General features: G+C 35.2%; 40 protein-coding genes and 2 tRNA genes. 28 read left to right on the top strand and 14 right to left on the bottom strand.

What is annotated here, in order from left to right; all coding sequences use genetic code 11:
- Positions 1 to 114: 114 nt before the first annotated feature.
- Positions 115 to 1,179: an endonuclease gene (locus RT228_RS07220; RefSeq protein ID WP_006257831.1), complete on the bottom strand. Its 1,065-nt coding sequence runs from the start codon at positions 1,177 to 1,179 to the stop codon at positions 115 to 117.
- 134 nt (positions 1,180 to 1,313) lie between these two features.
- Here RT228_RS07220 and RT228_RS07215 point away from each other — a divergent pair, with 134 nt between their 5' ends.
- Together RT228_RS07215 and RT228_RS07210 are read left to right on the top strand one after the other, a co-directional pair.
- Complete coding sequence (locus RT228_RS07215) at positions 1,314 to 4,124, top strand: TonB-dependent receptor (RefSeq protein WP_006262512.1); 2,811 nt, start codon at positions 1,314 to 1,316, stop codon at positions 4,122 to 4,124.
- 11 nt (positions 4,125 to 4,135) lie between these two features.
- On the top strand, positions 4,136 to 6,157 hold the full coding sequence (locus tag RT228_RS07210) for a DUF5689 domain-containing protein (RefSeq protein WP_006262513.1): 2,022 nt from the start codon (positions 4,136 to 4,138) through the stop codon (positions 6,155 to 6,157).
- 98 nt (positions 6,158 to 6,255) lie between these two features.
- Here RT228_RS07210 and RT228_RS07205 read toward each other — a convergent pair whose 3' ends face one another.
- Positions 6,256 to 7,014, bottom strand: a complete 759-nt coding sequence (locus RT228_RS07205; protein WP_313138563.1) for a 5'-methylthioadenosine/adenosylhomocysteine nucleosidase — start codon at positions 7,012 to 7,014, stop codon at positions 6,256 to 6,258.
- 468 nt (positions 7,015 to 7,482) lie between these two features.
- Here RT228_RS07205 and ricT point away from each other — a divergent pair, with 468 nt between their 5' ends.
- The 6 genes from ricT to RT228_RS07175 all read left to right on the top strand — a co-directional run bounded on the left by ricT (position 7,483) and on the right by RT228_RS07175 (position 14,562).
- Positions 7,483 to 9,084, top strand: coding sequence for a stage 0 sporulation family protein (ricT, locus tag RT228_RS07200; RefSeq protein WP_006257827.1), 1,602 nt, complete (start codon positions 7,483 to 7,485; stop codon positions 9,082 to 9,084).
- Positions 9,071 to 9,565 (top strand): gliding motility lipoprotein GldH, encoded by a 495-nt coding sequence (locus RT228_RS07195; protein WP_006257826.1) that lies wholly within the window; start codon positions 9,071 to 9,073, stop codon positions 9,563 to 9,565. The genes ricT and RT228_RS07195 overlap by 14 nt, the downstream gene beginning before the upstream one ends.
- Before the next feature lie 33 nt (positions 9,566 to 9,598).
- Complete coding sequence (locus RT228_RS07190; RefSeq protein ID WP_006257825.1) at positions 9,599 to 11,914, top strand: transglycosylase domain-containing protein; 2,316 nt, start codon at positions 9,599 to 9,601, stop codon at positions 11,912 to 11,914.
- Between the two features lie 69 nt (positions 11,915 to 11,983).
- Entirely contained in the window at positions 11,984 to 12,685 is a 702-nt protein-coding gene (locus RT228_RS07185; protein ID WP_313138562.1) for a CoA transferase subunit A, read from the top strand.
- Between the two features lie 20 nt (positions 12,686 to 12,705).
- Complete coding sequence (locus RT228_RS07180) at positions 12,706 to 13,359, top strand: CoA transferase subunit B (RefSeq protein WP_006257823.1); 654 nt, start codon at positions 12,706 to 12,708, stop codon at positions 13,357 to 13,359.
- 111 nt (positions 13,360 to 13,470) lie between these two features.
- The gene (locus RT228_RS07175; RefSeq protein ID WP_313138561.1) at positions 13,471 to 14,562 is read left to right on the top strand and encodes an AI-2E family transporter; all 1,092 of its coding nucleotides are present in this window, start codon (positions 13,471 to 13,473) and stop codon (positions 14,560 to 14,562) included.
- A gap of 53 nt (positions 14,563 to 14,615) precedes the next feature.
- Here the strand turns inward: RT228_RS07175 and RT228_RS07170 are convergent, their stop codons facing one another.
- Both RT228_RS07170 and RT228_RS07165 read right to left on the bottom strand, forming a co-directional pair.
- A complete protein-coding gene (locus RT228_RS07170; RefSeq protein ID WP_006257821.1) occupies positions 14,616 to 15,455 on the bottom strand; it encodes a universal stress protein in 840 nt (279 codons plus the stop codon).
- 142 nt (positions 15,456 to 15,597) lie between these two features.
- Positions 15,598 to 16,389 carry an NAD-dependent epimerase/dehydratase family protein gene (locus tag RT228_RS07165; RefSeq protein WP_006257820.1) on the bottom strand — a complete coding sequence of 264 codons (792 nt, stop codon included), beginning with the start codon at positions 16,387 to 16,389 and terminating at the stop codon, positions 15,598 to 15,600.
- 98 nt (positions 16,390 to 16,487) lie between these two features.
- On the opposite strand from RT228_RS07165, the gene RT228_RS07160 reads away from it, so the two are divergent.
- Positions 16,488 to 17,759: an ectonucleotide pyrophosphatase/phosphodiesterase gene (locus RT228_RS07160; RefSeq protein WP_313138560.1), complete on the top strand. Its 1,272-nt coding sequence runs from the start codon at positions 16,488 to 16,490 to the stop codon at positions 17,757 to 17,759.
- A gap of 83 nt (positions 17,760 to 17,842) precedes the next feature.
- On the opposite strand, the gene RT228_RS07155 is transcribed toward RT228_RS07160, so the two are convergent.
- The 5 genes from RT228_RS07155 to RT228_RS07135 all read right to left on the bottom strand — a co-directional run bounded on the left by RT228_RS07155 (position 17,843) and on the right by RT228_RS07135 (position 23,825).
- Positions 17,843 to 18,634 carry a porin family protein gene (locus RT228_RS07155; RefSeq protein ID WP_313138559.1) on the bottom strand — a complete coding sequence of 264 codons (792 nt, stop codon included), beginning with the start codon at positions 18,632 to 18,634 and terminating at the stop codon, positions 17,843 to 17,845.
- Positions 18,635 to 18,644: 10 nt separating this feature from the next.
- A complete protein-coding gene (locus tag RT228_RS07150) occupies positions 18,645 to 19,841 on the bottom strand; it encodes a PCMD domain-containing protein (protein WP_313138558.1) in 1,197 nt (398 codons plus the stop codon).
- Positions 19,842 to 20,159: 318 nt separating this feature from the next.
- Complete coding sequence (locus tag RT228_RS07145; RefSeq protein WP_313138584.1) at positions 20,160 to 20,948, bottom strand: porin family protein; 789 nt, start codon at positions 20,946 to 20,948, stop codon at positions 20,160 to 20,162.
- Position 20,949: 1 nt separating this feature from the next.
- The gene (locus RT228_RS07140) at positions 20,950 to 22,044 is read right to left on the bottom strand and encodes a PCMD domain-containing protein (RefSeq protein WP_313138557.1); all 1,095 of its coding nucleotides are present in this window, start codon (positions 22,042 to 22,044) and stop codon (positions 20,950 to 20,952) included.
- Positions 22,045 to 22,298: 254 nt separating this feature from the next.
- On the bottom strand, positions 22,299 to 23,825 hold the full coding sequence (locus tag RT228_RS07135) for a bifunctional GNAT family N-acetyltransferase/carbon-nitrogen hydrolase family protein (RefSeq protein ID WP_313138556.1): 1,527 nt from the start codon (positions 23,823 to 23,825) through the stop codon (positions 22,299 to 22,301).
- A 162-nt stretch (positions 23,826 to 23,987) separates the two neighbouring features.
- Between RT228_RS07135 and RT228_RS07130 the strand changes: the two genes are divergently transcribed.
- The 9 genes from RT228_RS07130 (at position 23,988) to RT228_RS07090 (ending at position 35,657) form a co-directional block, all read left to right on the top strand.
- Complete coding sequence (locus tag RT228_RS07130) at positions 23,988 to 24,323, top strand: single-stranded DNA-binding protein (RefSeq protein ID WP_006262518.1); 336 nt, start codon at positions 23,988 to 23,990, stop codon at positions 24,321 to 24,323.
- 170 nt (positions 24,324 to 24,493) lie between these two features.
- On the top strand, positions 24,494 to 25,213 hold the full coding sequence (locus RT228_RS07125) for a response regulator transcription factor (protein WP_006266077.1): 720 nt from the start codon (positions 24,494 to 24,496) through the stop codon (positions 25,211 to 25,213).
- A complete protein-coding gene (locus RT228_RS07120; RefSeq protein WP_253112479.1) occupies positions 25,203 to 26,561 on the top strand; it encodes a sensor histidine kinase in 1,359 nt (452 codons plus the stop codon). Before RT228_RS07125 ends, RT228_RS07120 begins: the two co-directional genes overlap by 11 nt.
- A 494-nt stretch (positions 26,562 to 27,055) precedes the next feature.
- Positions 27,056 to 27,751 (top strand): MgtC/SapB family protein, encoded by a 696-nt coding sequence (locus RT228_RS07115; RefSeq protein WP_006262521.1) that lies wholly within the window; start codon positions 27,056 to 27,058, stop codon positions 27,749 to 27,751.
- A gap of 21 nt (positions 27,752 to 27,772) precedes the next feature.
- Positions 27,773 to 29,170, top strand: a complete 1,398-nt coding sequence (gene mgtE, locus RT228_RS07110) for a magnesium transporter (protein WP_313138555.1) — start codon at positions 27,773 to 27,775, stop codon at positions 29,168 to 29,170.
- Between the two features lie 214 nt (positions 29,171 to 29,384).
- A complete protein-coding gene (locus RT228_RS07105; RefSeq protein WP_006257808.1) occupies positions 29,385 to 30,503 on the top strand; it encodes an efflux RND transporter periplasmic adaptor subunit in 1,119 nt (372 codons plus the stop codon).
- Positions 30,504 to 30,520: 17 nt separating this feature from the next.
- Entirely contained in the window at positions 30,521 to 33,631 is a 3,111-nt protein-coding gene (locus RT228_RS07100) for a CusA/CzcA family heavy metal efflux RND transporter (RefSeq protein ID WP_313138554.1), read from the top strand.
- Between the two features lie 8 nt (positions 33,632 to 33,639).
- The gene (locus RT228_RS07095; protein ID WP_313138553.1) at positions 33,640 to 34,935 is read left to right on the top strand and encodes a TolC family protein; all 1,296 of its coding nucleotides are present in this window, start codon (positions 33,640 to 33,642) and stop codon (positions 34,933 to 34,935) included.
- 11 nt (positions 34,936 to 34,946) lie between these two features.
- A complete protein-coding gene (locus RT228_RS07090; RefSeq protein WP_313138552.1) occupies positions 34,947 to 35,657 on the top strand; it encodes a porin family protein in 711 nt (236 codons plus the stop codon).
- 67 nt (positions 35,658 to 35,724) lie between these two features.
- Here RT228_RS07090 and RT228_RS07085 read toward each other — a convergent pair whose 3' ends face one another.
- Positions 35,725 to 36,417, bottom strand: coding sequence for an HAD family hydrolase (locus RT228_RS07085; RefSeq protein ID WP_313138551.1), 693 nt, complete (start codon positions 36,415 to 36,417; stop codon positions 35,725 to 35,727).
- Positions 36,418 to 36,759: 342 nt separating this feature from the next.
- Here RT228_RS07085 and RT228_RS07080 point away from each other — a divergent pair, with 342 nt between their 5' ends.
- The 4 genes from RT228_RS07080 (at position 36,760) to RT228_RS07065 (ending at position 46,520) form a co-directional block, all read left to right on the top strand.
- Positions 36,760 to 39,984, top strand: a complete 3,225-nt coding sequence (locus tag RT228_RS07080) for a SusC/RagA family TonB-linked outer membrane protein (protein ID WP_006257803.1) — start codon at positions 36,760 to 36,762, stop codon at positions 39,982 to 39,984.
- Between the two features lie 33 nt (positions 39,985 to 40,017).
- Positions 40,018 to 41,562 carry a RagB/SusD family nutrient uptake outer membrane protein gene (locus RT228_RS07075; protein WP_006257802.1) on the top strand — a complete coding sequence of 515 codons (1,545 nt, stop codon included), beginning with the start codon at positions 40,018 to 40,020 and terminating at the stop codon, positions 41,560 to 41,562.
- Between the two features lie 241 nt (positions 41,563 to 41,803).
- Positions 41,804 to 43,453 carry an alkaline phosphatase PafA gene (gene pafA, locus RT228_RS07070; protein WP_071307066.1) on the top strand — a complete coding sequence of 550 codons (1,650 nt, stop codon included), beginning with the start codon at positions 41,804 to 41,806 and terminating at the stop codon, positions 43,451 to 43,453.
- Positions 43,454 to 43,595: 142 nt separating this feature from the next.
- Positions 43,596 to 46,520, top strand: a complete 2,925-nt coding sequence (locus tag RT228_RS07065; protein WP_313138550.1) for a M16 family metallopeptidase — start codon at positions 43,596 to 43,598, stop codon at positions 46,518 to 46,520.
- 205 nt (positions 46,521 to 46,725) lie between these two features.
- Here RT228_RS07065 and mfd read toward each other — a convergent pair whose 3' ends face one another.
- Both mfd and RT228_RS07055 read right to left on the bottom strand, forming a co-directional pair.
- Entirely contained in the window at positions 46,726 to 50,088 is a 3,363-nt protein-coding gene (mfd, locus tag RT228_RS07060) for a transcription-repair coupling factor (RefSeq protein ID WP_253112473.1), read from the bottom strand.
- 3 nt (positions 50,089 to 50,091) lie between these two features.
- Positions 50,092 to 50,691 (bottom strand): hypothetical protein, encoded by a 600-nt coding sequence (locus tag RT228_RS07055; RefSeq protein ID WP_025124379.1) that lies wholly within the window; start codon positions 50,689 to 50,691, stop codon positions 50,092 to 50,094.
- 165 nt (positions 50,692 to 50,856) lie between these two features.
- On the opposite strand from RT228_RS07055, the gene RT228_RS07050 reads away from it, so the two are divergent.
- Together RT228_RS07050 and RT228_RS07045 are read left to right on the top strand one after the other, a co-directional pair.
- Positions 50,857 to 51,810, top strand: a complete 954-nt coding sequence (locus RT228_RS07050) for an NAD-dependent epimerase/dehydratase family protein (protein ID WP_253112470.1) — start codon at positions 50,857 to 50,859, stop codon at positions 51,808 to 51,810.
- 111 nt (positions 51,811 to 51,921) lie between these two features.
- Positions 51,922 to 52,119, top strand: a complete 198-nt coding sequence (locus RT228_RS07045; protein ID WP_006257796.1) for a PLDc N-terminal domain-containing protein — start codon at positions 51,922 to 51,924, stop codon at positions 52,117 to 52,119.
- A gap of 10 nt (positions 52,120 to 52,129) precedes the next feature.
- Here RT228_RS07045 and RT228_RS07040 read toward each other — a convergent pair whose 3' ends face one another.
- A complete protein-coding gene (locus tag RT228_RS07040; RefSeq protein ID WP_006257795.1) occupies positions 52,130 to 52,303 on the bottom strand; it encodes a hypothetical protein in 174 nt (57 codons plus the stop codon).
- Between the two features lie 323 nt (positions 52,304 to 52,626).
- On the opposite strand from RT228_RS07040, the gene RT228_RS07035 reads away from it, so the two are divergent.
- The 3 genes from RT228_RS07035 to RT228_RS07025 all read left to right on the top strand — a co-directional run bounded on the left by RT228_RS07035 (position 52,627) and on the right by RT228_RS07025 (position 54,749).
- Entirely contained in the window at positions 52,627 to 53,919 is a 1,293-nt protein-coding gene (locus RT228_RS07035) for an aldehyde dehydrogenase family protein (protein WP_253112465.1), read from the top strand.
- A gap of 29 nt (positions 53,920 to 53,948) precedes the next feature.
- Positions 53,949 to 54,590, top strand: coding sequence for a trimeric intracellular cation channel family protein (locus tag RT228_RS07030; RefSeq protein WP_006257792.1), 642 nt, complete (start codon positions 53,949 to 53,951; stop codon positions 54,588 to 54,590).
- Between the two features lie 85 nt (positions 54,591 to 54,675).
- Positions 54,676 to 54,749, top strand: a tRNA-Asn gene (locus RT228_RS07025).
- A gap of 450 nt (positions 54,750 to 55,199) precedes the next feature.
- On the opposite strand, the gene RT228_RS07020 is transcribed toward RT228_RS07025, so the two are convergent.
- Complete coding sequence (locus RT228_RS07020) at positions 55,200 to 55,415, bottom strand: hypothetical protein (RefSeq protein ID WP_253112462.1); 216 nt, start codon at positions 55,413 to 55,415, stop codon at positions 55,200 to 55,202.
- 510 nt (positions 55,416 to 55,925) lie between these two features.
- Here RT228_RS07020 and RT228_RS07015 point away from each other — a divergent pair.
- A tRNA-Asn gene (locus RT228_RS07015) sits at positions 55,926 to 55,999 on the top strand.
- The last annotated feature ends 152 nt before the right edge of the window (positions 56,000 to 56,151 follow it).

Raw genomic sequence — 56,151 nt, 5'->3', positions numbered from 1 at the left:
TAGTTAGTTAGTTAGTTAGTTAGTTAGTTAGTTAGTTAGTTAGTTAGTTAGTTAGAGTCAATAAAAAAGCCGTTTAAGATGTCTTAAACGGCTTTATACTTATATTAAGTAATGTTATTTTAATTCTCTAATTAGATAGATATAAACAGGGAAGTGGTCACTGTAACCTGGTTCTCCATTAGTATTTCTAAGAGGATAACCTTTATATTGTCCTGTTGGTTGAACCATAAATGGTTTTTTATAGATTTTCGCTTTCCAGTATGCCCATGATGAGTAATCATCTCTAACATAAGGCTCGCTAATTACCATTTGGTCAAAAACATCCCATGCATCACGGTAAGCTAATGTCCCTAATCCATCTTTTGACATTTTTTCCATTGGATTAAAAAGACCTTGTGGAGTAAGTTCAGATTTTTTACCAGCTGTTTTCAGTACTTTTTTCATACTGTTATTGTATGGACCGTCATTCATATCTCCCATAGTGATTACTTTCGCATTTGGGTTGATAGTGTATAATGAATCGATGATTTTTTTGTTTAATGCAGCAGCAGCTTCACGTAATGGGCTACTTCTTTTCTCTCCACCCACTCTAGAAGGCCAGTGATTTACGATGAAGTGTACTTCCTCTCCATCTAAAAGACCTGTTACTAACAGCTGATCACGTGTGTAGATACGAGTACCTTTTTCTCCTGTATGTTTGTCTACTTTATTCATATCGTAGATATAAAGAGGATGCGGAGTCGCATTAGTTACAGAGAAGTGTTTTTTCTGATATAACAATCCTACATCAATACCACGCTTGTCAGGAGAGTCAAAGTGCGCTATACCATAATCTCCAGGTGCAAGTTGTGGGTCGCGTACTAAGTCTTCTAGAACTGCTCTATTTTCAACTTCAGCAACGCCTATTACTGCAGGCATTTTAGTGTTTTCGTCCGTACCAATCTGAGACATAACTTTCGCAAGATTGTGGATTTTCTTTTGGTACTTTTTAGATGTCCAAGCTTGTGCTCCTGTAGGAGTCCACTCTTCATCATAAATTTTAGGGTCTCTAATTGTATCAAACAAGTTCTCGCAGTTGTAGAACGCAATTGTTTGAATCTCATACTTTTTCTCTTGTGCTTGTGCTCCCATTGTGATAAGAGCAAACAACAAAATGATTCTTTGAAGTTTGATGTGCATGACTAGGTTAATTTAAGTAAAGAATTGTCTTATTTCTTTGACAAAAATAGCTAATATTATTATAATAACATACCTTTGTATTAGAAATAACCTTACGGTGTTTCTTAACATAGCACTTTAATCATTTTTAATTTATGAAGAAACTTTTATTTAGTTTGTTCTTTGTGTTGCAGGTAGTTATATCTTATGCACAAGGAGTTCAGGAAATTAAAGGGAAAGTTGTGGATGGTACCACTCAGATGCCGATGAATGCGGTATCTGTAAGAGTACAGGCTACTACCACTTCCTCTTTAACAGACAATGAAGGAAGATTCACTTTAGAAAATGTTAAAACGGGTAACCATGATGTTGTAATCTCTTATGTGGGATATGTAACAAAGCGTTTACCTGTAGAGGTAGGTGATGGCATCATCGACCTTGGTACAATTTCTTTAGACGAGGATTTCGCTTCTATTGCAAATTTAGGGCTTATTACACTTACGGAGAATGACCTAAGTGATGATGACTCTAGTAACGACACTTCATCAGGTTTGTTACAAGCTACAAAAGACCCTTTCCAACAAGCAGCAGCTTATAACTGGGGGTCTGCATTCTACAGATTGCGTGGACTTGATAACGAATATGGTAAGACAATGATCAATGGGGTGGTGATGAACAAAGTTCATGATGGTCGCCCACAATGGGGGAACTGGGGAGGTCTAAATGACGCTACTCGTAACCAAGTTTTCTCTTCAGGATCTACTCCTTCAGATTTCTCTTTTGGTGGAATCTTAGGAACACAAAACATCACTACAAGAGCATCTCAAATCAGAAAAGGTGCTAAAGCTGGTTTCTCTGGTTCTAATACGAACTATACTTGGAGACCTTACGCTATTTACTCTTCTGGTTTAGATAAGAATGGATGGGCATTTGCTTTATCTGCATCTTATAGAGGAGCTAAAGAAGGTTATTTTGACGGAACGAATTATGATGCACTATCTTTATTTGCTGCTGTTGAAAAGAAATTTAATGATAATCACAGTTTAAACTTTACAGCTATTTATGCTCAAAATAAAAGAGGGAAAAACTCTCCTATTACAGATGAGCAGGCTGATTTAAAAGATTTTAAATACAATTCATACTGGGGATATCAAAATGGGGATAAAAGAAACTCTCGTTACAAAGATGTTTCTGAACCAATCTTCCAATTGACGCACTACTGGAAAATAAATGAGTTAAATAACTTAACTACTACCGCTTCTTATCAATTTGGACATATTGCTAACAGTCGTTTAGGATACCAAGATAATTTAAATCCAGACCCTACATATTATCAAAGAATGCCAAGTTTCGCTTTAAACAAGACGGATCGAGATGATATTAGAAAATGGACTCCAGATGTAGAGGGGGCAGCAGCAGCTAGAGATTATTTTGTTGGTAATGGCCAATTAGATTGGGAATGGATTTATGGTGTAAACCAAAATTATGCTGATAGTCGAAGTAGAATTATATTATATGAAGATCGTCAAGATGATAAAACGTTCTCGTTTAACACTAACTTAAAATCTGTATTATCAGATCATGTTACTTTAGATGCAGGGTTTAATTATAGAAGAGTACATTCATCTTACTATAAAAAACTAGTTGATTTATTAGGTGGTGATTATTATTTAGATATTGATACTTATCAAAATGAAGCTAAAAGTCATAGTGATTTAAATAATCCTAATCGCAAAGTAGGAGAAGGAGATAAGTTCGGATATAATTATACTGTAGATTCAAATATTATTGATGTATTTACACAGTTTAATTTTGATTATGATAAATTCGATTTCTATTTAGCACAGAAGATAGGATACACTTCTTATGAAAGAGATGGTAAGTATAAAAATGGTGTTTATGCTAACAATTCTTATGGTAAAGGTGGTTTAGTAGATTTTAATAACTTCGGATTTAAAGGAGGTGCTACTTACCATATTACTGGGCGTCATGCTCTTAATATGAATATAGCTTATTATAATCAAGCACCATCTATTAGAAATACTTTTGCTAATGGACGTGTAAATAATTTAGTTACTAAAGATTTAACTAATGAAGATATATTTAGTGTCGATGGTAGCTATATAGTTAGAACACCTAAGTTAAAAGCTCGTGTTTCTGGATATTTATCTGAGATTAAAAATAGTACTCAAGTTAATTTCTATTATGCTGATGGAGCTGGGATTATGGGAGAAGATGGAGAATTATATAATGGTTCTGGATCAACATTCGTGTCTGAAATATTAACAGGTGTGAATAAGCGTAATATAGGATTAGAGCTTGGAGCTGAGTACCAGTTAACTCAAACTTTAAAAGCAACTGCAGCAGCAGCAATAGGACAATCTTTCTATACAAATGATCCTACTCTACGTTTAAATTCAGATAATGTGGCTAAGACTTTTGATTATGGAAAATCATATTTGAAGAATTATAAAGTAGCGAATGGACCTCAAACAGCATTGTCTTTAGGACTTGAGTATAGAGATCCAGCTTATTGGTGGGTAGGAGCGAACGTTAACTATATGGATAATGCATATACTAATGTTTCTGCTCTAAGAAGAACAGATAACTTTGTTACTGAACCATTGTATCCTGGACAATCTTTTGCAGATATTAATCAAGCAGATGTGGATAGAATGCTTAAACAAGAGAAATTAGCTGACTTTACTGTATTTAATATTACAGGAGGAAAATCTTGGAGATTACCTAATAGAAACCTAATTGGCTTCTTTGCTAGTATTAATAATGTATTCAATAGACATTATAAAACTGGTGGGTTTGAGCAAGCAAGAAATGCTAATTATAAGCAAGAAATTATTAATAATGGACAACTAGTTAACGAAGGTCATGGTTATAATACTTTCGGTAATAAGTACTGGTATGCTTATGGACGTAATTTCTTTGTAAACGTTTATTACAACTTCTAATTCTTAGAACAATGAAAACAATTTTTAAATCAATTTTATATATATCATTTGCCAGCCTTCTTGCTGTAGGTTGTGCTAAAAATGATGACTTTACTACACCTGATGTTACAAATTGTAACGAGCCTCAGATAAAAGCAAATAGAACAATTGAAGAAATTTTTAAACTTTCTTCTACAACTAAAAAGAAATATGAATCTACTAGTGAAGATTTTATTTCTGGTGTAGTTGTTTCTAGTGATGAAGGAGGTAACTTCTATAGAGATTTGTATATTGAGACAATCGATGGTGGTGTTGCTGCTCGTATTAAGATTAATAAGGGTGGAACATATGGAATTTATCCAGCAGGAAGAATAATCCATATTAAATTAAATGATTTATATACTCAGATAGATAATGGAGTATTAACAATTGGGCAAGATGATCCAGCAAAAGATTATACTGCTGCAATTACTAATATTTCGAGACATATCTATAGATCTTGTGCAACTATTACAGGTGATGATTTTAATAAAATATATAACCACGTAGTTAGTTTAAAAGAAGCGATTACTGATAATTACTTAGGTAAATTAGTTACTATTCAAGATGTTCAGTTTAAAGAGAAGTTCTGGAATAAAACTTTTTATGATCCAGAAAATATTGTTTCACCAACAAATAAAGCTACTAATGTTGAAATAGAAGCGAAAGAACCAGTTTCTGCAGCTGTGATTTTTAGAGTAGCTGAACAGTCGGGAGGGTTTAAAAACCAGAAGGTTCCTGCTAAGAGCGGTACTATGACTGGGGTAATGACTAAATTCTCTAAAGATTATCAATTTGTGCCTCGTACTATGTTTGACTTAGTAGGATTGGATAAAGACCCTTTCAAAGGGAATACTGGAGGTAGTGAAGAAGGAAGTTATGATGATCCTAATATGAAATTAGAGTTAGGAAAATATCTTGCTTTCCCTGGTGCTAACTTTGATAAATGGGAGGACTTTACATCTGTAGTGAATAGTTATGGATTGAAGCATGTTGCTTTAGCTGAAAAACAGGGATGGAATAATACTAATGGAATGAGCATTAAAGCTACTCCTAGTGGTAATGATTTCTTATTTACTTTAGAAAAAGTTAAGAATGTACCTACGGGAGCAACTAAATTATCTTTCTTAGTAAAAGGAACTGCTGGAGCTTCTTTAGTACCACTTATGTATAAAGCTGATGGAAAATCTTATGTAGCTTATAATGTAGGAAATCTATCTGTGCATAGAGTTGTTAAAGCAAATACTACACCTTTAGGGAATAATACTACTCCAGAATATAAAGGTAATATCGACACTAAAGGACAATGGGTAAAAGTTGTTCTTGACTTGACTTCTGCTCCAGAAGGTTCAGGATATAATACTTCAGGAGTTGGTAATTTCTTTGCTATTAAGGTTGGAAAAGAACAAGCATATGATTTAATCATTGATGAAATTCGTTTTGAGGATGGTACACCTGGAGATGGAGGTACAACTGAGCCAGAAGTTCCTGCTGGTGACTTACCAGAAGCAAAAGCACTTGTAGAAAATTTTGAAAAGAAATTTACTAAGGAAGATAGAGCTAGTAGTTATGATGCTAAGGAATTAGATTTTGAAATCGGAAAATGGTCTTTCTCTGATAGTGGTGTTTATTCGGACGCTAATGATTTAAAATCTTCAGGAGAACAATCAATAAGATTTCGTGGAAACGATAAAGCAGAAGCTTTTTTAGAATCAAAGTTTGTTGTTACAGGTTTGAAAAAAGTAGAGTTCCAATTTGGTGGGGCTACTTTTAAAGAAGATCCTGACGCAGACAAAGAGATTGCAGTAGAGTTCTTTTATTCAATAGATTCTGGTAAAACATGGAAGTTAGCTGGGAAAAAAGTTGGAAAAAGAGGTGAGTTAACTACTGCTTCTTTTGATATTGCAGCAAAAGCAACTGATAAAGTATCTATCAAAATACAAAATGCTTCTTTTGTAAGAAGTACAAAAAATAGACTTAGAGTTAATATTGATGATATTAAATTCATTAAGTAGTTAAATTCTGATTTATAAATAAAAAAAGCTCGGCTATGCCGAGCTTTTTTTTGTTCTTTACTTAGAGTGTATTCTAGAATTATTGTTTTAGAATAGGACTAAAACATCTTATTGATGATCTCTTGGCCATAGACAAGAGACACTTCTTCAACGAATGATTGAAAACTAAAGCTTGCCTCTTCATTTGCATTATCTGAGATTGTACGTATCACAATAAACGGTACTCCAAACTCAAAACAAACCTGAGCTACTGCAGCTCCTTCCATTTCTACACATAATACTTCTGGTAATTGTGACTGAAGATTGTTTTTTTGTTCAGATGTAGAGAAGAATTGATCCCCACTAGCTATTGTGCCATAATGAACAGTAGGTTTAGTAATATTAAATTTAGCTAACTCTGATGGTGTAATTAGTTGGTGTAGATTCTCTAGCCCAAACATATTCTCTATATGCTTACAAGTCTCTTTTGACCAATCAGTATCAGTTTCAAAATACGTTTTACCTAGTAGAGGTATTTCAAATTTTGGTCTTAGAGGAGAAGCATCCATATCATATTGTACCAAATCCTTTGCTACGACTACATCACCTACTTTTACATTAGGGTGAATACCGCCAGCTACACCAATAAAAGCAATACGATCTACTTTAAACTCTAATAAAAGTGTTGCCACAGTTGCAGCAGCTGCTACCTTACCAATGCGAGAGTAGACTACAACTACTTTTTGGTTATGTATATAACCTTCATAGTAAGTTCGATTACCTATTTTTCTTTCAGTTTTATCTTTTAGTTGAGTGATAATTCCATTTACTTCTTGTGGAATTGCCCCTAATATACCTATTGTATTTGTTGAGTGCATAAGTTTCGTGCTATTTTGAGTAATCAAAATTACAAAAATTATATCCAACCTATTCTGAAAGTTATTGAACTAGTGTACTTCCTTGCTAATAGAAAATTTTTAGTAAGAAAACAAATATACTTGTTCTCAAATTATGCTTTGATATAAGTATGTTAACTTTTATAAAGAGTTATTAAAAGAATGTTTTAATGATAAGATAACCATGTTAAGTTGTATTTCTTTTTATATCTTGTCATTTCTGATGTTTAAAAAGATATTTTTTTAGGACAAATCAAGGCCAAAATACAATGTAAAGTAAGGTGTAGATGTGCGCTGTAGTCTATTTTAAATAAGATAATTAAGCGAAATAGGATGTGAAATAGTTGTATAATAAAAAATTATTTAAGAGAGATGTAAAAATAGTATCTTTACAGCGAGTAAATAAATGCAATAATTCCCGAAAGGGATTCAATATATAAAAATTATTAGATGGCTTGTACAAATTGTTCAACAGAAAAAGATAGTAGTGGGCTCCCGAAGGGATGCCAGAATAAGGGGACGTGCGGAACAGACGGCTGTAATAAATTAGCAGTTTTTGATTGGTTGTCAAATATGGTTTATCCTAATGGCACCGAAATATATGATATAGTAGAGGTTCGTTTTAAGAATGGTAGAAAAGATTTTTATCGATACCCAAAAGAGATTGCAATCTCTATGGGAGATATCGTAGCTACAGAATCTTCTCCTGGACATGATATTGGTATTGTTTCATTAGTAGGGGAGTTAGTGAAAGTGCAGATGAAAAAGAAAAAAGCTGATCCTAATGGAGAGGTTTTAAAAATCTACCGAAAAGCAACTCAAAAAGATATTGATATTTGGCAAGAGGCACGTAATAGAGAAGAGACCGTTAAAGTTAGAGCTCGTGAGATTGCTATAGCTTTAAAATTAGAGATGAAAATCTCTGATGTAGAGTTTCAAGGTGATGCTTCTAAGGCTACTTTTTATTATACAGCGAGTGAACGTGTAGATTTCCGACAGTTAATTAAAGACTTTGCCAGAGAGTTTAGCATTCGTATAGAGATGAAGCAGGTTGGGTTTAGACAAGAAGCTGCTCGACTAGGTGGAGTGGGGTCTTGTGGACGTGAATTATGTTGTTCTACTTGGTTAACTGACTTTAGAAGTGTAAATACCTCTGCAGCACGTTATCAACAGTTATCACTTAATCCGCAAAAGTTAGCAGGACAGTGTGGTAAATTGAAATGTTGTTTAAACTTTGAGCTAGATACGTATCTAGAAGCCTTAAAAGATATGCCTGATTCTGATACAAAACTAATGACTGTAAAAGGATTAGCAATATGTCAGAAGATAGATATATTCAAAGGACAAATGTGGTTTGCTTATATTAATAATTCTGCAAATTGGTATGTACTGTCTACTGAGATGGTGAAAGAGATTCTTGCTTTGAATAGAAAAGATCAGAAAGGACAAGAGCTAGAGAGTTATATGCTGGAAGTAGAGTGCGAGGAGATAGACTTTAACAATGCATCTGAACAAGATAGCGTTACTCGTTTTGATCAGCCTAAACGTAAGAAAAAGCCATCTAGAAATAATAAGAAGAAGGATGGGCAGGCTAGAGAGGGACAAGAAACTCAGGCTCCTAATACATCTCGCGAGAAAACATCTAATGGGGAGGCACGTAATAATAAGCAACCTAAACAAGGTGAAAGAGAGCCTAGAGATAAGCAACAATCTCGTAATAGAAACAAGAATAGAGCAGAGGGAAATAAAGAGAGAGAAGGTGTAAATCTTGAGAAACAGAATACGGGAGAACAAAAAAATACTCGTAAAGAGGTAAAAGGAGGGCCTAGAGAACAGAAAGGTCCTAGAGAACCTAGAAATGAAAATAAGGGGCCGCGAGAAGGCAAACCTCATTTTAAGGAAAAGAAGAAACCTGTAGAGGGATCTAATGAAGGAGGTACTGATGGTGAAGGGACTGCTAAGGCAAAACAACATCATAAAGGCAACCGCCCAAATAGAAATAAACGATTTAAAAAAGATAATAATAGTGACAATTCTAATGCAGAGAATTAGTAGTTATTTATTGGTGTTAAGTGCTGTGATGCTCTTTGTTGTATCTTGTCAGAGAGATACGAATATGGTCTTTGACCAATATCAGAAGACTTCAGGTGCTTGGGATAGAACAGATGTAAAAACATTTGTGTATGACGTGCATGATACAGTACAGCGTCATAATCTTTATTTGAATATAAGAGTGAATAAGAACTATCCTTATAGTAATTTATTTGTTATTTTTAAAATGCATCAACCTAATTTAGATGTCGTGATAGACACCCTACAGTTCCAAATGGCTAATCCAGATGGGACGTTATTAGGAAATGGTTTTTCTGATGTAAAGGAGAGCAAACTAGAATTGAAAGAAGACCTTGCTTTTCCTGTTAAGGGAAGCTATAAGTTTACTATAGAACAAGTTGTTCGTGAATTAGGAGAAGTAGAAGGAGTTAATTCTTTAGAAGGGGTTTCAGAAGTAGGCTTTCGTATAGAAAAACAATAATAGAATAATAGATTTATAAGTATTATAGACTTTATGAGTTCAAGTAAAAACAAAAGAGGGGATAAGAAGCAACCAAAGAGTTTGCGAGGTTATTTAAAAGCGTTTTGGATTCTATTCTTAGGAATGGTTGCCGCAGTTATTTTCTTTTTCTTATGCGCATCATGGGGAGTTTTTGGGCCGATGCCAACCTTCGATGAGTTAGAGAACCCTGCTAGCAATGTAGCGACTGAGATTATCTCTTCAGACGGTAAAACGATAGGTAAATTTTATTTAGAAAATCGTGTACCTGTTAAGTATGAAGATTTACCAGAGTATTTAGTTAATGCATTAATAGCTACAGAAGATGAGCGCTTTAAAGAGCATTCAGGTATAGATGCTCGTGGTACACTTAGAGCAATTACTTCTGTGGGAAGTAGTGGTGGAGCTAGTACCATCACACAGCAGTTAGCTAAATTATTGTTTCACGGAGAAGGGTCAAGAAGTTTGCCTAAGCGTATTACTCAAAAGGCAAAAGAATGGGTTATCGCTGTGAAACTAGAAAGACAGTATACAAAAGAAGAGATTCTTACGATGTATTTAAATAAAGCTGATTTTGTTAATAATGCAGTAGGTATTCGCTCTGCTACTCGTATCTATATGGGTAAAGAGCCTAAAGATCTTACTATAGATGAGGCTGCTATGTTCGTAGGAATGTTACAAAATCCTGCTTATTTTAATCCTGTTCGTAGACCTGAGTTAGTACATAAAAGACGTAATGTAGTGTTGCACCAGATGGCTCGTAATGGCTTTATTTCTAAAGAAGAAAGTGTAAAACTACAAGAGTTACCATTGGCATTAAACTTCACTCCAGAAAGTCATAGAGAAGGTATCGCTACTTATTTCCGTGAGTATTTACGTGATTATATGCGCCGTTGGGTAAAAGAGAATCCTAAAAAAGACGGTACTACTTATGATATTTATCGCGATGGATTAAAGATATATGTATCTATAGACTCACGTATGCAGAAGTATGGTGAAGAAGCTGTAGAAGCACATATTGCTAACTTACAAGAAGAGTTCTTTATAGATCAGAAGAATAATAAGATGGCTCCATTTTATAAAATTAACCAACAAGAGGTTGATAATATTATGATGAGAGCAATGAAGACTTCAGAGCGTTGGAGACAAATGAAGGAGCAAGGTAAATCTGAGAGTGATATCATCAAATCATTTGATGTGAAAACAGAGATGAGAATCTTCTCTTGGAAAGGAGAGAGAGATACTGTGATGACTCCTAAAGACTCTATCCGTTATTATAAGCATTTCTTACAAGCGGGTATGATGGCAATGGAGCCTCAGACAGGACATATTAAAGCATGGGTAGGAGGTATAAATTACAAACACTTCCAGTATGACCACGTAGGACAAGGAGCGAGACAAGTAGGTTCTACATTTAAACCATTTGTATATGCTACTGCTATAGAGCAATTACATTATTCTCCATGTGACTCTATTATAGATTCACCATTCACTATGCCTAAAGGTAGATATGGTATTTCTAGAGATTGGAGTCCTCAGAACTCGAACCGTTCTTATAGAGGTATTATGACCTTAAAACAAGCTTTAGCTGGATCTGTAAATACTATAACAGCTAAGTTGATGGATAAAGTAGGGCCTAAGGCTGTTGTGAATATGTGTAGAGATTTAGGTATCTCAGGAGATATTCCACAAAGTCCAGCGATTGCATTAGGAGCTGTTGATATTACTGTTAGTGATATGGTGGCAGCTTATAGTACATTTGCGAATCAAGGTATCTATGTGAAGCCTATTTTTATTACACGCATAGCTGATAAGAATGGAGTTATTTTATTCAATGCTATACCTGAGACAAAGGATGTAGTGAGTAAGGATGTAGCTTATGCTATCATTAAGTTGTTAGAAGGGGTTACTGAGTCAGGATCAGGGGTAAGATTACGTACTACTTGGCAAGGTGCAGGTTATAAACGTGTAACAGGTCACCCTTATAAGTTTACTAACCCTATTGCAGGTAAAACAGGAACGAGTCAGAACAATAGTGATGGTTGGTTTATCGGTATGGTACCAAATTTAGCAACAGGAGTATGGGTTGGTAACGATGATAGAGCAGCTCACTTTAGAACGATGACTTATGGACAAGGAGCAACATTAGCATTACCTATTTGGGGTATATTCATGAATAAGTGTTATGCTGATAAGAGTTTAGAGGTAGCTAAGTCAGGCTTCCCTGTACCAGAACACCTATCTATACGAGTAGATTGTACGAAAATTGTTCAACCAGAAACGGATGATGTTTCTGAAGGAGCTTTAGATACAGAAGAATTTGATTTTTAATAATAGAAACGCCTTTTTTTAAAGGCGTTTTTTTTTGTATTTTAGGAACATATTACTAAACCAAATATTATGATCAATAAAAAGGTAGCTAATGTTCAAGAAGCTTTAGCAGATATACAGAATGACATGACTATCATGTTAGGAGGATTTGGCCTTTGTGGTATTCCTGAGAATAGCATAGCCGAATTGGTAAAGAAGAACGTAAGTGGTCTAACGTGCATTTCTAATAATGCAGGTGTAGATAATTTCGGCTTAGGATTATTATTACAGAAGCGTCAGATAAAGAAGATGATCTCTTCTTATGTAGGAGAGAATGCAGAGTTTGAACGCCAAATGTTATCTGGAGAGTTAGAAGTAGAGCTTACTCCACAGGGTACTTTAGCAGAGAAGTGCAGAGCTGCTCAGATGGGGATCCCTGGTTTTTATACTCCAGCAGGGTATGGTACTGAGGTAGCAGAGGGTAAAGAGGTAAGAGAGTTTAAAAGTAAACCACATATATTAGAATTAGCCTTTGACGCTGATTTTGCCATCGTAAAAGCATGGAAAGGTGATGAGGCAGGTAATTTAGTTTTTAAAGGAACAGCGCGTAATTTTAATGCTTGTATGGCTGGAGCTGCTAAGATAACTGTAGCAGAAGTGGAAGAATTAGTTCCTGCAGGACAATTAGATCCGAATGAAATACATGTACCTGGGATATTCGTTAAGCGTATTTTTCAAGGAGAACAGTATGAGAAGAGAATTGAGCAACGCACAGTTCGTTCAAAGAATTAATCACCTTTTAAACTTAAGTTATGTTAGATAAAGTAGGAATTGCAAAACGTATAGCAAAAGAAGTTAAAGATGGCTTCTATGTAAATTTAGGAATAGGTATACCAACATTAGTGGCAAACTATGTGCCTGAAGGTATGAATGTTGAGTTTCAGAGTGAGAACGGTATATTAGGTATGGGGCCTTTTCCATATGAAGGTGAGGAGGACCCGGATTTAATTAATGCAGGTAAACAAACGATTACGAGTTTACCAGGGGCGTCTTTTTTTGATTCGGCAACTAGCTTTGGGATGATACGTGGACAACATGTAGATTTAACTATTCTAGGAGCTATGGAAGTATCAGAGCAAGGAGACATTGCGAACTGGAAGATTCCTGGGAAGATGGTAAAAGGTATGGGAGGAGCTATGGATTTAGTAGCTTCTGCAGAGAATATCATTGTGGCGATGATGCATGTGAATAAGGCTGGAGAGTCTAAGATATTAAAAGAATGTACATTACCCTTAACAGGTGTGAAGTGTGTTAAAAAGATAGTTACAGAGTTAGCTGTTATGGAAGTAACAGATCAAGGTATTAAGCTATTAGAAAGAGCACCAGGAGTATCTGTAGAAGACATTATAAAGGCTACTGAGGTTACTTTAATCATTGAGGGAGATATTCCTGAAATGACAATATAAAAATTAAATAGAAGAGCTCTAAGAGCTCTTTTTTTATTTCAGCTTCTTTATTTCTGAATGTATATATGTTGATTAAGTCTGTAATTGTTTATTTTTATATAAAAAATGTACATGAATAAGTTTGTCCAATTCCCTTTGTATCTAAAGATAACCTGTGTTTTACTTAGCTTGGTTGTATTTAGTTATATCGCTATTTTACTTGAGAACATATTTGTACCTATGTTTTTAGGTGTATTGGTAGCTTCTTTATTAGTTCCTTTTAGTGAGTTTTTAGAGAAGAAATTTAGATTTTCTCGTGGTATTGCTTCTATAGTAGTTGTAGTCTTAGCTTTGCTTATTTTGAGTAGTGTTCTATTGCTGATAGGAATGCAATTAACACACTTACAAGATGATTGGCCAGCATTCCAACAGCAGTTGTTAGAAGGAGTCTCTAATATCCAAGAATGGGTGTATAGTAAGTTTGGTATTGCGAAGGAGAATCAAATGAATTACTTAGAATCAGCTGTATCTAATTCACTAAAGACAGGTACAGATATATTAGGAGCTGCTATGAGTTCTTTGTCTACTTTATTAATGTTTCTTGTATTCACGTTCTTATATTCAGTATTCCTATTGATCTATAGGGGACATTTGGTACGCTTTGTATTAATGTTATTTCACAGTGATCACAAGGATAAAGTGTTAGATACGATACATGCGATTCAGAATATGGTGAAGAAGTATTTAGTAGGGTTGATGTTACAGATGATGATCGTTACTACATTAGCATTTATAGCGTTTTTAATACTAGATATTAAGTATTCGTTTATGCTAGCATTGATTACGGGAGTATTGAATGTATTACCTTATATCGGTATTCTAATCGCTTTAGTTATTACTATTTTAGTGACATTTGCGTCAGCTTCTGGAGCCAAGGTGTTATTTGTGTTAATAGCCTTTGTTGTTATCCATGCTATTGATGGTAATATTGTGATGCCTAAAATAGTTGGTTCTAAAGTTAAAGTCAATTCTTTGGCCGTGATAGTAGGCCTTATTTTAGGAGAGATGGCATGGGGAATATCAGGTATGTTATTAGCCATACCTACTTTAGCAATAATGAAGATTATATGTGATCGCGTAGATAGTTTAAGACCTTGGGGGTATTTATTAGGAGAAGAGACTTATCCCGAAAAGATAAACATAGAAGAAGAAAATAAAGAGTAAGTATAAAAGTAAAGAGGTTAGCCATTGGCTAACCTCTTTACTTTTAAAGCGATTTACTTCTTAGATTTATACACAAAGAAAGGAACTTTTAAGCGTTTAGCTAAGTGCTGTGTAACGCTCTTAGATAAGATATTCTCTATAAAAGTTTTGTTTCTTTTAATCGTTGCTACTAGATCTACAGGTTCATGTTCTATAAAGTCAAGTAGTGTCTTCTCTATATTTTCTGCATTGAATATATGGAAGCTGACAGGAGCATCTTTATACTTCTCTTTCCATTTATTATATATCTCTTCGCATGAGACACACCCTTTTGATTTAACATGAACTATTTTTAAATGTGCTTTATTGGCTTCAACACCTTTAATAAGGTCATCAAGCGTAGCTTCCTCTTCTTGTTCAAAGCGAGAAGTAAAGATGATATTATTTAGATCTCTAAAATGAGCTTCTTTAGGAATACTTAATACAGGTATATCTACCTTTGTAATTGTATTGATAGTATTAGATCCTAATAGTTTTTTGTGAAAACTAGCATTCGCTCCATCAGTACCCATTACTAGAAAGTCAATGTGATTTTCTTCAATAGCATTCAGTATTTCAGGGATTAGTAATCCCTCTTTTACTTTAAAGAATACAGGTACATGTTCTAAGTTTAGCTCACGTCTTGTTTCGATAAGTGCAGGGCTATTCGCATGTAATTGTTCCAGTTTCTCAAAATCGTTTTTCTTAATAACATTTTCCACTAGATGTGGACTGATACCACCCGATATAATAGGAGGATCATAGACATGTAATACATAGAGCTCAGCCTCTCTATAGTTAGCTAACTGCAGTGCATATTTAAAAGCATTGTTTGCAGTCTCTGAATAATCAGTTGGAAATAATATCTTTTTCATAATAGAAGACTTTCTTGTAGCATACAAGATACTAAAAAAAATGATGGTAAATTATTTTTATAACAATAGAATTAATGATACATTTCTATTGATTAACTAGAAAAATCTAGAACATATATTTGAATAATTGCTTTTTTTTTATCTAAAATTTATACGATAAATCAGTAGCCATAGCGATTTTATTTCCACTGATTTTCTTGTAAAAAGCGCTATTATTCTCTCCTATAGGAGGTAAAGTTAGACTGTGTTTAGTCGCCTCTTGTGTGTAATAATCTAACCTGTTTTTATATTTAGGTGATACGATATTGTAGATATGGTTACCTGTGAATCCCTTTTCTATAATGGCAGTAGATAGCGTGATAATATCATTAAGATGAATCATATTAATAGGCAACTCAGGGTTCTCTAATATATTTCTTCGAACGATGTAGTCTACTGGTTTTCTTTCTTCACTGAATAATCCACCTAAGCGTAAGATACAAGTGTTGATTCCATCTTCATTTAATAGTACATCTTCAGCTTCTCTAATCTGTACTGCTGTAGGTTCATTTGAGAATAGTTGATTGTCTTCTGTGATCTCTTCGTTTTGTGGAGCATATACAGATACAGAACTCATCATGATAACATTCTTGATATTGTGTTTACGAATATAAGGAAGTAACTTTTTAAAATTCTCAGCATACGTTGGTTGAGGCTCATCTCTAATAGGAGGGATAGTAATGATAAGAAGTTCAGCATTGCCAATGAATGAATCTAAAAACTGAACATTATCTTCATATAGATTAATGTGATAAGGCTTGATCTGATGTTCCTCTAAGATATTCATTTTGGCTAGAGTAGTGGTCGAGCCCTTGACGTGATATCCTTTTTCTATTAAATTTTCGGCCAATGGTGTACCTAACCATCCACTACCGAGTATGCTTATATGTTTCATATTAAGTGGTGTAATTTTTAAAATAGTTATAAAAATAGGAATTTACTTTGTAAGGATAAATTTATCTACGGATATTTGGTCAAGAAAAACAAAACAACATGAAAAAAATACTATTTCCCCTATTAACTTTCGGGTTGTGTTTGACAATGTCTAGCACTGTTTCTGCTCAAGAAGTACAAAAACAAATCGTAGTAGAAAATCGAGTTAACGATAGTAAACAAGTAGATAAACCTTATGTTATCTTGATCTCTATTGATGGTTTCCGTTACGATTATATCGAGAAGTTTGGAACGAAGTTTTTAGAGAAGTTTGGAAAAGAAGGTGTGAGAGCAGAGTCTATGCAACCATCTTATCCATCAGTTACTTTCCCTAACCATTATACGATAGCGACAGGACTATATCCTTCACACCATGGTTTAGTTGGTAATAATATGTATGATCCAAAGATAGAGGAGAGATATTCTCTTAGAAATGCTAAAGCTGTACACGACCCTGCTTGGTATGGAGGTACACCATTATGGGTATTAGCAGAGCAACAAGGAATGTTGAGTGCATGTTACTATTGGCCTGGATCTGAAGCACCTATTAAAGGGACTTTACCATCATATTACTATGCTTACTCTGAGAAGTTTGATATGGATGGACGTATTAATGAAGTAGTGAATTGGTTGACATTACCAGAAGAGAAAAGACCTCACTTCATTACCTTCTATTTACCAGAAGTAGATCATGCAGGTCATGGATTCGGACCAGATGCAGAAGAGACAAAAGAAGCAGTTCACTATGCTGACCAATCTATAGAGAAACTTGTAGCAGCAGTAGATAAGTTAAACTTACCTGTGAACTATGTGATTGTCTCTGATCACGGAATGCTAGCACTTGACCAAGAAACGCTATTGAGCTTTCCTTTAAAGTTAAAAGGAGATGAGATGAAACTAGCGAGTAATGGTACTTATATAAGTGCTTTTATCAATGATAAGACTCAGATAGACAAGTACTATAAGAAGATTAAAAAAGCGAGTAACCCTAAACACATGAAAGTGTATAAAACAGAAGATTTACCTAAAGAGTTTCATTTTAGCAAAGAGCATGATCGCTTTGGTAGAATAGGGGATATCGTGGTGACAGCGGAAGCTCCATACTATTTTACTAACAGAAAATTAGCAGGAAGTCATGGTTTTGATCCAAACTCTGTTAAGGAGATGCACGCTATATTCTTAGCTAAAGGACCACAGTTCCAATCAGGGAAGACGATAGGCACATTTGAGAACATTGATGTATATCCTGTTATCGCTAAGATATTAGGTTTAGAGATTACAGAAGAAATAGATGGTACAGATAAAGTAGCTAAAGAAATATTAGTGAAATAATCAGAATAATTTATTTATTGAAATAAGAAAAGGCTTGTAGAGTACTCTACAAGCCTTTTTATTTGCGTTTTAAGACACTTTAATTAGAATTGGTACCCAAACCCTAAGTTTAAGTATATATTGTGCATAGAGAATGATATAGCGTCAAAATCGCTATTTAATACTCCATTAAATCCATAAGATAATTCTCCTAGTAAAAAGAAGTGTTTATTCATCTTCCACTCAGCACCTACTTGAGTACCCCATTGGAATTTACGTACTTCATCAGAGAAGTCATAATCAGCTTTACTTCCATCTAAGAATGATATTTTTTCTCCAATAGGTGTGTTTTTTCTAAATTCTCCATCTGATACATATCCATCAAACCTTTTATCAATCAATGCTGAAAGATATAGGCCTCCATAGATATTCCAATTGTCATTAATTTTATATACTGCGGTTACAGGTACAGTTAGGTAAGTGTTTTTTACATTAGTTTCTACCTGGCCTGTGTAGTAACCTCTGATTTCTGCACCTTCATAGTTAATCTGAGTTAAGTAATCAGTTACATTTGCTTCTGTTTTCATTCCTTTGTTCTCAAAACGAAGTCCTAAACGAAGACCCCATTGCTTGTCTTGAGTAAGCCACTTTGTGGCATTGGCTTCTAATCCCAATTGTAACCCAGGATTATAACTATCTATTCTTCTAATTTCTCTAGGTAAACCTAAAGGGGCAGAACCACCAATACTAAAGTGAGCTCTTACTTGATAATCTATATTCTGGGTAAAAAACTCTTTAAACTGATTTGTGTTTTCATTCTTTGCTTGAATTTCTTGAGCATTTACTAAGGCAATTGCACTAAGAGACATCACAATTGTATATATTGTTTTTTTCATTTTTCGTAGATTAGTTGATATCATTATTAGCTTCAAAAGTAATTTCTATTTCATCTATAAGCAATGTACTACCTACAGCACCATTATAGATATTACCTTCATAACTAGATGTTAGGACAATTGCAATCATATATTGTTTTTTAGGATCAAATTTTTTGCCATCTAAACTTTTGAAAGGCATTTCAAATCTTGTCCAATTGTCTGTTTCTATACGTTGACTTTCGTCTATTCTTGCCATCATTACCATTCTATCATCTTTGAAATTATGATCCCCTGGCAGATAGAATACTTTTTCTTTGCCTCCCCAAGGACCAGTTATTTCTATTTCTTTTTTCTCAAAAAGAATAGCATAGGCATCCCATGTATCTTTACTTATTTTATTGTCTTTTGCCTCATTAATTATAAAGTCTTTACCAGGTTTATATTTGAAATAACCTGTTACAGCTTTCGGTTGTTTATTAGTTGTATAAGGTATACCAAACTCGGTTGATTTAATAGCAGGGAGTTTAGTGTCAAAATTACCTAAAAATATATTTCCTGCTGCTAATCCTGGTATAAATGAAGAATGAGGTAATCCTGTAAGTACAGTTTCGAGTTTTAATCCTTTTCCTTTGTATCCATCTTTAATACTTGTTGTTGGATATTGACTTGGATTAGTTACTTTTAATGAATTTGCTGGGAAAATAGAATAACCAGGGTTACCACTTTGCCATAATTCATCCGTTTGGTTATCTGATAAATATTCAAAAAATGTGAAATATGTATCATATTTGTATATTTTATCTGGACTATAAGGTTCATTTGAATTATCACCTTCTAGAACAGTATTTTCAAAAGAGAATTGAGAAACAAAATCACTTTTTATAAATTTTACAGTGTAAACTTTCTCCCAATTACCATCTTCTGAATATACAGTATATTTTTGTTCTTTATTTTCAAAGTTTAAAAGTGTTCCACTAGCTGGAATAATTTTAGATCCTTTTGATATTGTGAAGACTGGAGCGTAAATGTTGTTAGGACTATTTTGCTTTAAATAGTAAATAATTTCATTTGATTTTTTTGATATACTTGATATGTATATATCTGCATTCTCAGCAGTAGCTTCTAAGATCTCTGCTTTTTGACTTAATGCCTCATCTTTTATACAAGAAGAGAACGTGATCCCTATGGTTGTTAATAGGGCGAATAATAAGTAGTTTATTCTCATAAGTATTGTATTATTTATGTTATATAAAATTATTGCTTGCTATTTAATGATAACTTAATGTTTAATTAACTATCAAATAACAAACCAACATACAAAGATAAGGATTATCACTCTAATAGTCGTTTCCTTTAAATACGTTAAAGATATGAGGACAACTTCTTGTTTTGATATTATTGTAAGTGATTCGGTTTTTTGTACTCTTAAAGTTTGCCTATTCATTGAGAAAATGAAAAACACTGTGAGAATGTTTCAAATGGTTTTTAAATAATAAAGGTCAATCTATACGATTGACCTTCATAGTTTAATGTTTTTTTAACGTTAGAACGTATATCCAAAACCGAGATTTAAGTAAATATTATACATTTTAAAAGATATAGCATCAAAGTTTTTTTTGAAGACACCATTCAGTCCCCAGTTTAGATCTGAGAATATGCGGAAATGTGTATTTAGCTTGTATTCACCTCCTACTTGTACTCCATATTGAAATCTGTTTAGATCCTCAGAGAAGTCATAGTCGCCTTTAGCATCTCCTTCGAATTCTACAGGTGTACCGATAGGTGTACCTTCTCTTAACACTCCATCATACACATATCCTGTAAAGTCTTTGTCTATTAAGCCTGATAGATACAGTCCTCCATAGGCATTCCAATTCTCAGATGCATTATAGGCTACTAATACAGGAAAGGTTATATAAGAGTTTTTCATCGTAGTCTTTACGTTTCCTGTGAAGTACCCTTTGGTTTGTTTTCCATCACCACCATCTATCTGAGTATAATAGTTCTTTACACGAGCATCTGTTTTCATACCTCTACCTTCCATGCGCAGCCCTGTACGGATTCCCCATTTGTGGTCATTGCTCAACCATTTAGTGACGTTTAACTCTAGTCCTAATTGCAGCGTAGGGTTATAGCTATTGATCTCTCGTATCTCAGCTGGCATACCGAGTGGAGTACTTCCTCCTATACTGAATTGTCCTCTTAGTTGGTATTCTATATTTTCCTTAAAGAAAGCTTTAAATCCTGTTGTGTCTTTTGTTTGAGCGAAAGACACTGTGTTTATTCCTATCAAAAGGATTAAACCAATACTATATCTCTGTAGTAGCCCCATCTTATTCCTTATTATCTTTTTCATAAACTAATTCTATCTCGTCTACTAGCAGTGTACTGCCTACTGCGCCCTTAAAGTCCGCTCCATCTATACTAGATGTCATCACGATAGCGAGTATATAATCTTTCTGTGGATCATAAGTCTTACCAGGTACTAGTACAAACGGGACATTAAACTCCGTCCACAAGTTTGTCTCTATTCTATCTTTAGCTTCTATTCTAGCGATAGCTACATTTCTAGGGTCTTTAAAAGCGTGGTCACCTGCTAGGAAGTTATTTTTCTTTTGTGTCTCAAATAAGATTGCATAGATATCAAAAGTGTCTTTGGCACCAGGTATCTCATTATAGTTACCGTCTGTCACGATTTTACCAGCAGTGTATTTAAATGAACCTCTTAGACTACTAGGTAGCTCACCTGTGTAGGGTAGCCCAAACTTGGTAGATTTAATAGGAAACAGAGGGTTGAGTTTAAAAGTACCTAGGAATAAGTTACCGGCAGCTATAGGGTTACCTGCTATCTGTCCCGTTTTTGAAGTATAGACCGTCTGCATCTTTACAGACAGACCACCTCTTCTACCAGGTGCTATCGTAGTAGGGTATCCTTCTGGTGGCGTGTTTCCTGCTACAGTAGAGTATCCCTCATTACCGCTATCCCAGTCGTATATTTTATCTCCATTAGAGCCTATTTCGTAGAATCTATAGTATCTGTTTTTATTTGTAAGTTCTGCATTGTTAAAGGTGTATAATGTACTTAGCTCATCACTCGTGAAGCTAACGATATACTTCTTTTTCCAACTTTGATCTTGTGCTGTTACGATAACTTCCTGACTATTTCTGAAGTCCCTTGTTGTACCATTAGGTGGATCCATAGTAGCATTAGGCGAGATGATAAAGAAAGGTGTTTGTTTTTCTAAATCAACATTCGCTTTTACTCTAAACTCTACAGATGTATTCGTGATAATAGGGTCTGTCTTTAGATACTCAGAAGGAATATATGCCTCTAGAATGTCTGCATTTGTATCTAGTTCCTCATCCTTGATACATGATGAGAAGATTAGTGGAGTTAGCAGTAAGAAGGCTTTAATGTACTGATTCATATAAGTCTTTTTTATTGGGATAACAATATTCTTGCCACAGTTAGTTTTAGTATGATGTCTTCTTCATTTAGATGCCCTATATCCTCTGTCATAATCGAGATAAAAATAAAAATATTGTTCTGATTATTTATCTAAAAGATGATTTTTTAGTTAGTATTTATACCTGTTTTAATGTGATGATTATTAGGTTTTTGCATAACAAAAAAAGGGATGACCATTCAGATCATCCCTTAGTTATTATATATTGGATTGTATTATTTCAGAGCTTTAGTTTGATATAGATCCGTACGTCTATCTTTTTTGATACGTACACTACCGTGCTCGTGTAGTTCTTTTAGTAAGTCTACATCCACATCTACGATAAGTGTCATCTCTGTATTAGGTGTTGCTTCTGCTTTTACCCCATTTGTTGGGAAGGCAAAGTCAGATGGAGTAAGTACAGCTGCCTGAGCGAACTGTATATCCATATTATTTACCTTTGGTAGGTTACCCACACATCCGGCTATCGCCACATAACACTCATTCTCGATCGCTCTAGCAGCAGCACAGTTTCTCACACGAGTATATCCATTCTGAGTATCTGTAAGGAATGGAACGAATAAGATATCCATCCCTTGATCTGCTAGTAATCTAGATAATTCTGGGAATTCCACATCATAGCATATCATGATACCGATCTTACCACAGTCTGTATCGAAGGTCTGTATCTTAGATCCTCCTCTCATACCCCAGTAGTGTACTTCGTTAGGAGTGATATGGATCTTAGAATACATCTCGTATGTACCATCTCGCTTACATAAGAATCCTACGTTATATAAGATACCATCTACTAAGTATGGCATACTTCCTGTGATGATATTGATATTATAAGAGATAGCGAACTCCTGAAACTTCTTGCGTATAGAGTCAGTATATCTTGCTAATTCACGTATTGCATCTGCCTCAGATAAGTGGTTATAGTCAGCCATAAGTGGTGCTGTAAACAACTCCGGGAACATAGCGAAGTCACTCTCATAATCAGATACCGCATTGATAAAGAATTCTGCCTGATCGAAGAACTCTTGTAGATCGTTTAGCGGTCTCATCTGCCACTGTATCAGCCCTAGTCTGATTACACTTTTTTTAGCATTGATCAGCTGTACATCTTTCTCATAGTAGATATTATTCCACTCTAGAAGTACTGCATATTCCTTAGAACTCGTGTCTCCCTCTAGGTAATTGCGCATTAGGCGTACCATGTGGAAGTCGTTAGCCATCTGGAATGACATCACAGGATCGTGTATTTCTTTTGTTTTTACTTTTTCTAGATATTGCTTAGGCGTTAGCTCATCAGCATATTTAGAATATTTAGGGATACGCCCTGCGAATACGATAGACTTCAGATTTAACTGTTCACACATTTCTTTACGCGCATCATATAACCTTCTTCCTAATCTAAGTCCTCTATACTTAGGATGGATGAATACGTCTATACCATATAGTACATTTCCTTCCGGATTATGCGTGCTAAAGGTAGAATATCCTGTAATCTGCTCATAGGTATGGGCAGACATTGCCTGTTTTTCATCAATAATAAGTGACAAAGCTGACCCTACTACAACACCATCTACTAAAACGACAAGCTGTCCTTCTGGAAAGACTTCTAATAATTGTTCGATTTCATCTTTGTTCCAGTACGAATCTTCTAGCCCTTGGTATGATTCGAGCATTGATTTTTTTAGCTCTAAATAATCGTCAATTAATAAATTTCTTAATTCTACTTTATTGATAGTAGTCTCCATAATGAATTTTTTTGTTTGCAATTTACGAATAAAAGAAAACAAAGTAAATGAGAAGTTTGGTTAAATATTTAAATAAGTGTTAAAAAATGGGGCTATTTTTGATATTGTTTCTATTGAACAAAGCTATATGTAATAAAATATTAACCATTAAAAAAAACAGTTATGAGTTCAATAAAAAACAAAGTGCAATTAATTGGCAGGGTTGGACAAGACCCAGAAGTGAAAATGTATGAATCGAATAAAAAGCGTGCTACTTTCTCACTTGCGATAAATGATGTGTATTATAACGATGCTGGAGAACGAGTAGAATCTTGTAATTGGCATAATATTACAGTCTGGGGGAAGCTAGCCGACATTGTTGAAAAGTTTGTTAATAAAGGAAAAGAAATTGCTGTCGAAGGTAAGTTAGTTAATCGTAGCTTTGAAGATAAAGATGGTAATCAGCGCTATGTTACCGAAATTGCTGTTTCAGAATTAGTTTTTCTAGGCAGTAAGTAAAGTTTTATTATTTCTGTTGTCGCTCAATATTCGCAAGAATTTTGAGCGACTTTTTTTGGTGTTAATCCTTTGTAGGCAATATGTAGAGTGGGATTTAGCAACTATTTAGTACACTGTAATTTAACTTTATAATTAAAGTCTTACATCTCATTTTTTAAAAAAGCCTTACCTTGCTACAGGATAATTTAAGTAGTAATACAGTGGATAAAATATTAGTTATCGAAGATGATATTCGCGTAGCAGAATTACTTCAGCGCAGTCTAGAGGAACAAAACTTTGAAGTAGATGTAGCTTATGACGGATACTTAGGGAAGAAACTTGCCTTGCAGAAACCGTATGCACTAATCATAACAGATGTAATCTTACCTAAGATCAATGGTATCGATCTGTGTAAGGAGATAAAGGCTACCTTACCTCATATCCCTATCATTATGCTTACAGCACTAGGTACTACAGATGATAAGGTAGAGGGATTCGATGCAGGGGCAGATGACTATTTAGTCAAGCCATTTGAGCTAAGAGAACTTTATGTACGTATACGTGCATTGCTTAAGCGCTTCGAACATATACAGTCTACTGACGCTCATCTTTTAAAATATGCAGATTTAGAATTAGACCTAAACGAAAAGGTATTTAAGAGAAACGGACAAGAGATACATCTGACTCCTAAAGAGTTTAACCTACTGCAGTATATGATGGAGAATCCTGAGCGTGTACTATCTAGAACAGAGATTTCTGAGAAAGTATGGGATACACATTTCGATACAGGAACTAACTTTATCGATGTCTACATCAACTATCTGCGCAAAAAGATAGAAATAGACCCTTCTAATAAAGTGATTCATACCAAATCTGGTATGGGATTTATACTAAAGAGTAATGAGAATTAAGACTAGACTTACCTTATTGTTTACCTTATTAGTGGCATCTATATTATTAGTATTTGCTGTAGTAGTGTATTGGTCATCGTCTAAGAATAGGGAAGTGGAGTTCTTTGAAGAGTTAGAGAAGGAAGCCATCACTAAGGCTAAGCTATATCTAGAGACAGAGGTAAAGTCATCTACACTACATAAAATATACCGATATAATAATGAAGTCATTAATGAGGTACAGGTAGCTGTATATGACTTTGACTTTAATCTATTATACCACGATGCAGAAGAAATCGATAGTGTCAAGGAGACTAAAGAGATGATCGATCAGATCGCTTCACAAGGGCGTGTACACCTATTCCAAGATGATTGGCAGGTGATCGGTATAGTGTATAACAGTGGAGGTCAGGACTATGTAATCACAGCCATCGCTCTAGATCAGTACGGATATACGAAGCTGCACAATCTTTTTCTGACGATACTCGTGTTGAGCATTGTGTCCTTGATTGTTATTTTCTTTGTGGGAAGCTTCTTTGCAGAGCGTGTTCTACGTCCATTGAAGCTAATGAATGATGAGATTAATAATATCACGGCTACTAATCTAGATTTGCGTGTGAGTACTGAGGCTAATCAGGATGAGCTGAGTCGATTAGGGAATACATTTAATACGATGTTAGACCGACTAGAACAGTCTTTTGATTCGCAGAAGCAGTTCGTGTCGAATATCTCACATGAGCTACGCACTCCATTAGCAGCAGTGATAGCAGAGTTAGAATTATCACTGTCTAAAGAACAAGACACCGCTAGCTATATCAGGACAATAGAGAATGCCTTATCCGATGCGAAGAAATTAGTGCGATTATCAAATAGTTTACTAGACTTTGCGAAGGCGAGTTATGATCCTACCGAGATTGTATTCAAGCCTACTAGAATAGATGAGGTGATATTAGATGCCTGTCAGAAGATACAGAGGGGAAATGCTGCATATACCTTTAGCTTTATGATAGATGAAGAGATAGACAGCGAAGAGTTAGTGACGGTACGAGCAAACCCTTACTTACTGGAAGTAGCGATTATTAACTTGTTAGAGAATGCGTGTAAGTACTCCGATAATCATCACGGTAAGGTGAGTATTTCTAATCTGAATAATGCTGTAGTGATCAAGATAGCTGATGAAGGATTAGGGATGAGTGCAGAGGATCTAGACGGGATCTTTAAACCATTCTTTAGAGGTGAGAACGGAAAACACTTAGATGGAAATGGTATCGGACTTTCATTGACCAAGAAAGTTATTGATTTACATAAAGGTACTATTACAGTCATTTCAGAGATAAATAAAGGTACAGAGTTTACGATAACCTTATAGTACAACCATATAATAGCAGAAAGCACTCCTAGTAGGGGTGCTTTTTTTTGTAGTGTTGTTTCTCCTTATGATTAGCTATTAGAGGTTGTTCTAATCTTGTTGAATGTCTTTTTTTTCCTTTTTCGGTAGGGGTGGTCGGCATGTGGTCGGCTAGTGATGGGCATTTGGTCGGCTTATAAGTACCAAAAATAGCCTATCACTAGCCTATCATACTTGTATCACTAGGGGAGCAAGTGAACTTAAAACGAAATAATATCAAGGCGCGTGATGATTTAATCGCTTTTGGAACGCTATATGTGGGTATTCTAATAGGATTCTAATTTTTTTCTAAAAGCTTTCTAATAGCCTCTAGATGGGGTAATACCTACTTTTGCCAAGTCAAAAAAAATAAGAGATGGAAACAGAATCCACATTAGTTAAACGGGAATGTTAAACCTTCTTTCTGAATATGCATGATAACAATGTAGCTCAGAAAGAGCAAAAAAATAGTTATCATGTTAATTACAGTATTTATAGGAAGATTAGCTCTTGCTTTTATTTTAGGAGCTCTTATCGGGGCAGAGAGACAAGTGAGACAAAAAAGTGCGGGTCTAAGAACCAATACGCTAGTGAGTATTGGTGCAGCAGGCTTTGTGTTGATGGCGTATACCATCGGAGATATGGCTGTGGGTAGAGTAGCCTCTTATGTAGTAAGTGGTATCGGATTCTTAGGAGCTGGAGTGATTATGAAAGACGGATTCAGTATCCGTGGACTGAACACTGCTGCTACGATCTGGTGTTCGGCTTCAGTAGGGTCTATGTGTGCAGTAGGCTTATGGATGGAAGCGATAGCGATGACAGTATTGATTTTATTAGCACATATCTCACTTAGACCTATTGGTAATATTATTAATAAACTCTCTTTTGAGAGTGAGACAGACTCAGCTGAGGTTCATTACGAGATTATCGTAGGATGTAAAGAACAAGTAGAGAATCATATCAGAGTAATGGTGTTAGAGAATCTACGCGCTCAGAAAGACCTTCAGCTACGTTCATTAAAAAGTACAGATAATGGCAATCCTGCTTTTTCTTACCTGAAGTTTGAGATACTATGCATCGGTAAGAAAGATGATATTCTAGAGCAGATTACGAGTAAAGTGTCTTTAGAATATGGCGTATCAGAAGTGACATGGGAATTGACAGCGTATTAATCTATTAAAAACTGAGGTATTATGAGAATGCATAACAGAGATTTAAAAAATCTACAGAAGATAGCAACTGATATGAACAGTATGGAGAAGATAACGATGATGCTGCCTGTGATCAAGAAGATGCCTATTATCGACATCAGTGAGCTACTGAGTAGAGTGGCTAATGATGATTTGGTTCTTGTGTTTAATGAGTTTACAATAGCAGAGCAAGGGGAGATTTTTGCAGAGTTTCCGTTGGTCAAGCAGTTAGGATTCTTTCAGAGAGTGAGTAAGAAGTTATTCGCTAGGATATTCGAAGAGATGCCATCAGATGCTAGAGCAGATCTGTTTCAGCTGATGACACAGCAGGAGCAGGTAGACTTACTACCTTATCTGACGAAGAATATACGTGAGAATGTGCTAGCACTTAGTTCGTATCCTGCGCATACAGCGGGTGGAACTATGATTACAGATTTCGCTACAGTGTCTAAAGACATGACGTGCTTCGAAGCGATACAACAAGTGCGCAAAGACTCTCCTTCTAAAAAGACGATATATTATGTATATGTAGTGAATGAGGATAAGACTTTAGTAGGCTTTATTACTTTAAAAGATTTGATCATAGCTGAGCCTGATGTATTAGTTAAAGACGAATTACATACAGAGTTTGTATTTGGTTTTTTAAGTGATAGCAGTGAGTCAGTAGCGAAGAAAATAGATAAGTATCAGTTAGTAGCCTTGCCGATACTAAACGATAAGAAACAGCTAGTAGGAATAGTGACACATGATGAGGCACTAGATGTGATACAAGCAGAACATACAGAAGATATGGAACGCTTCATGGGAATCATCGGTACGAATGAGGAGTCTGATTATAATCAGACGAGTATATTCAACCATTTTAAGAAGAGAGTGTTTTGGCTAGTGACACTAGCAGTAATCGGGATAGGAGCAGGGATGATCATCTACAGTTATGAAGCGACATTAATGCAGCTGATGATTCTAGCCTTATACATGCCGATGATAGCCTCTACAGGAGGTAATGCAGGGAGTCAATCTGCGACAGTAGTGATCAGATCACTGGCACTAGGGCAGATTACAGTAAAGTCATGGCTAAAGGTATTGTGGAAAGAGCTAAGGATAGCGCTGATGTTATCTTGTTTTCTAGGTTTAGTCGCTTTTGGTATCGTAGTGTTTCTAAACTGGGGGACAGAGATTCCGACAGGTTATACCCTAGCGTCCATAGGAGGAGTGATCGCGTTAGCCCTGTCGCTACAGGTGATTACCTCTACGATAATAGGAGCTTTGTTACCGATGTTGGTTCGCAGGTTTAATGGAGATCCTGCAGTAGCAGCTAGCCCAGCTATCACTACGATCGTAGATATATCGGGGTTACTGATTTACTTCAGTATTGCAGCTCATTTTTTCAACCTAAAGTAGCATGATTATTGTAGAATATACTTAACATAAATTATATAAAAAGGAATGCAAAAATTACGCTCTAGATGCGATCTGTCAGCAGAAGGATAATAAAAATTCATAAAATGCTTCGTTATTTAATATGGAATCTCCGTATTATGAAGTAACTTTAAAGTGTTTTTAAGATAAAAACTTAGTAAAATAATAAATAAGGTATTAATTAAAAATAAACATAATGGCTAAAACATTAAAACTAGCAGGTATTTTAGGAGTTAGCATATTATTGAGCTATTGTTCTGAGAAGAAAGAGCAGGCAGCAGATAGTGCTCAGTTTACAGTAGAAAATAAGATCATCACTCTAACTGAAACTTCAAATCTAAAAGACAGAATAAAAACAAGTAAGGTATCAGAAGAAGACTTTACTTTCGATCTAGTTACTGCTGGGGTAGTGAAAGCTATTCCCAACCATTATGCAGAAATAGCATCTCCTTTCTCAGGGAGAATAGTCAAATCATTTATCAAACTTGGGCAAAAAGTGAGTGAGAATACTCCTTTATTTGAAGTGTCTTCACCTGACTATTTTGAGGCTCAAAAGGATTACTTCGATTCAAAACAAGAGTTTAAACAAGCAGCTCTAAACCTTAAAAGACAAGAAGACTTACTGAACAACGGTGTTGGGGTAAGACAGGAGTTCGAAGAGGCAGAGACAGAATACTCTATCGCTAAGGCGGCTTATGATAACGCTCGTGCAGCATTAAAGATATATAGTGTAGATGCTAGCTCACTAGTACTAGGACAGGCATTGACAGTGCGCTCTCCTATAGCTGGAGAGGTCTTAGAGAACAACCTAGTGATAGGACAGTTCATTAACGATGAGGCTGACCCAGTAGTGAAGATCGCTTCACTAGGTAAAATATGGATAGTAGGTAAAGTGAAAGAAAAAGATATCAATCACTTAGCTAAACTAAACAAAGTACAAGTGGAACTTGCAGCATATCCTGATGCTCCACTATCGGGTACTATCTATCATATCAATGAGATCGTGGATGAGGAGACTAGAAGTATAGATGTACTGATAGAAGTGGATAATGAGAAGAGAATTCTAAAACCGGGTATGTATGTGAGTGTTCGTTTTATCGATCAACCAGAACCAGTAATCTTAGTGCCTTCTAGAGCAGTATTACAAGGAGAGGATAACTCATTCGTATTCGTGAAGGTAGGAGAGAATAAGTATGCTAAGAAGAGTATCGTGATCGGAGGAGTTTCTGGAGATAAGACAGTTATTCTATCAGGATTAGATAAACAAGATGAGGTAGTAAGTGAAGGAGGAATCTACTTGCCACAAGCTATTTAATAATAAACAATAATACAATGAAGAAAGGTATAATAGATACAGCTATTCACAAAAGATGGCTTGTAGCAGCGTTGTTTGCTTTGCTGTGTATATTTGGATATTATTCTTGGAAACAATTATCAATAGAAGCTTATCCAGATATAGCAGATACTACTTCTCAGGTAGTAACACAAGTGCCAGGGCTGGCAGCAGAAGAGATAGAATTACAGATTACCATTCCGATAGAGCGCGCTCTTAATGGTATGCCTGGAATGCACGTGATGCGTAGTAACAGTACATTCGGACTGTCTATGATCACGATAGTATTCGCTGATGGAGTAGATGACTACTTCGCTCGTCAACGAATCCAAGAGCGATTAAACGATGTAGAGTTGCCTTATGATGCGACTCCTGAGTTAGACCCGCTGACATCGCCTATCGGTGAGGTATATAGATATATCATAGAGGGAGATGGATATAGTCTTAGAGAATTAACGGATTTACAAAACTTCGTGATTATCCCTAAGCTTAATCAAGTGCCTGGTGTAGCTGAGGTAACTAACTTCGGAGGAATCACTACTCAGTTTCAAATCGAACTAGATCCACATAAACTAGAACAATATGGTCTATCGCTGAGCGATGTGACAGAGACGATAGAAGAGAATAACGTCAATGCAGGAGGAAGTGTTCTAACGAGAGGAGACCTTGGGTATGTGGTGAGAGGTATCGGGTTGATTAAAGATTTAGAGGATTTAGGTAAAATCGTTGTTAAGGCAGAAGATGGTATACCTGTATTCTTAAACGATTTAGGTCGCTTAAAATATGGAAATGTAGAGCGCAAAGGTATTCTTGGTTTTACAGATAGAGAAAGAGATTATTCTGATAGTATCGAGGGGATTGTACTGTTATTAAAACACGAAAACCCATCTGTAGTATTAGATAAGATACACCAATATGTAGATGAACTGAACAATGGTTTATTGCCAGAAGGTGTTAGAATACATACTTTCTTAGATCGTACAGATTTAGTAGATACGACATTACATACTGTGTCTACTACGCTAATCGAAGGAATTAGTTTAGTAGTGATTGTATTGATTGTATTCTTAGGAAGTTGGAGAGGAGCGCTATTAGTAGCGATTACAATCCCTGTATCTCTGTTGTTTGCATTTATCATGATGCACTTCACAGATATACCTGCTAACTTACTTTCGTTAGGAGCGATTGACTTCGGTATTATAGTGGATGGTGCCATCGTGATGATGGAGTCCATACTGAAGAAGAGGGAGGACAATCCGGAAGAAGAGCTAAAAGAGAAGTCTATAGCACAGCGTACTAAAGAGGTGGCTAAGCCTATCTTCTTCGCTACAATCATTATTATCACAGCATACTTACCACTATTCGCTTTTGAACGTGTAGAGAAGAAGCTGTTTACACCGATGGCGTTTACAGTAGGATATGCCTTGATAGGTGCGTTATTAGTAGCCTTGATTTTGATACCAGGTCTTGCGTATGCGGTGTATAGAAAACCAAGAAAGATCTATCACAATAAGTGGTTAGAGAAACTAACGAATGTATATCACAATAGAATTATCAAGATTGTCAATAAGCCAAAGCAAGTATTCGTACCGCTATTAGTTGTTTTAGCGATTACAATAGGATTGTCAATAAAGGTAGGTAAAGATTTCTTACCTCCATTAGATGAAGGTTCTATCTGGCTTCAAGTAACCTTACCTCCTGGTATCTCATTAGAGAAATCAAAAGAGATGAGTGATACACTACGTGCTAGAACTATGAAGTATGATGAGGTAACGTATATCATGGTACAGTCAGGTCGTAATGATGATGGAACAGACCCATTTACTCCATCACATTTCGAATGTTCGGTAGGTATCAAGCCTTATAAAGAATGGCCTCGTGGTAAGACTAAAGATGACTTAATCGAAGAGCTGGCAGCAGAGTATGAGTCTTTACCTGGATTTACAGTTGGGTTCGCTCAGCCGATGATCGATGGGGTAATGGATAAGATATCTGGAGCGCATAGTGAATTAGTGGTGAAGGTATATGGAGAAGATTTTCACGAGACTAGACGTATAGCGAATGAGGTATTAGGTACACTGCGTACGGTAGATGGAGCAGTAGATTTAGCGATAGATCAAGAGCCGCCATTACCACAGCTACAGATCCATGCGAATAGAGATAAGATAGCTCAATATGGATTAAACGTATCTGATGTTGCAGAACTTATCGAGGTAGCTATAGGTGGTAAGGCTATATCACAGATATTCATTGGAAATAAGGTATATGACATCAGTGCTAGATATACTGAAGAGAGTAGAAATACACCAGAGAAGATCGCTAACTTAATGTTGACTTCTAGTACAGGTGCTAAGATTCCGCTGTCTCAGGTAGCAGATGTTAAGACGAGTACAGGAGAGAGTACGATCACTCGTGAGATGAATAGACGTCACTTAACTGTAAAACTAAACGTGCGTAATAGAGACTTAGCGTCACTATTAAAAGAAGCGCAACAAAAGATAGAAAGCAATATCACGTATGATCATGAGAAGTTCCATATCGAATGGGGTGGACAGTTCGAGAATCAGAATAGAGCGTATAGCCGTCTGGCAGTAATTGTTCCTTTGACCTTGTGTTTAATGTTTGTATTACTATACGGAGCTTTTGGACAGTTTAGACAAGCTGGATTATTGATGATCGTAGTACCGTTAGCTTTATTTGGAGGGATGTTAGCCTTGAACATTAGAGGAATGTCATTGAACGTATCTTCAGCAGTAGGATTTATTGCGTTGTTTGGGGTTGCGATACAGAATGGGGTGATTATGATCTCCCATATCAATAATCTCCGCAGAAGAGGTATAGCATTAAAAGAAGCAGTACTAACAGGTGCAGAAGAGCGTTTCAGACCTGTGTTGATGACGGCTACAGTGGCAGTATTGGGGTTATTCCCTGCTTCGTTAGCTACAGGTATCGGTTCGGATGTACAGAGACCTCTAGCAACTGTGATCGTTTATGGTCTATTATTCGCTACTGTTCTTACACTGTTTGTATTACCTGCCTTGTATTATATGGTAGAGCGCAAATGGGGTAGTGATAGCGACTTCGTAAAAAGTGAAACAGACGAAAATTAGGATTAGGTATGAATGTTATTAGAAAATATATACTAGTAGGATTATTAGCATTGTTCTGTAATGAAGTTGTGGTAGCACAACTTCATACAGAGAATGTAAGTGATAAGACAGCATTGACATATAAGGAGTACCTTCATAAGATGTCAATGAATAACTTAGGATATGCCGCTGCAAAGTATAATATCGATATTGCAGAAGCTGAGGTACAAGCAGCTAAGATGTTCCCAGACCCTGAGCTGAGTTTTGGTTGGTTTGATAATCAACAGAAGCGTATGCAGATGGGTTATGGCTTTGAGGCAGAGTTATCATGGGATTTAGAATTAGGTGGTAAGCGCAAGGCAAGAAAGAATTTGGCTGCAGATCAGAAGACATTAGCAGAATTAGAGTTGCAAGAGTTCTTCCAGACTATGCGTGCAGAGTCTACTATCTTATATTTAGAAGCCTTGCAGAATAAGATGTTGTTTGATATACAACGCGACTCTTATGAGTCTATGAAGCAAGTAGCTAAGTCTGATAGTATTCGTTATACATTAGGGCAGATCAGCAAAGTGGATGCTATCCAAAGTAACTTAGAAGCTAAAGGGATGTATAATGAGTTACAAGATGCAGATGACGCTTGGGAGAATAGCTTGATAGAGATCAGAAACGTGATCAGTAAACAGAGAAACGATACGATCTATTTGCCTCAGGGAGACTTCAACAAGTTTGATAGATTATTCTCTTTAGATGACTTGATTGTGACTGCTCAGAACAATAGAGCTGACTTCCTTGTCGCTAGACAGAATAAGGTGGTAGCGAGTAAGCAAGTCTCTTTAGCTAAAGCAGAACGTGCGATAGATTTAGGACTTAACTTTGGGGTAGAGAACAACTCTTTTGTAAAGAATGCTATTGCTCCTACACCTGGTAATACGGTGGTTAAAGCAGGTTTTTCTATTCCGCTGAAGTTCTCTAATAGAAAAGAATCAGGATTAAAAACTGCATTATACGAGGAACGTCAAGCTCATCTAGAATACGACTTTATAGAGCTAGAGTTAGAGAAAGAGATCACTCAAGCATATCGTAACTATCTAACGAAACAAAAGCAGATCAATAGGTTTGAAAAAGGAATGTTAGAAGAGGCTAAACAGGTATACGAAGGGATCAAGTATAGCTATCAAAGAGGAGCGAGTAGTCTATTAGAAGTGTTGGATGCACAACGTACTTATAACGAAACACAACAGGCTTATGCAGAGACGCTATTTGGCTATGCATCTGCTCTAGTGGAGTTAGAGAACGCAGTGGGTATTTGGGATATTGATTTTTAAGAATGAGAGGTATGAAAAACTTATTACTAAGTGTATGCTCTGTGTTAGCAGTATCAGGTACAGCGATAGCACAAGATGTAAATCACGATTTAAAAGGGAATACTACTTTTAGTGTAAAAGGAGGTTGGATACAGTCTACGCTTAAAGGAGATGATCTAGAGTATTTAGCTATAGATGGTAAAGTGAGTAACCGCAATAACTTCTTCGTGGGAGTAAGTGTGGATAACAGTTTAGGAAAATATTTTGGACTGAAACACGAGTTGTTTTATCAACAGTATGGTGGTCGCTTCGATAGAGAGACTGAGGATGGGGTAACAGTAGATGCTAAATTGCAAATGCACAGTCTACGTCTTAATCCAATCAGTGCTGTGTTTAAAATGGGAGGGCTACAAGTATACGCTGGTCCTTATGTGAATATGTTATTATACTCTTCTATCACAGCAGTAGACGAAGAGGGGAATACATATAAAGATCACGGTATTTTCGGTAGTATAGAAGATGATCAAGAAGATGGACAGTATCTACAGAAGATGGACTACGGTATCGTAGTGGGTGCTGAGTACCAGTTTAACTGTGGGTTTTTAGTAGGAGCTAACTACAGTAGAGGATTTGCCAGTATCTTCGATAACTCTAATACATTTGGGTTAGAAGAAAATCTTGGTGTGAAGGATCTGAAGATATATAATCAGAGTTTTAATGTATTCGTAGGATATAGATTCTAATCAAAAGAATACATTGTTTATAAGTGTAAGTGAGAGGCTAGTTGATCATCAACTAGCCTCTTTTTATTTATAGTAGTATCTCTTTAATCTCTGATAGTTTTTTAATAGAAGTAAAGTTCGGATGTACTATTTCGTGATCGACATGCTCGTGTAACCATGTAGTATGGAAAGGGACGTGTACTGCGTGACCTCCTAGTTCTAATACAGGAAGTACATCAGATCTTAAAGAATTACCTATCATAATAAACTCTTCAGCCTTGATATCTAAACGTCCTAATAACTTCTGATAGTCTATTTCTTCTTTATCCGTCATGACTTCTATATGATGGAAGTATGTTCCTAAACCAGATTTGTGTAGTTTGCGGTGTTGGTCTTTTAAGTCACCTTTGGTTGCGACCACTAGTTTATACTTTCCTTGAAGTTCCTTTAGTACTTGCTCTACGTCATCTAATAGCTCCACAGGCTTGGTTAATAAATCCTTTCCTATAGCTATGACTCTACTGATTACTTTTGGGCTTACAGTTCCCTTTGAGATTATGTTAGCTGCTTCTACCATGGATAGGGTAAAGCCTTTTATTCCATATCCGTATAGAGGTAGGTTGTCTATTTGTGTTTTGAATAGTATCTGTGAGATGCTTTGATGTGTTAGGTAATCTTCCATTAAGATACAGAATGCTTTCTCAGCTTCATTAAAGAAAGGTTCATTTACCCATAGGGTATCATCCGCATCGAAAGCAACAACTTTAAATGGTTTTGTCATGTTGTTTATTTTAGTATGTTATGTAAAGGTACGGGATAAAAGGATGAAAATAAGTATACAGAATATAGTAAAGTATAGAATGAATTGTATTTTTTATATATTAAGTTAATATTAATTAAAAATTAAGAAATGAGTATTTTTAGTTAAAATAAACCTGCAAAATGAGTGTTTTTAATCTTTAAAATAGTGTATTTTAAGTTAAATAAATTAATATAATGTCTGTTTTTCGGGCTTAATTTACATTTATTTTAAGTGTTTATCTTGAATAAATATTGTATATGTTTTTTTTGATTCATTTTTTTATATTTTTGGCAATGCTAAAATAATCTTAAAAAGATGTTTATGAAATTAAAACTTTACTTAACGTTTTCTATGCTTGTGTTAACAAGTGTAGTTTTTGCACAAGCAAAAAAGACAATAACTGGAAGTGTAAAAGACACTGACGGTTTACCGTTGATTGGTGCAACTATTGTTCTAGAGGGAACTGACTTCGGAACAAGTGCAGATGATCATGGGATATTTACAATTAATGCTGGCGAAGGCGATGTGTTAGTTGTTTCGTATGTGTTCTATGAAACACAAAGAATTAGATTAACATCAAAGACACATTATGACATAGTATTAAAAGAGGATGGTCAAGTGTTGGAGGATGTAGTTGTTGTAGCTTATGGTACTGCTACTAAAGAATCTGTAACAGGTGCTATCGCAGTTATAGAGAATTCAGAAATTACTAAAAGACCTGGTACCAATGCCTTAGCTGCACTAGAAGGAGCTGCTCCTGGGATTAGAGTAAACAATACATCTGGACAGCCTGGGGCTGAGCCAACTATTCGTATTCGTGGATTTACTTCTGTGAATGGAAGTAATTCTCCATTATTAGTTGTAGATGGTGTTCCTTTTGGTGGAAGCATATCGGATTTAAATCCTAATGATATTGATAGTATGTCTGTTCTTAAAGATGCTTCAGCTTCAACACTTTATGGTAATAGAGCTTCTAATGGAGTTGTTTTAATTACCACTAAGAAAGCCTCTAAAGGGAAGGGATTCTTTGGGGTAAACCTTAAACAAGGTTTGTTTACTAGAGGTATGTCTGAATATGATAAATTAGGAGCAGATGATTATATGGAAACAATGTGGAAAGCTAATAGAAACTCTTTAATAGCAAAAAATGGCTTAGAAGAGGCTAATAGGTTAGCTACAGAAACATTGATTCCAGATTATTTGAAACTTAATATTTATAATTTACCAGCAGATCAATTATTTACTCCAGATGGTAAGTTAGTATCTAATGCGTCTGTTCTATCTGGATATGCATCAGATTTAGATTGGTTTAAAGAGCTTGAAAGAACAGGGATGTATCAAGATTTAAATATGAGTGGGCGTGTGGCAAATGAAAAAGGAGGAGCTTATTTTTCAGGAAGCTTTTTAAATAATGAAAGTTATGTTAAAAATAGCGATTATAAGCGTTTTACTGCTAGAATTAATGCGGATTATAAAGTGAATGATGCTATTAAAGTAGGAGCTAATTTGACGGGATCACATCAAGAATCTCATGGTTTAACAGCTTCTATGGATGATAATACTTCAATTGTAAATCCATTCTATTTTGCACGTAATATTGCTCCAATTTACCCTGTTTATCTTCATGATAAAGTTACAGGTGATTTTGTTTATGATGAATTTGGGCAAAGAATTTATGATAATGGAGAAGGAACACGTGGTCAATTAGAAGGACGCCATACTGTTTTGGAAAATAATAAGAACAATCAGCAATCAATTAAAAATACTGTTAATGGACAGTTCTTTGCAGATTTCAAATTCTTACAAGATTTTACATTCTCTTTAAAAGGAGATATGAGTTTAAGAAATAGTGAAGCTCGTAAATATGATAATGCATTGATAGGTGATGGACAAGGTAGTAATGGACGTTCAAGACGTGATATTTATAGATATAAAACATATACAGCTCAACAGTTATTGAATTGGAATAGAAGTTTTGGTGATCATAATTTTGATGTTTTAGTTGGGCATGAAAACTTTAATAATGATTATAGCTACTTGTATGGTATGAAAACTAATCAAACTTTTGAAGGAATGGATGAGTGGATTAACTTTACAGAGGCAGGTAGTATTTATGATTATACTGTTAAATATAGAACAGAAGGATATTTATCTAGAGCTAAATATAACTATGCTAATAAGTATTTTGCAGAAGCTTCTTTCCGTAGAGATGGATCTTCAAAGTTTCATAAAGATAATAGATGGGGGAACTTTTGGTCTGTTGGAGGTAGTTGGATTATTAGTGCAGAGGATTTCTTCAAAGTGAAGCATATTGATTATTTAAAATTAAGAGCTTCTTATGGAGAGGTTGGAGAAGACGGTGGAGCTGGTACATATGGATATCAATCTTTGTATTCTATTGTGAAAAATGGGGGGAAAGCAGGACTGTATAAATCTCAAAATGGGAATGATAATTTGCAATGGGAGACATCATCATCATTTAATATTGGTTTAGACGGAAGGCTTTTTAATCGAGTTAATTTTACTGTTGAATATTTTGACAAACGTTCTCAAAATTTATTATTTGATTTAAATATGCCTTTATCAAACGGATCAAATACTCCTAGCACTAAAGGGATTTCTTCTATAACAAGTAATGTAGGAAGTATTTCTAATAAAGGATTAGAGTTGTCTTTTGATGTAGATATTATTAAAACAGCAGATTTAAGATGGAATTTCGCTGCAAATGCGACATGGTTAAAAAACAAAATAGCTAAGCTGCCTGAAGAGAATAGAAAGAATGGAATAATTTCAAGTGATTTTAAACGATTGGAAGGTAAGAGCATGTATGAATTCTACTTGTACCAATTTGTGGGTGTTGATCAAATGTATGGTGATGCATTATATGTAATTGATGATGAGAATTTTAACGTAAATGGTTCTGCGCCAGATAAAGATGCTATTGCTGATGAGTTTTTGAGAGAAATTAATGGAGTGACTTATACAACATCTACAACGTATGGAAAAAGAGAATTTGCAGGTTCAGCAATTCCTAAAGTAGATGGAAGCTTTTCAACTTCTTTAAATTATAAAAACTTTTCTCTATCAGCATTGTTTACATATAGCTTAGGATCTAAAGTATATGATTATTCTTATGCAAGTTTAATGTCTGTTGGTAGTAGCCCACATGCGTTACATAAAAATATTTTAGGATCTTGGAACGGTGCACCAGAAGGTATGACAGAAAAATCTGCAAATAGAATTGATCCTAATGGATTACCTGTATTAGATTTTGATAGAAATGTGTATACATCTTCGCGTTCAGATCGTTTTTTACAAAATGGTAATTATTTAGTTTTTAAGAATATTTCTTTAGGATATGATATGCCAAAAGAAGTAACTAAATCTTTAGGAATTAGTAGCTTGTCTTTTACTGGAACAGTTGAAAATGTTGTGACTTTTACAAAGTTAAAAGGGATGAATTCACAGATGAGTTTTGCAGGTCAAGTTATGAACTCATGGGCTCCTCCTCGAACATTTATTTTTGGAGTAAATGTAGGTTTTTAAACTTTTAATTAATTATAGTAAATATTTAGAAAGATGAAAATTAAATATATAAAATACATTTTACTGTCAGCAGTATTAACTTTGGGGTCTTGTAGTGATGATTATTTAGATACATATCCAACAAACTCTACTTCTCCTAATACAGCTTTTAAGACTACTAAAAATGTTGAAATGGCAGTAAATGGTTTAGCAAGAATTATGACAACTCAACATATAGGTGAGCAAGGGTATAATGGAGAAGGTACTATAAAGTTATTTTATGGAGAATATACAGGAAATAATTTTAGGCGTGATCAAACATCAGTGTCTTCTCTAATGAATGGATTACTCTTTGATAATAGTGCAAGTACTTATACTTATTATCCATGGCATTATTATTATTTATTGATTACCAATGCAAATGCTATTATAGCAAATGTTGATGGTGCAGAAGGACCTGTGAATGAAAAGAAGTATTTGAAAGCGCAGGCGCTTACTTATAGAGCATATTCTTATACCATGTTACTTCAATTATATGGAAATCGTTGGCAAGATTCTAATAATGGTGAACATAAATGTTTAATATTGAGATTAACCCCAGACGATCCAAAAGAGATGCCTTTATCTTCGCAAAATGATGTTTACGCACAAGTATATAAGGATTTAGATGAAGCGATTCAGTTGTTTAATGAAAGTAATTATAAAAGAGGGAATACAAATTATTTAATCGATGCAAATGTGTCACATGCTGTTTATGCTAGAGCTGCATTAGTAAAGCAAGATTATAATGTGGCATTAAGAGAAGCTACTTTAGCTAAGAAAGGTTATAAACTGATGAGTGAAGCTGATTATAAAGGAGGTTTTGCTACTCCAACATCTGAATGGATTTGGAGTAGTTATGGAGCTTTAGACGAGACTTTACATTATTATTCATATCAAGCATATATTGCTTATAATAGTTCATCATCTATTGTTCGTACAAGACCAACACGTATAAGTAAGGAATTCTATGAAAGTATTCCAACTACAGATATACGTAGACAATTATTTTTAGACCCAACAGGATATGATGCTGCTACTTATAACGCAACAACAGGAGAGGCAGATGCAAAATCTCTTATTGATGTGGAAACTAGAACAAAGTTTCCAAAGCTACAAACTAATGCTAAGGTAGCTGCATTTATGCAGTTTAAAATAGCTGCAAATGAGATGATAGGTGTTGGACATTTAAATCATTTCCGTTCTTCAGAAATGTATTTTATTGAAGCTGAAGCTTTACATTTTTTAGGCAGAGATGGAGAAGCTTCTAAGTTACTTGAGGAATTAACTAGGAGCACGGGTAGAGATGCTAGTTATACTTGTAATAAAACAGGAAAAGAACTGTTCAATGAAATCGTTAAATATAGAGGTATAGAGTTATGGGGAGAAGGATTTGATTGGTTCGATTATAAAAGATGGAACTTACCGATTTCTCGTAAGACAGTTAAAGAAGGAGGGAATTATAATGTGGCTTCTGGAATAACTATATTACCATCAGCTAACAATAAATGGACTTGGAGAACTCCTCAAAAAGAATCAGATTATAATCCGAACATATAATCATCATTTTATAAAATAGTTAGCTTAAAGGCCATTCAAATTTATGAATGGCCTTTATTGTTTTAAATAATTCAAAATAATAACACTCTCTTAATCTTGGAATTAAGGAGTAAGTTTACTTTTGAATTAGATATTTTAAATGTTAATATTGAAGTTTTTTGTCTATTAAATGCTTGTAAAGTCTCTTAGTTTAATAGATTTGTAGACAGAGACCTTATTAAACAAAACTAATCTTAAATAAATGAAATTTAAAACAACCTTATTTGCAGCAGTAGGCTGTATGTTTTCACTTTCTGCCTTAGCTGGTGAAACATTACCAAAACCAAAGTTAGTAGTAGGCGTAGTGGTAGACCAGATGAGATGGGACTACCTTTATAAATACTACGATCGCTATTCAGATAATGGATTTAAACGCTTATTAAACGAGGGATTTTCAAGTGAGAATACACTTATAGACTATATCCCAACTTATACTGCTATCGGGCATAGTACTATTTATACAGGAAGTGTACCTGCTGTACATGGAATAGCGGGTAATGATTTTATCATTCAAGCAACAGGTGAGAGTATGTACTGTACTCAAGATGATAGTGTAGAAGCAGTAGGAGGTGTAGGTAAAGTAGGAAAACAATCACCTAAGAATTTATTAGTGTCTACTGTGACAGATCAGTTAAAACTAGCTACTAATTTCCAATCAAAAGTAGTAGGTATTGCTATAAAAGACAGAGGAGGAATATTGCCTGCAGGTCATTTTGCTAATGCTGCTTATTGGTTAGATGGAGCTTCTGGTGATTGGATTACAAGTTCTTTTTATATGAATGATTTACCTAAATGGGTAAAGTCATTTAATAAAGAGAAGTTAGCAGATAAATACTTTAAGAAAGGATGGAATACTTTGTATCCTATAGATACGTATGTACTAAGTACTGCTGATGATAATGTATATGAAGAACCTTTTAAAGGTGAAGATAAACCTGTATTTCCACGTGATTTAGTTAAGCTAAAAAAAGACAATGGGTATGACTTAATTAAAGCTACACCATTTGGAAATTCTCTAACTCTTGACTTTGCTAAAGTAGCAATTGATAGTGAAGCATTAGGAGCTAATCCTGCTGGAGTTACAGATTTCTTAGCTGTAAGTTTATCGTCTACGGATTATGTAGGACATCAATTTGCTATTAATTCGATTGAAGTAGAGGATACATATTTAAGACTAGATGCTGATTTAGCTGAGTTCTTAACTTATTTAGATAAGAAAGTTGGTAAAGGAAATTATACTTTCTTTTTAACAGCAGACCACGGAGCAGCACATAATCCTAAGTATTTTGCTGATCAAAAAGGTAACTCAGGTTATTTTAATACAGCTGAAGCAAAAAAAGTATTGAACGAAAAGTTAGAGAAAAAGTTCGGTGAGAAAGAAATCATCAAGAGCTTAACTAACTACCAAGTTCATTTAAACAATGTTTTGGTACAAGAGAAAGACTTAGAAGAAGATGATATTCGCGAGTTTATCGTTAAGGAGCTAAAGAAAATAGAAGGTATTGCTTTTGTAACTGATATGGATAAAGCGGCTACAGCAGCTATTCCTGCTAAGATACGTGAGCGTATAGTTAATGGATATAATATCAAGAGAAGTGGAGTGATTCAGTATATCTTAGAACCACAATGGTATAGTGGAAGAAAAGATGCTAAAGGAACAACTCATGGAACTTGGGGGTCTTATGATGCTCATATACCAGCTGTATTTATGGGATGGGGAGTTAAGCCAGGTAAGACTATCCGCGAGACTCATATGACTGATATAGCACCAACTATTGCAGAGATCTTAAAAATAGAAGCACCTAATGGGAATATAGGTACACCTATTCACGAAGCAGTAGATGTAAAATAAGCATATTATTAGAGTAAATATAGAGGTCAGTTGTGATATTACAACTGACCTTTTTTTGTGTTTATAATTTAGATTGAATTTTAATAAAAGAGTATGAAATTTATTTTATAGCTTTGGAAGATAGACACAAAAACACCGACAAATGAAAAAAAGGTATTTACTGTTCGGTTTTATTTTTTCTGTAAGTGCTTCAATGCATGCACAGTATAAAACTGTTACTACAAAAGATGCTAATGGATTTACTTACGAATACGTAGAGAATGACCCAGCTAAAGCAAGAGTGTATACTTTAGGAAATGGACTAAAAGTATATTTAGCTCAGAACCATGATGAACCACGTATACAGACGTATATTCCTGTTCGTACAGGATCTAATAACGATCCAGAAGATAGTACAGGACTAGCTCACTATTTAGAGCATATGGTGTTTAAAGGAACTTCTAAATTAGGTACTGTAAACTGGGCTAAAGAACAAGAGTTAATTAAGCAAATCTCTGATTTGTATGAACAACATAAAGCTGAAAAAGACGTAGAGAAAAAGAAGGCTATTTATAAAAAAATAGACGAAATCTCTAAAGTTGCTTCTCAGTATGCTGTTGCAAATGAGTATGATAAGGCTGTTGCTTCTATTGGAGCTACAGGGACGAATGCGCATACTTGGTTTGATGAGACAGTTTATAAGAACGTAATTCCTTCTAATGAGTTAGAGAAATTCTTATTGATAGAGAGTGAGCGTTTCTCAGAACTAGTACTGCGTCTATTCCACACAGAGTTAGAAGCAGTATATGAAGAGTTTAATAGAGGACAGGATAATGACTATTGGGCTTCACATGAAGCAATGATGAAGTTATTATTCCCAACTACACACTACGGAACTCAGACTACGATAGGTACTTCAGATCACTTGAAGAATCCTTCTATGGTAGCTATTAATAATTATTTTAACGAGTACTATGTACCAAATAATATAGCTGTTGTATTAGTTGGTGATTTAGAGTTTGAACCTACGATTAAGTTAGTTAATGCTTATTTCGGTTCAATGAAGAAAGGGAATCAACCTAAAGAATATATTGCTCAAGAAGCACCTTTAACTAAGATACAAGTTAAGGACATCTATAGCCCACAAGCTGAGCGTGTAGAAATAGGATTCCGTTTAGGGGGAGTTAAGACGAAAGATGCTATTTATCTTAACTTAATCGATATGTTGTTAAGCAATGGTCAGGCAGGTATTATAGATTTAGATGTAAATCAGCAACAAAAAGCATTGTATGCGTCTAGTTCACCTATGGTGATGAAGGACTACTCTGTACACCAATTGACAGGTATGCCTAATGAAGGACAGACTGTAGAAGAAGTTAAGGATTTATTATTAGCTCAGATAGAGAAGCTTAAAAAAGGAGAGTTTGATGAGTGGTTGTTAAACGCAGTTGTCAATGAATTCCGTAAGAACTCTATGGAGGCTTTAGAAAGTAATGATGCAATGGCTACAGAAATGTACCAAGCATTTATTCATGGGCGTACGTGGGAACAAGCTGTTTCTGATTTAGAGCGTATGTCTAAGGTGACTAAACAAGAGTTAATCGACTTCGTGAACGCAAATTATAAAGACAACTATGTTGTTATCTATAAACGTCAAGGAGAGAATAAAGACTTAGTACGTGTAGAAAACCCAGGTATTACACCTATTGATATCAATAGAGATAGTGAATCAGAATTCTATAAACGTCTAAAAGGAATAGAAGTTAAAGAAATAGCTCCTGTATTTGTTGACTTCAATAGTGCGATTCAAAAAGAAAAGATTGGTAAAACGAATAGTCAATTATATTCTATTAAGAATACTACAAATGATCTAGCAACTGTAACTTATATTACAGAAGTAGGTTCTGATAATGATAATAAGTTATCATTAGCTATTGGGTACTTAGATTATTTAGGTACTAGTAAGTATTCTGCTGCTGATATTAAGAAAGAGTTCTATAAGTTAGGTATTTCTTATGGTATTAGTACAGGTACAGATAAGACTTATATCACTGTAAAAGGATTGAAAGAAAACATCCCTGCAGGTATCAAATTATTAGAGCATTTAGTAACTGATGCTAAGGCAGATGATACTGCTTATGCTAATATGGTTGATCAGATCTTAAAAGGACGTTTAGATGCTAAATCAAGCAAAGGGGGAATCCAAAGAGCATTGAATAGCTATATCGTTTCTAATGGAGAGTTAAGCCGTTTTAAAGATATCTTAAGTGAGAATGAATTAAAGACTATTAAACCAACAGAATTAGTTGGATTAATTCATAACTTCTTCGATTACAATAATGATGTTTTCTACTATGGTAATGATAAGGAAACAGCGAAGAAAGCGATTGTAGAGCACCATAACTTAGGAAAAGGCAAGAAAATACCTGCTGCTAAAGTATATCCAGAACCAGCTACTGACGGGACATTGTACTTTGCTCCTTATGATATGGTTCAAGCAGAGATTACGTATAGAGCAAGAGAAGGTAAGTTTAATAAAGACTTATTAGCGACTAGCTCTGTATTTAATAACTACTTTGGAGGAGGAATGGCTTCTGTGGTATTCCAAGAAATTCGTGAGTCTAAATCATTAGCATATTCAGCTTATGCATACTATATGAATGCTGCAAAAGCTGACAAACACAACTATGTAATGGCTTATGTAGGTACACAAGCGAATAAATTACCACAAGCAGTAGAAGCAATGATGGAATTAATGAATGCTATGCCTCAAGGAGAAAGCCAATTCCAAAATGCTAAAAATACTGTTCTTAAGAATATCGCTACACAACGTTATACTAAAGCACAGATATTCTCTTACTGGTTAAGCTTAAAAGAGAAAGGTATTGACTATGATATTAATAAAGATATCTACTCTCAAGTACAGAATATGCAGATGACTGATCTAGTTAACTACTTCGATAAATACGTAAAAGGAAAAACTTTCAACGTAGGATTATTAGGTAAGAAAGAGAACTTAGACTGGGAAGCTGTGAAGAAAATGGGTAAAGTAAAAGAACTTAGCCTAGAAGACTTATTCGGTTATTAATAGTAAGTTTTAAATTATATACTAAAGGAGCTTTGCACTATATGCAAAGCTCCTTTTTCTTTTATTATAGAGAGAATTAGCTATGTATAGTAACTTATTATATCAGAATAAGATTAATGGCTGTAAATGTCTCTATTTAAGTTTTGATGATAGACTATATAGAAACGCCTGATATTAATACAATATCAAGCGTTATAAGTTTACGTTAAGCTTCAGCTGAATCTAAAAGTTCAATGTATTCTAAACCTTGTTTGATAGACTTTACATTTTTGAATGTTAGCAATAATCTCAGTCCATTCTTTGTCTGCTTCTCTTTCATCTCACAGATATTAGAACGGTGTTGTATGAAGATTAATACCTTTCTAAACTTAGCAGATTGATAGAAGTCTGACTGTTGATCCCCTAAGAAGTAACAAATCATCTTTCCTTGTTTCATCACGATCTTTTCTATTCCCATATTAGCAGCATGCCATTTGATGCGCAAGCTATTTAATAAAGCAATAGCCTGACGTGGCAGTGCACCGAATCGGTCTATTAATCGTTGTTCATACTGTTGTAATACCTCTTCATTCGTTATTAAGCTCAGTTCGTTATACAAGTTTAGACGCTCTGTGATATTATTAATATACTCATCAGGGAACAATATCTCGAAGTCAGTATCTATCTGAGTATCTTTTACGAATACCTTGTTCTCTTCTTTATTCTCTTCTTCGTATAGGTCTTTAAACTCGTTTGCCTTAAGCTCTTCGATAGCCTCTTGCATGATCTTTTGATACGTTTCGAATCCTATTTCATTGATGAAACCACTTTGTTCACCTCCTAATATATCACCAGCACCTCTGATCTCTAAGTCTTTCATAGCGATGTTTAGACCGCTACCCAGGTCACTAAACTGCTCTAGTGCCTGTATTCTCTTTCTCGCTTCTTCTGTCATAGCAGAATAAGGAGGACAGATGAAGTAACAGAACGCTTTTTTATTACTTCGTCCTACACGACCTCTCATCTGATGTAAGTCAGATAGCCCGAAGTTGTTTGCATTATTAATCAGTATTGTATTGGCATTAGGTACATCTAGTCCACTCTCGATAATGGTAGTAGCAACGAGTACATCGAACTCCCCATTCATAAACGCGAGCATTAGTTCTTCTAACTTTTTACCATCCATCTGACCATGGCCGATACCTACTTTAGCATCAGGTACGAGACGTTGTATCATACCCGCTACTTCTCTAATATTCTCTATACGATTATTGATGAAGTACACTTGACCACCTCTTTCTATTTCATAAGACACAGCATCTCTAATCACCTCTTCATTAAATCCTACTACATTTGTTTCGATAGGATATCTATTCGGTGGAGGAGTGCTTATCACAGATAAGTCACGTGCAGCCATCAGAGAGAACTGTAGTGTACGCGGGATAGGTGTGGCAGTAAGTGTAAGTGTATCTACATTCTCTGATATCGTCTTCAACTTATCTTTTACAGCTACTCCGAATTTTTGTTCTTCATCTATAATTAACAATCCTAGATCTTTAAACACAATGCCTTTATTCACTAACTGATGTGTACCGATAAGGATGTCTATCTTACCAGCTTCTAGGTCTTTTAGTATTTCTGCTTTTTGTTTAGCAGTTCTAAATCTATTGATATAAGACACACATACAGGCATATCCTTCAGACGCTCTGTGAATGTCTGATAATGCTGAAACGCTAGGATAGTCGTAGGGACTAGTATTGCGACTTGTTTGCCATTATCAACCATTTTAAAGGCTGCTCTAATAGCTACTTCAGTTTTCCCAAAACCTACATCCCCACAGACCAATCGATCCATTGGTCTTTCTTGTTCCATGTCCGCCTTTACCTCTTGTGTCGCTTTTAGCTGATCAGGAGTGTCTTCGTAGATAAACGAACTCTCTAGCTCATGCTGTAAATAGCTATCAGGAGCACATTGGAATCCTTTCTGCAAACGGCGTTTTGCATATAGTTGAATAAGGTTAAAGGCAATGTGCTTAACACGAGCCTTTGTTTTATTCTTCAAGGTTTTCCATGCAGCCGAACCTAATTTATGGATCTTAGGTACAGTCCCATCTTTACCATTGTATTTTGATATTTTGTGTAGAGAGTGAATACTTACATAGACGATATCATTATCAGCGTATACTAGCTTGATAGCCTCTTGTGTTTTTCCTTCTACTTGTATTTTTTGTAACCCTCCGAACTTACCGATACCATGATCTATATGCGTTACATAATCACCTACCGAAAGAGAGTTTAGCTCTTTTAGTGTGATCGTTTGCTTTTTAGTATACCCATTCTTGATACTAAACTTGTGATAGCGTTCGAAGATTTGGTGGTCAGTATAGCAGACGATTTGCTTTTCTTCATCGATAAATCCTTCGAAGATCGGCATCACGATTGTCTTGAATGATTGTACTACTTTGTGATTATCATCTTCTTTAAGAGACTCAAATATATCTTTGAAGCGCTTAGCCTGATTCTCATTAGAGCAGAATAGGTAGTTATAGAACCCATTGTCTGTATTGTCATTTAGGTTACGAGCCAGTAAGTCAAACTGTTTGTTAAACGAAGGCTGAGGTTTGATGTGAAACTCAACGGTCTTATTGACATCCATCAGTTTGGTATCATTCAGCTCCAGTAGCGTAAATAGCTCTAGCTTATGTAAGAAAGATTGTCCGTCTAAGAACATATCTTTTGGTTCCTTGTGCTTTAAATCTTTATTAAGTTTAGAGAAGGTATCTACAGCTCTATCGAACTGACGGTCTAGCTGTTCTACTGTCATAGCAGTATGCTGCGTTAGTATAACAGTCTTCTCAGAGATATAATCTAAGAAGCTCTCTCTTACCTCTGCAGAGAACTTGTTCTCTACGTTAGGAATGATAGTGATTTTCTTCTGTTTATCTACAGATAACTGCGTTTCTACGTCGAAGGTACGGATACTATCTATTTCGTCTCCGAAGAACTCTATACGGTACGGATTGTCGTTAGAGAAAGAGAATACGTCTATAATCCCTCCTCTTACAGAGAACTCTCCCGGCTCAGCTACGAAATCAACTCGTTTAAAATTGTATTCAAACAATACCTCATTGATGTAGTCTATAGAGAGTTTATCACCTTGATGTACTTTAAGTGTATTCTTTTCTAATACCTTTTTAGTAACCACTTTTTCGAATATAGCCTCTGTATACGAAACAATGATAGCAGGCTTTTTACGAGAACTAATTCTATTCAATACCTCTGCACGTAGTAGTACATTAGCATTATCTGTTTCTTCTATCTGATACGGTCTTCTATAAGAACCTGGGTAGAAGAGAACATCGGTTTTATTGACTAGTGTCTCTAGATCATTTAGGTAATAAGCAGCCTCTTCTTTATCATTGAATATTAATAAAAAAGGAGCATCAGCTTCTCGGAATAAGGCTTCTATCTGAAATGAGATAGCCGAACCTAGTAATCCTTTTAGATATATTTTATTACCTCTAGACTGTAGGTCTTGGAGGAGTTGTTTTGTTTTTGAAGACTCTTGAAAGCGTTGTTTAATATCCATGCTCTATTCGTTTTCTGGTGTTGGGTTAGCCCTTCTTTCTTCGTTAATAGCCTCTAGCATCTCAGCTTCACCTTCTTCTTGCGGTAACTTTGCTTTGACAATATTTTCATCCATCTGAGCTAGAAGTAGTCTTAGCGCAGTGTTGGTATGCTTTAGATTTTGATCTAACTTTTCTATACTTATCGGAGTCACTTCTAAGAACATATTTAAGTTGTTTAGAGAAGTTTGTAGAAGTGCCATTCTAGCTTTGATGTCTGGCAAGTCTAGCTCCTTAGGATATTGTTGGTAAGTAAGGCTTTGTAGTAATTCTGTTATTCTATTAGCACTCTTCTGAAAAGCCCCTATAGTAGACACAGGTTTTAACTTTACCTCTTGTGCAAACTCTTGCCAAGGTTTCCAATCTTTTAGGATAACGTCTAATTCTGCTGAAGCAGCCGGAACACGTAGATTCCAGTTCTTCGTTAGATAGTCATACACACTGTCATTGTGTTGTGCTATTTTTAATTCTTGTTCTTTCGCGAACTTCTCTTCGTCTTTACACGAGAATGATACGATAGATACCAAGAATAAAAGAGGTAAAAGTATATATAAATTGCTTTTCATTGTTCTTATGATTTAGAGGTCAAATTTACAAAGTTCTGTGCTATTTTATACCACATAGATTGTCAGATTGTTATATAAGTTATAAAGTTATAGGAATCTTGGTGGTGAAAATTGATTTGTAATAGGACTTAAACTATATTTGTGTACTTTTTAAATACACAAACAATGGGAACCAAAATTCTTATAATCGGAGCTTGCGGACAGATAGGTTCTGAGCTAACGCTTAAATTAAGAGATGTTTATGGAAGTGAGAATGTGATCGCTTCTGATATTAGAGAAGGAAATGAAGCTCTTATGAGTTCGGGACCTTTCGAGACATTAAATGCTATGGAGTTTGACGCTGTTGCGGCAGTGATAGAAAAACATCAAGTAGAGGAAGTATATTTAATGGCTGCATTGTTATCAGCGACTGCAGAGAAAAACCCAGCTTTTGCTTGGGACTTAAATATGAACTCGTTGTTCCACGTATTAAACCTTGCTAAAGAAGGTAAAATTAAAAAGATATTCTGGCCATCATCAATAGCTGTTTTTGGACCTACTACACCTAGACATAACACACCTCAGTACACTGTGATGGAGCCAAGTACAGTATATGGTATTTCTAAGCAGACAGGAGAGCGCTGGTGTGAGTACTACTATAACAAATTTGGAGTAGACGTACGCAGTATCCGTTACCCTGGGTTAATCTCTTGGACTACACCTCCAGGTGGTGGTACTACAGATTACGCAGTAGATATTTTCTATAAGGCTATCGAGGATAAGCACTATGATTGTTTCTTATCTGAGGGGTCAGCTCTTCCGATGATGTATATGGAAGATGCGCTGAATGCGACTGTAGGTATTATGCAAGCGAAGAAAGAAGATGTGAAGATTCGCTCTTCTTATAACTTAGGTGGTATCTCATTCACGCCAGAAGAGATAGCAGCTGAGATTGCGAAGCATATCCCTGACTTTACGATAGAGTATAATCCAGACTTTAGACAGGCTATCGCTGACAGCTGGCCAGCTAGTATAGATGATACTTCTGCACAGCAAGACTGGGGATGGAATCATAAGTATGACTTATCTTCTATGACAGAAGTAATGTTAGAAAACTTGACAAGAGAATTAAAGAAATAGAACTTTAAATATTCTGAAGAGCCAGCTTATAGCTGGTTTTTTTTGTACTTTAGCTTTTAGTATAGAAAGAAAAGTTCTTTGTGATATATAACTAAACTACATAATAATAAAATGATTCTTTATGTTTGGCAGTTTTTCTTACTTTCACTTATTGGGCTAATAATTTATAGCTTGTATAAAGTAGGAAGATCAACGTTAGAATATAATTATAAGGTGATATGGTGCCTCATCATTATATTCGCTCCAGTATTAGGCGCTATAGCCTATCTGTTAGTAGGGAATAGAGATAAAAAAGTAAGCCAGCTATAAGCTGGCTTTTTTATTTGCGTAGTTTTTTAAAGACTAGTTTATACAGTGGTACTACTACGATGACTAGCGATATTATAGCTAATGCTAGGATAACGCTACTACTGATAGCTGTCATAGAACGAAGTACTATAGTGATTATAAAAAGGAAAGCCCCTAAGAGCAATAACTTTACATTTTTATCCATCTTTGTTTTTTTTGACAAAAGTAAAACTTTAGTTTAACTTATTAAATAGATAGATCACTAATGGGCTAACAATCATAACAAAAGATATCAGAAGCACAAAGTAAGCTAACTGCGCGCCTATTATATTTAAGTAAAATAAGATAAATGACAGGGCAAATAATGCGATGCCGATTAGAAAAATTAGTTGATTTCTACTCATAGTCATTTCATTTTAGGATGATACTAATTTAGCTATTTTAACTGAGTTCTCAAATTTTATCTCGTTGCTTAAGGAGGTTTGTAAAACAATTATTAATTTTAGAGAAAATGTAAACATTCAAACTATGGACAAAGTAGTAACAGATATTTTAGACAATGCCAATAGTGCATTTCTAAATTGGAAGAAACTTAAAGTGAGAGATAGAGTAGCTTATCTTCAGAAAGTTAAGCAGAACCTACTTACTAATGTAGAGGAGTATGGAAAATGTATGACATTGGATATGCATAAGCCTATTAAGCAAGCTGTAGCTGAAGCAGAGAAGAGTGCGAGGTTAATAGATTATTATATAGAGCATGGAGAAGAGATTCTAAAAGGGAGAACTATACAGACAGATTGGACAGAGACGTATACGGTGAATGATCCTTTAGGTGTCATTCTAGGAGTTATGCCGTGGAACTTCCCTTTCTGGCAAGTGTTTAGATTTGCTATCCCGACTTTATTAGCAGGTAATACGGTAGTAGTGAAGCATGCGAGTAATGTACCTCTTAGTGCGAAGGCATTAGAAGACTGCTTTAGAGTAGAGGGGTATGAGCAAGTGTACTTTAATGTAACTGTAGCAGGTAGAGAAGTAGATGCGATCATCGAGTCTCCTATCATCAAGGGAGTATCTCTTACAGGGAGTGAGGCAGCAGGTAGCTCTGTAGGGAAGAAAGCAGGAGAATTGATTAAGCCTACAGTGTTAGAACTAGGAGGGAGTAATGCCTTTATCGTAAGAGAAGATGTGGATATAGACGCTCTTATCCCCACAGCTATCAATGCTAGATTTCAGAATACTGGGCAGAGCTGTATAGCAGGAAAGCGATTTTTAATCCACAATGCTATTATTAAAGAATTTACAGATAAGTTTGTAGCCGCAGTCAGAGAGATCAGATTCGGTGACTTAATGGATCATAATACAGGTATCGGATTGATGGCTAGAGAAGATTTAGCGATAGAACTAGAGACGATTATGAATGATTCTGTACAGATGGGAGCGAAGATCGCAGTGGGAGGTAAACGCGATGGAGCGAAGTTCGAGCCAACTGTGATCACAGATGTCACACCAGATATGCCTGCATTTAAGCTAGAGACTTTTGGCCCGCTAGCGGTTATCGTTGGCTATGATACATTCGATGAAGCGATAGAGATGAGCAACGATTCTCGCTTCGGATTAGGTGTGGCGATGTTTAGTAAAGATGTCGAATTCTTAAAATCTAAGGTTCACGAGTTCGACGAAGGAGCTGTATTTATAAACGAGATGGTAATCTCTGATCCTAGAGTACCATTCGGAGGGAATAAGTTCTCTGGAATAGGAAGAGAAATGGCAGAAGAAGGATTATTATCATTCGTAAATAAGAAGTCAGTGGTAATTAAATAAGGCGGTTTTTATACATATATTGTCGTGTTATGCTAGATAAATTTATTGATTTTTGGACTACAATACACTTTGTAGACATTATTGAGTTCTTTGGGACTTGTGCATTTGCTATTTCGGGTATCCGCATGGCCTCAGCGAAGAGCCTTGATTGGTTCGGTGCATTAGTAGTAGGATTTGTCACTGCTACAGGAGGGGGGACTCTGCGTGACTTACTATTAGGAGTTACGCCTTTCTGGATGTTAAATAGTGTGTATGTGTGGTGTACGGTAATAGCATTATTCTTCGTGGTACTCTTTAGAAAACAATTAGTGCATCTAAACAGTACCTTCTTATGGTTTGACAGTATAGGTCTAGGTTTATTTGTTGTGGTAGGTACAGAGAAGACCATGTCTCTAGGCTACCCATTTTGGGTAGTAGTGATCATGGCGACTATCACTGGGATAGTAGGAGGTATCGTTAGGGATATAATGATTAACGAGATTCCTGCTATTTTTAAACAGGAGTGGTATGCGCTGACCTGTATATTCGGTGTGATGATATACTATCTACTTGATTATTTCAGTGTAGGTATAATTTTTACACAAATATTCTGTGCGGCTTCCGTTTTTGTAATTCGCTTGATAGCAAATCGTTATAAACTGGGGCTTCCGACCTTAAAAAGTGAAGAATAAAAAAGTTTTAATTTTTTAAATTAAATATTTGCAGATACTAAAAATCGTTATATATTTGCACCGCAATAAAGGTAAAATATAACCTTCCTCCTTAGCTCAGTTGGTTAGAGCATCTGACTGTTAATCAGAGGGTCCTTGGTTCGAGCCCAAGAGGGGGAGCAAAACAAAAGCCAGTCTTATGACTGGCTTTTTTATTTGGTGTACTATTGACATCACTTCTCTATCGTTATTACTGTAGTACATACTCTCTTTATATTTTGACTTCTGTGATGTATTGTGCGCAGGTATGATTGTTTCCTATATATCGGATATAGAATATATCATCTATAGGCTTGAAAAAGACATACCATTGAGTATTGTTATTCCTTTTAAAAACAACATAAACTAAATCTTTTCCGTATTGATCAAAATGAGGAGGAGCGGGTTTATATGGTTTTACACTTATTTCTTTTTCTATTGTGTCGATGATCTAGCTAACATAATCGTATGCTGTCGATTTCGAACTAAGATATTTATTTTCGTATAAGATAGTAACGAGTTTGTTTAAGTAAATTTCTATCTCTGAATCATAAACTATTCTTATCATAGGGGTCAGTAGTTACTAGTCTTCTATTTTTCAAAAAGTGTATCAATGTGTTTAAAGACAGGTTTTTTTAACTCATCTCCTATGACCCCTTGTTCTGCAGCATCATCAAGGAATGCTCTATCAGATACAACTAGATGTATGAACTTATCTCCGCGTTTAACAACTACTTTTTCAGTCTCTGCTAACTCTAAGTGTTTTTTCTGTTCATTTTGTAAATCAGTTGGACTAATAACTATCATAGCTTAAAGGGTTTAAGTTTAGTATAAATGTACGAAATTATGGATAGGTAGCGTGTTATTATCTATCAGTATGATTTAATTATAGCAGATATATTATTGTTTGTAGTATATTATTAGTCTGTGTTTTTAAGAGCTATCTTTTTATTTTGTTTTACTATTTTTTTAGTGAATATCTAAAGAGCCACTCTTAGTATATTTGTTGTTTATACTTTTTAGGTAGTTACCCTATCATTTATTTACAGTAGTTAGATAGAAGTGTAGAGGCTATTTTTAATAATAATATCAAGTAACCTCGTTAATGAATAATCGTTAAGCAGGTTGAATAGAACCTTTTTCTGTTTGTGATTAAAAAAAAATAAAAAATATTTATTTTTCTTCTATCTCATAATCAGATAGTTTTAATTCAAGCTTTATTTTTTTTGACACAAAATGCTCAAAAAGCCTATAAACAGTGAGGTATTTGATTAAAAATGTATATATTTGCAATGCAATAAAGGTAGAATATAACCTTCCTCCTTAGCTCAGTTGGTTAGAGCATCTGACTGTTAATCAGAGGGTCCTTGGTTCGAGCCCAAGAGGGGGAGCAAAACAAAAGCCAGTCTTATGACTGGCTTTTTTATTTGATATCTATTCCATTCTTGTCTTTAAGGGGGGTGATTATCGGATCAGTGACAAAAGTTGGGGGACTAGGCAAAAAGTCTAGTTAATCTAAAAAGGAAAAACTTCTTATCTCTAA

The sequence above is a fragment of the Myroides sp. genome, from assembly GCF_032073645.1.
Classification (GTDB): domain Bacteria; phylum Bacteroidota; class Bacteroidia; order Flavobacteriales; family Flavobacteriaceae; genus Flavobacterium; species Flavobacterium odoratimimum.
Note: the sequence above shows the minus strand (reverse complement) of the source record. Positions and strands in the feature narration are given on the sequence as shown.

Excerpts from the sequence above, each read along its gene's own strand:
- pafA (WP_071307066.1), top strand. The coding sequence starts at position 41,804 with ATGAAATTTAAAACAACCTTATTTGCAGCAGTAGGCTGTATGTTTTCA.
- ricT (WP_006257827.1), top strand. The coding sequence starts at position 7,483 with ATGGCTTGTACAAATTGTTCAACAGAAAAAGATAGTAGTGGGCTCCCG.
- RT228_RS07115 (WP_006262521.1), top strand. The coding sequence starts at position 27,056 with ATGTTAATTACAGTATTTATAGGAAGATTAGCTCTTGCTTTTATTTTA.
- RT228_RS07035 (WP_253112465.1), top strand. The coding sequence starts at position 52,627 with ATGGACAAAGTAGTAACAGATATTTTAGACAATGCCAATAGTGCATTT.
- RT228_RS07040 (WP_006257795.1), bottom strand. The coding sequence starts at position 52,303 with ATGGATAAAAATGTAAAGTTATTGCTCTTAGGGGCTTTCCTTTTTATA.
- RT228_RS07215 (WP_006262512.1), top strand. The coding sequence starts at position 1,314 with ATGAAGAAACTTTTATTTAGTTTGTTCTTTGTGTTGCAGGTAGTTATA.
- RT228_RS07075 (WP_006257802.1), top strand. The coding sequence starts at position 40,018 with ATGAAAATTAAATATATAAAATACATTTTACTGTCAGCAGTATTAACT.
- RT228_RS07090 (WP_313138552.1), top strand. The coding sequence starts at position 34,947 with ATGAAAAACTTATTACTAAGTGTATGCTCTGTGTTAGCAGTATCAGGT.
- RT228_RS07185 (WP_313138562.1), top strand. The coding sequence starts at position 11,984 with ATGATCAATAAAAAGGTAGCTAATGTTCAAGAAGCTTTAGCAGATATA.
- RT228_RS07190 (WP_006257825.1), top strand. The coding sequence starts at position 9,599 with ATGAGTTCAAGTAAAAACAAAAGAGGGGATAAGAAGCAACCAAAGAGT.
- mgtE (WP_313138555.1), top strand. The coding sequence starts at position 27,773 with ATGAGAATGCATAACAGAGATTTAAAAAATCTACAGAAGATAGCAACT.
- RT228_RS07145 (WP_313138584.1), bottom strand. The coding sequence starts at position 20,948 with ATGGGGCTACTACAGAGATATAGTATTGGTTTAATCCTTTTGATAGGA.
- RT228_RS07180 (WP_006257823.1), top strand. The coding sequence starts at position 12,706 with ATGTTAGATAAAGTAGGAATTGCAAAACGTATAGCAAAAGAAGTTAAA.
- RT228_RS07155 (WP_313138559.1), bottom strand. The coding sequence starts at position 18,634 with ATGAAAAAAACAATATATACAATTGTGATGTCTCTTAGTGCAATTGCC.
- RT228_RS07120 (WP_253112479.1), top strand. The coding sequence starts at position 25,203 with ATGAGAATTAAGACTAGACTTACCTTATTGTTTACCTTATTAGTGGCA.
- RT228_RS07030 (WP_006257792.1), top strand. The coding sequence starts at position 53,949 with ATGCTAGATAAATTTATTGATTTTTGGACTACAATACACTTTGTAGAC.
- RT228_RS07160 (WP_313138560.1), top strand. The coding sequence starts at position 16,488 with ATGAAAAAAATACTATTTCCCCTATTAACTTTCGGGTTGTGTTTGACA.
- RT228_RS07105 (WP_006257808.1), top strand. The coding sequence starts at position 29,385 with ATGGCTAAAACATTAAAACTAGCAGGTATTTTAGGAGTTAGCATATTA.
- RT228_RS07150 (WP_313138558.1), bottom strand. The coding sequence starts at position 19,841 with ATGAGAATAAACTACTTATTATTCGCCCTATTAACAACCATAGGGATC.
- mfd (WP_253112473.1), bottom strand. The coding sequence starts at position 50,088 with ATGGATATTAAACAACGCTTTCAAGAGTCTTCAAAAACAAAACAACTC.
- RT228_RS07220 (WP_006257831.1), bottom strand. The coding sequence starts at position 1,179 with ATGCACATCAAACTTCAAAGAATCATTTTGTTGTTTGCTCTTATCACA.
- RT228_RS07210 (WP_006262513.1), top strand. The coding sequence starts at position 4,136 with ATGAAAACAATTTTTAAATCAATTTTATATATATCATTTGCCAGCCTT.
- RT228_RS07170 (WP_006257821.1), bottom strand. The coding sequence starts at position 15,455 with ATGAAAAAGATATTATTTCCAACTGATTATTCAGAGACTGCAAACAAT.
- RT228_RS07165 (WP_006257820.1), bottom strand. The coding sequence starts at position 16,389 with ATGAAACATATAAGCATACTCGGTAGTGGATGGTTAGGTACACCATTG.
- RT228_RS07065 (WP_313138550.1), top strand. The coding sequence starts at position 43,596 with ATGAAAAAAAGGTATTTACTGTTCGGTTTTATTTTTTCTGTAAGTGCT.
- RT228_RS07130 (WP_006262518.1), top strand. The coding sequence starts at position 23,988 with ATGAGTTCAATAAAAAACAAAGTGCAATTAATTGGCAGGGTTGGACAA.
- RT228_RS07050 (WP_253112470.1), top strand. The coding sequence starts at position 50,857 with ATGGGAACCAAAATTCTTATAATCGGAGCTTGCGGACAGATAGGTTCT.
- RT228_RS07140 (WP_313138557.1), bottom strand. The coding sequence starts at position 22,044 with ATGAATCAGTACATTAAAGCCTTCTTACTGCTAACTCCACTAATCTTC.
- RT228_RS07085 (WP_313138551.1), bottom strand. The coding sequence starts at position 36,417 with ATGACAAAACCATTTAAAGTTGTTGCTTTCGATGCGGATGATACCCTA.
- RT228_RS07095 (WP_313138553.1), top strand. The coding sequence starts at position 33,640 with ATGAATGTTATTAGAAAATATATACTAGTAGGATTATTAGCATTGTTC.
- RT228_RS07055 (WP_025124379.1), bottom strand. The coding sequence starts at position 50,691 with ATGAAAAGCAATTTATATATACTTTTACCTCTTTTATTCTTGGTATCT.
- RT228_RS07205 (WP_313138563.1), bottom strand. The coding sequence starts at position 7,014 with ATGCACTCAACAAATACAATAGGTATATTAGGGGCAATTCCACAAGAA.
- RT228_RS07045 (WP_006257796.1), top strand. The coding sequence starts at position 51,922 with ATGATTCTTTATGTTTGGCAGTTTTTCTTACTTTCACTTATTGGGCTA.
- RT228_RS07135 (WP_313138556.1), bottom strand. The coding sequence starts at position 23,825 with ATGGAGACTACTATCAATAAAGTAGAATTAAGAAATTTATTAATTGAC.
- RT228_RS07080 (WP_006257803.1), top strand. The coding sequence starts at position 36,760 with ATGAAATTAAAACTTTACTTAACGTTTTCTATGCTTGTGTTAACAAGT.
- RT228_RS07020 (WP_253112462.1), bottom strand. The coding sequence starts at position 55,415 with ATGATAGTTATTAGTCCAACTGATTTACAAAATGAACAGAAAAAACAC.
- RT228_RS07195 (WP_006257826.1), top strand. The coding sequence starts at position 9,071 with ATGCAGAGAATTAGTAGTTATTTATTGGTGTTAAGTGCTGTGATGCTC.
- RT228_RS07175 (WP_313138561.1), top strand. The coding sequence starts at position 13,471 with ATGAATAAGTTTGTCCAATTCCCTTTGTATCTAAAGATAACCTGTGTT.
- RT228_RS07100 (WP_313138554.1), top strand. The coding sequence starts at position 30,521 with ATGAAGAAAGGTATAATAGATACAGCTATTCACAAAAGATGGCTTGTA.